Origin of the sequence: Nocardioides endophyticus, from assembly GCF_039543845.1 — a bacterium.
Taxonomy (GTDB): Bacteria; Actinomycetota; Actinomycetes; order Propionibacteriales; family Nocardioidaceae; genus Nocardioides; species Nocardioides endophyticus.
Genome location: NZ_BAABKN010000015.1, coordinates 281505 through 334715 on the forward strand (window position 1 = coordinate 281505; position 53211 = coordinate 334715).

Sequence of the window (53211 nt, forward strand, 5' to 3'; positions counted from 1 at the left end):
AGAAGGACCCGGCGCCCACGGCGCCCGGCATCAGGTCAGAGCCGTCGAAGCGGAAGACCGCGTCGGGGTTCTGGAGGATCTCGACCGACGTCTTGTCGATCGGGCTGGCCACGTTGGCGATGTCCAGGTTCTTGTTGGCGCTGACGAAGCCACCGTTGGTGGTCGCCTTGCCCTTCTCGTTGACCCACTCGCCACCGGAGATGTAGGTCATCAGGGCCTGGACCTCGATGTTGTCCGAGAACGCGGTCACGAACTCACCACCGCCGAGGACGGGGTTGCCGAACTCCTCGCCCATCGGGGGCAGGTAGAACGCGTAGGCGTCGCCGCCCTCGGACACGTCGGTGCCCTCGGGCCAGTTCGCGGCGTAGAAGCTCGCCTGGCGGTGCATCGCGCACTTGCCGTCGAGGATCGGGAGGCCACCGTCGGTGAACTCAGTGCTCGCGATCGACTTCGAGTCGCCGAACCCGCCGTTGACGTAGTCGTCGTTCTTGAGGATCCCGCCGACCTCGTCGAGCGCCTTGACCACGGCCGGGTCGTTGAAGGAGATCTCGTGGTTGACCCACTGGTCGTAGACGTCCGGACCGGCGGAGCGCAGCATTACGTCCTCGAGCCAGTCGGTGGCCGGCCAACCGGTGGCCTCACCCGAGCCGATGCCCGCGCACCACGGCTTGATGCCCGTGGCGGCGATCTTGTCGGAGAGGGCGATCATGTCGTCCCACGACGTGGGGATGTCCCAGCCCTTCTCCTCGAACATCTTCGGGGAGTACCAGACGAAGGACTTCACGTTGGCGGTCAGCGGCGGGGCGTAGAACTTGCCGTCGACGGTGCCGTACGCCTTCCAGTCCTCGCCGTAGAACTCATCCACGTTGTCGGACACGGTCTTCGGGGCCTCGACGACCTTGCCCGTGTCCTCGACCAGGGTCTTGAGCAGACCCGGCTGGGGCACGAACGCGATGTCCGGCGGGTTGCCGCTCTTGACGCGGACCACCAGCTGGGCCTCGAACTCCTTGGAGCCCTCGTAGGCGACCTTGGCGCCGGTGCACTCCGTGAACAGCTTGAACGAGTCCTTGTACGGCTGGTCCTCGGGGGCGACGATCGAGGTGTAGATGCTGACCTCCTTGCCGCTGAGGTCGCCGAACTGCGTCAGCTGCTCGCACTCCGACTTGCCCTCGCCGGGCGAAGTGCCGCTGGCCTCGCTACTGCCTCCGTCATCGCTGCCGCCACAGCCAGCGAGGACGAGTCCTCCGCTGATGAGAACGGCAGCGACTGCCATTCCGCGACGCGTGTTGCGTGATCGCATGCGTGCATTCCTCTCTGGGTTGTCAGCAGGTCCGTCTAGTCCGCGCGCCTTCAAACCCGCTCCGTCCAGGACGATGCAAACGTTTACGCGCGTGCCCGTCAAGCACCGCCGGTCACGATTTTGTAACGCAGGTCACATTTCAATGGGAACGCTCCCATGGCTGAAAGTTAACCACGTCACGTGGGGCCGGCGCCGCAGGATCTCCAGGTTTGTTACCGGAGCGTGACGGCCTATCTGCGCCAGCGTTCTGACGCTCGGTCGGTCCGACCGGGTGCCGTGATCGCAGCAGAAGTGCGGGCGGGATCGACCGTCGGCGCGGATCGACGGCATTTCTCTCGGTCTAGACCACTGCTCGCCTCCGGTCGCACCGGGGTTCTGACCGGGTCTCAACCTTTCCGCCGTCGGGATGCTCTTCTACTTCTGACAGCACCGACAGGTCGGAGGGTGGCGGCGTGGCAAGCACGCAGATCGGGTTCAGCGAGTTCATGGCGGCTCGCTGGGGGCCGCTGTACCGCACCGCCTACCTGCTGACGGGTGACCGGCACGAGGCCGAGGACCTGCTGCAGGGGGCGCTCGCCCGCACTTGTGTCCGGTGGGACTCGATCCGCGACAAGGGTGCGGCCGATGCCTACGTACGGCGCGCGATGGTGCACGCCGCCTCTCGCCAGTGGGGCAAGCGCGGCCGCGAGGTCGTCACCGACGAGGTGCCCGACCTCGGCCACTTCGGCGGGCTCGACGTCCGGGCCGACCATCTCGCGCTGTGGGCGGAGATCCGCAGGCTGCCGCCGCGGATGCGCGCCACCCTGGTGCTCCGCTACGTCGAGGACCTGACCGAGGCGGCCACCGCGCACGAGCTCGGCTGCTCGGTCGGGGCCGTCAAGAGCCAGACCCACCACGCCCTGAAGCGGCTCCGGGCCGCTCTGCCCGACCTACAGCTCGCCGAGGAGACGTCATGAGCGCGACCGAGATCCGAGAGACCCTGAAGGCCGTCCGCGACGCGGCCGTCGTGCCGACCGTCGACCGGGTCGCCTTCGCACGACGCGTCCGCGCCGAGCGCCGCCGTCGTACGGCGGCGCGGGCCGCCGCCGCAACGGCCGTCGCCGCCAGCGTGGCGGCGGTCGCGGGCGTGAGCGCGTCCGTCCTGCCCCGCGACCCCGCGCCCCCGACCTCGGTGGCGGCGGCCGCGGTCGCGGACCCGGAGCAGCTGGTCGGGTTCGTGGTCGACGGGCATCTGGTCGTCGGCGGGTCCGGCGGCTACCACGTGACCAGCGTGCCCGCTCGCAACGTCCTCGGCGTCGTCGATGAGCTGCTGGTGCTGACCGACGGGACCGGTGCCCTGGTCGGCGTCCCGGTCGCGGCCGACGGCACGCCGGGTCCCGAGCGGCGACTGCTGCCCGGCGCCGTCGCCTACGCCTGGCTCGACCGGGGCGACGGCACCGTCTACGTCGTCGACGAGCTCGGGCGGCTTCGCTCCTGGCGCCCGGGCGATGGGCGGTGGACCACCCAGCCGTCTCCCCAGGCCGACCTGTACCTCGTCGACAGCGGTCACCAGGTCGAGTCCGGCCCGGGTGGTGCGACCCTCGTCGCCGACGGACTGCGGCGCGCACTGCCCTCCGGCGGCGGCATCACCGGAGGCGGGCTCGCCGGATCGGTCCTGGCGTGGGAGACGACGCGCCAGCTCCGGTTCTACGACGCCGACACCGGCCGGCGCCTGGCCCGCGTCCCGGGTCAGTGGAGCGGGGCTCTGTCGACCGACGGGAGGTCGTACGCCGGCAGCCAGGACGGCCGGGTGAGTGTCGTCGACACCCGAGACGGCGCCGTGACCGACGTGAGCGGTCCCGCCGGCCTCGACGGAGTCGCGTGGACCGGCGACGCGACCTTCGTCGGCCGGGAACGCACGGCCGACGGCGCGACCCTCTGGGAGTGCCGGGCGGACACGCTGTCGTGCACCCGGCTGTACGCCGACCCGTCCGGCACCCTCCAGCTGCACTCCTGAGTGTCGGTCAGGCGATGTCCGCGGGCGAGAACTCTCGGGGCTCGACCAGCACGATCCGGTTGCCGGAGTCGTCGCGGCACAGCGCCTCGACGCCGTACGGCCTCTCCTCGGGATTCTGGAGGAACTCCACGACCTTGGCGCCGAGCTCCTCGTACGTCTTCTGGCAGTCGTCGACGTTCATCCCCAGACCGTTGAGACCACCGTCGGCCTGAGCGCGGTTCATCGCCGCGCGGCGAGCCGGCGTCGTAGCTCGGCCTCGCGGGCGAGCCGGGCGCCGTCACGGTCGCGGCGTGCCGCGATCACCGCCGCGAGGTACGCCTCCGACGGAGTGCCGGGCGGTGGCGCGGGGGCGACTTACTCGCTGACGGCGATGGCGAGCCGGTCGCCGATGGCGGCTCGGGATGCCGGGTCGATCTGCGGCAGCCGCCCGAGGAACTGGCGTACTGCGAGCGCGAGGCCGGTCGGCAGGGTGGCCATGTCGGCCTGTGCCGCCCACGCCACCAGGGGCGGGGGCATGGCGGCGGGGAGCGGCAGGTTGAGCCGGACCCGGTCGCGGACGACGTACGTGCCCGCGGCGTAGTCGCCGAGACGCTTGCCGCGCGGGCTGATCAGTGCACAGAAGAACGCCGGTCCGCCGAAGAACGCGTAGATCTCGACGACGCCGACCAGTGCCCGCACGAACGCGTGCTGGAAGGAGATCGGGCCCGCGTCGTCGCGGACCGCACGCAAGCCCATGGCCAGCTTGCCCAGCGACTTGCCACGGGTCAGCGTCTCGATGGTCGTCGGGAACACGACGAGCGACACGATCACCGAGGCGAGCATGGCGACCTGGACCAGCGCCTCGTCGGCCTGCAGGGCAGCGATCACCAGCCCGACGACCAGCGCGACCAGGAGGCTGAAGCAGGCGATGACGTCGATGAGTCCCGATGCGATGCGGGAGCCGAGGGTGGCCGGTGGCAGGTCGAGGGCCACCGCCTCGCCGGTGACGAGGTCGTCGGTGGTGAGCGTCGCAAACTCCGGGGTCGCCATCGCGGACATCCTAGGAGTCCTAGGCTCTGCGCATGGACCTCGACGCGTACGTCGCGGCGCACCTCGCCGAGTGGCGTCGGCTCGACGAGCTCTCGCGCCGCCGGCGGCTGTCGGGTCCGGAGTCGGACGAGCTGGTCGAGCGCTACCAGCAGGTCGCGACGCACCTCTCCGTCGTACGCACGTCCGCGCCCGACGCCACCCTGGTGGCCTACCTCTCGACGCTGCTCGCCCGAGCCCGCAACCGTGCGACCGGTGCCCGCACCGGCACCTGGCGCGGGGTCCAGCGGTTCTTCGTCGACCGGTTCCCCGGGGCGCTGTACCGCCTGCGCTGGTGGTGGGTGGGCACGCTGGCGGCCAACGTCGTGGTGACCGGGGTGATGATCGCGTGGCTGCTCGGCCACCCCGCCGTCGAGCAGAGCCTGCTGTCGCCCGCGGAGGTCGACCAGCTGGTCTCCCACGACTTCGAGGACTACTACAGCGAGTACGCCGCCAGCCACTTCGCGGCCCAGGTCTGGGTCAACAACGCCTGGGTCGCCGCGCTCTGCATCGCCCTCGGCGTGCTCGGGCTGCCGGTCATCTGGCTGCTGTTCCAGAACGTCGCCAACCTCGCGATCATCGGCTCGATCATGATCCGCCACGACCACGGTGCACACTTCTTCGGTCTGATCCTGCCGCACGGGCTGCTCGAGCTGACCGCCGTCTTCGTCGCCGGCGGCACCGGGCTCAAGCTCTTCTGGTCCTGGGTCGAGCCCGGTGAGCTGACCCGCACCCAGTCCCTGGCCCGCGAGGGCCGCACCGCGGGCACGATCGCGCTCGGCCTGATCGCGGTGCTGCTCGTCAGCGGGATCATCGAGGCGTTCGTGACGCCGTCGCCGCTGCCCACCTGGGCTCGCGTCAGCATCGGGCTGATCGCGGAGGCGGTGTTCTTCGCCTACGTCTTCGTCCTGGGTCGCAGTGCCTTCGGCCGTGGGCAGACGGGCGACCTCGACGCGGCCCTCCTCGAGGACCGGGTGGCCACCCAAGCCTGACCGTCTCAACCCGTCAGAGGAGGCCGCGAGCCTTCAACCCCAGGTAGTGGTCGGCGAGCGCGGGCGGGAGGTCGTCGGCGTCGACGACGTCGACCCCGAGCGCGCGCAGCATCTCGGCGGTGTGGCGGCGGCGGCCGATGACCTGCTCGGCGGCCGCGGCGTCGTACACCTCGTCGAGGGTGGCCAGGGTCCCGGTGAGCTGCTCGAGCTCCGGATCGCGCACCGATGCCAGCACCACGCGGTGGTGGCGCGTCAGCGCCCCCAGCACCGGCAGTAGGCCCTCCTCGACAGCGGACGGCTCGAGCGGCGTCAGGAGCACCACCAGCGCGCGCTGGCGGCCGAGGCCGTTGACGGCGCCGGCCAGCCCGGTCCAGTCCGCCTCCGCGATCACCGGGTCCAGGGTGGCCATCGACTCCTGCAGTCGGGCGGCGATGTCACGGTTGCCCGCGAAGCGGAGCCGGCTGCGCACCCGCCGGTCGCCGGCGACGAAGTCGACGCGGTCGCCGGCTCGGGTCGCCAACGAGGCGAGCAGCAGAGCGGCGTCCATCGCGGAGTCCAGGCGGGGTACGTCGCCGACCCGCCCGGCCGACGTACGCGATGTGTCGAGCACCAGCACGACCCGGCGGTCGCGCTCCGGCTGCCAGGTGCGTACGACGACGCTGCGGCTGCGGGCGCTCGCGCGCCAGTCGATCGAGCGGACGTCGTCGCCCTGGACGTACTCCCGCAGCGAGTCGAACTCGGTGCCTTGGCCGCGGACGCGGACGGCTGCGCGACCGTCCAGCTCACGCAGCCGTGCCAGCCTGCTCGGCAGATGCTTGCGGGAGTCGAACGGTGGCAGCGCCCGGACCGCGCCGTCGACCGGCCGGGTGCGTTGCCGCGCTGCGAGTCCCAGTGGCCCGCGGAGCCGGACGGTCACGCCGACTGCGCGCAGGTCGCCGCGCCGGCGCGGCAGCAGGGCAGTGGTCAGCACCACCCGGTCGCCGGGCGCGAGGGAGATCCGGTGCCGGTTACCGGTGGCGCCGGCCGTCGGCTGCCACGCGTCTCGGACGACGCCGGACAGCCGCCGGCGTGAGCTGTTGGTGGCGACCAGCGACGTCGCCGTCGGGTCGCCGAGCCGGACCGAGCCCACCGGAGGGCGCTCCAGCGAGAGCGCGGCAGGCACCGGGGCGAGCAGCAGGTCGACGCCGACCAGCAGCAGGACCGCGAGCACCCACAGCCACATCGTGCTCATCTCCGGGCGCAGCAGGACCGCCCCCACTCCCAGCAGGAGCAGCAGCGGGACGCGGCCGGAGATCGACACGATGACCTACTTCCTGGGACCTACCGGGGGACCGGCACCGAGCCGAGCGCGGACGCCAGGACCTGGGCGACCTCGACGCCCTCGAGCTCGGCCTCCGGACGCAGGCCCAATCGGTGCACGAGCGTCGCGTGGGCAAGTGCCTTGACGTCGTCGGGAGTGACGAAGTCGCGACCGGTCAGCCAGGCCCAGGCGCGAGCGGAGCGCAGCAGCGCGGTGGCACCACGGGGGCTGACGCCCAGGCTCAGCGACGGTGACTCCCGGGTCGCGCGGGCGATGTCGACGATGTAGCCCGCGACCTCGGGGCTGACCTGCACCTGGTTGACGGCAGCCCGGCCTGCGGCGATGTCGGCCGCCCCGGCGACCGGTCGTACGCCGGCCCCGGCGACGTCGCGCGGGTCGAAGCCGGCCGCGTGCCGTCGCAGGATCTCCAGCTCCGCGTTGCGGTCGGGGATCGGCAGCACGACCTTGAGCAGGAACCGGTCGAGCTGGGCCTCAGGGAGTGGATAGGTCCCTTCGTACTCGACCGGGTTCTGGGTCGCCGCCACCAGGAACGGCCTCGGGAGCGGCCGCGAGACGCCGTCGACCGAGACCTGTCCCTCCTCCATCGCCTCCAGCAGCGCGGACTGGGTCTTGGGTGGGGTCCGGTTGATCTCGTCGGCCAGCAGCAGGTTGGTGAAGATCGGCCCCTCGCGGAAGCTGAGCTCGCCCTGCCGGCTGTCGATCACCATCGAGCCGGTGATGTCGCCGGGCATCAGGTCGGGCGTGAACTGCACCCGCCGGGTGTCCACCGACAGCGCACCGGCGAGGGTACGCACCAGCAGCGTCTTGGCGACGCCCGGCACGCCCTCCATCAGCACGTGGCCGCCGCAGAGCAGGGCGACCAGCAGGCCGGAGACGGCGGCATCCTGGCCGACGACGGCCTTCGCGACCTCCGTGCGTACGGCGGCCAGGCGCTCGCGCGCCTCCTGCCCGGTGGGGGTGTCACTCATGGTCGGCGTACCTCTCTGTCGAGCTCGGCCAGCTGGTCGGCCAGGGTGATCAGGTCGTGGTCGTTCGCGGGTGGTGCGGCGTGAGGCCCCAGCAGGGCGCCGATGTCGGCGACCGGACGGCCGGTGTGGCGGGCCACGTCGCGGATCAGGGTGTCCGGGTCGGGGTGGCTGCCCAGGCGCAGCCGCTCGGCCGCCCGGATCCGGGCGGCCGAGCGCAGTACGGACGCGGCGTGTGCCCGGTCGCCGGCCTTGCGGTAGAGCCGGCCCCGACTCCGGGTGGTCTCGATGGCCTTCACCGCCACCGGCAGCGGCTCGATGGCCAGCGCCCCGAGTCGGCGGGACCGCCACACGAGCAGGGCGATCGTCGCGATCGCGAGCAGCCAGAGCGCCGGGCGCAGCCAGCGCGGCAGCAGCGTCGCCAGGCTCACGCCGTCGTCGGCGACGAGGTCGTCGAGAGAAGGGACGTACCAGACAAGCCGGTCGGTCTGGCCGAGCAGCCGCAGGCCGACGGCCGCGTTGTCCGCCCGCAGTACCTGGTCGTTGCTCAGGGCCTGTCCGGCTCCCAGGAGCACGATTCCCGGACGAGGCTCGGCGAGCAGGGCGCCGTCGTCGGTCCGGAAGCAGCCGCCGTCGACGGGATAGGCGAAGCCGAAGTCCACGGCGACCGACAGCTCGGCGTACGTCGGATCGGCGCAGTCCGCCTCGACCGCGTCGCCGACCTCGACGCCCATGGGCAACGTGCTGAGGCCGAACGCGTCGGTGGTGCCGGGGCCGGCGTCGACGATCACCAGCCGGCCGGCTGCGGCCCGCTCGACGAGCCGGTCGGTGGTGCTCTGGCCGAGGAGCTCGGTCGAGGTGACCACCACCGTCGTGTCGGCGTCGATGTCGGTGTCGTCGAGGTCGTCGGCGCTGCGGACGACGTCGACCTCGACGCCCTGGTCATCGAGCACCTGGGCCAGGGCGCGCGCGCCGTTGGGGTCCGCGTTCTCGGGATCCAGGTCGGCGTAGCGAGCCGCGCCCTGGCCGGCGAGCACGATGACGGTGAGGACGGCGACGACCAGGCCGAGGAAGATCAGCACCGAGGAACGGTTGATGTGACGGCGGCCGGTGCGCTCCGGCGCCGCGGTCGGGGCGCTCACCGACGACCCGCCAGGGCGTCGTCGAGCGCCAGTACGTCGGCCGCCTGGTCGCGGGTGGCCGGCCGGTCGCCGTACCGGACCGCGTCGAAGAGCTCCGCGGTGCCGGAGACCCGCGTCCGTTGGTCGGGATAGGTCGACGCCAGGGCGTCGGCGACCTCGTGTGCGGTGGCGCCCGGTCGGTCGTCGAGCCAGCCGCGCTCGACCTGCCGCACGGTCAGGGCCCGGAAGCCGTCGACCAACGCCTCGGCGTTGCGTCCTTCGGCGAGTGCCCGCTCGGCGGCTGACCGCAGCTCGGCGGCCGTCACCGCCACGTCCTCGACGACCGGTCCGGATCGACCGGCTGCGCGGGGCGTACGGCGTGCCCGCGACAGCAGCCATGCGAGAGCCAGCCCGAGCAGCAGCAAGGCGACGATCGCTGCGAACGTCGACAGCGGCGGTGCCTTCGACGCCCCGTCGATCGCGCTGCTGATCAGGCGGTCGAGCCAGTTCAGGATCTGCTCGAAGACGTTGCGCTCGTGGTACTCCGGGTGCACCAGTTCGCGGCGCAGCAGGGACCGCGCTTCATCCCCCGAGGGGTCGAGCGGTGGCTCCGAGGTGAGCACCCGCAGCAGGAGGCTCACGAGGTGGTGATCCCCGCCTGCGTCATCAGCTCGACGTCGTACGCCTCCTTGCGCATCCGCTGGTCGAGGTACTGCAGCGACGTCACCGCCGACGTGAACGGGGCGACGAACGCGGTGGCGAGCACCGAGCCGAGAGCGTTGACGACGACGAGCACCAGGACCGCGACGCCCGTGTCGGGGATGGCGAGGCCCGCGACCTGGCCGACGATGGAGAACGGCACGGTGAGGATCTGGGCGGCGACCAGCGTGATGACGACCGTGAGGAGGCCGATCCCGAACGTGCGCCAGAACTGCTTGCGGGTCAGGCGATAGCCGCGGCCGATGGCTGCGAACACGCCGATCCGCTCGATCGCCAGGGCCGGCACCGCCAAGTAGGTCACCCGGATCCAGGTCCAGCACAGCAGGGCGACGAGAGCCGCTCCGCTGAACACGAACCAGATCAGGGCAGCGACCCACCAGTCGATGAGCACGATCAGGAGCACCGAGGCTCCGACGTACCCGCCGAGCACGACCAGCCAGATCAGACCGATGAGCAGCGTCACGCCGACCAGGCGCCACCGAGTGCCGCGGGTAGCTGCCCACGCCTCGGCCAGCGAGAGCCGGCGCCCGACTGCGGCGGCGGCGGCGACGTGAGCGACCATCCCGGTCACGAAGATCATGCCGACGTACTGCAGGACCGTGCCGAGGACGAACGCGCCGCCAACGGCGACGCCGCTCACGATCTCGGCGGTGTCGTCTCCGGACGCGTCGGCGGAGAAGTCCACCGCCAGGGCGACCGCGGCCGTCACGACAACCGGGATCGCCATGGCGAAGGCCGCGACCAGCACGGCCGCGCCGACGGTCGCCTTCGGGTTGAAACGGATGATCCGGAACGCCGCGTCGTAGATGTCGCCGAGTCCCAGTGGCCGCAGCGGCATCGCGCCCGGCTTGTGGGCCGCGCCCAGCATGCCCGGTGCCCACTGCGGAGGTGGGGGACCGGGCGCGTAACGAGGCGCGTAGCCAGGTCCGTAGCCAGGTCCGTAGCTAGGCGGTCTGCCCCAGGTCGGCGGTGGGGGAGGCGGCGGCGGGGTCCATCCGGGTGGCGGTGGCTGGCCCGGGCCACCACCCGGCGGTGGATATCCCTCGGTCCCCGACATGGGCACATCCTGACAGGCTCAGTGCCCCGTCTGTTGCGGTACGGCGTGGCTGGGCAGCACGCAGGCGGCGTCGAGGCCGAGCACGTGGTTGAGGCGGCCGAAGGCGAGCCACGAACCCAGGCACATCGAGATCTCGACGATCTCCCGGTCGCTGTAGTGCGCCTTCATCCGGGTCCAGAAGGCGTCGTCGAGCCCGTGGTGGTCGAGCGCGTACCGCTCGGCGTACTCCGCGGCGAGGCGGGTGCGGTCGTCGAAGTCCGCCGTGGTGCGCCAGTCGGTCACAGCGTCGGCGAAGGTGGCCTCGACCTTCGCCCCGTCGCGCTCGGTGCGCCAGTCCTGGCAGAAGAGGCAGCCGTTGATCTGGGCGATTCGGAGCCTGGCGGCCTCGAACTCACGGAGGCCGAGGGTCGTGTGCTCGTAGACGGCGCCGGCGAACTTCGAGGCCGCCACCCCGATGCCGGGCACCATCTCACCCCACACGTACATGATCGGGTCCTTGTCCTCGGGCAGGTCGATGATCACGGTGTGCTCCTTCCGATGCGGCCGCTCGCGGGGGCGAGAGGTACGTCGAGCCCGTCGTACAGGCCGGGCTCTGCTGCGGTCAGCCAGGGGATGGCGTTGACCAGTCTGTTGGCGGCGGTGGCGTTGCCGCCGGCGGCGCGGTTGTCGCCCTCGTCGGTGGCCTCCAGGCTCACCTCGATGCGGGGGCGGCCCTCGATCACGACGCGGTGTGCGCCGGCGCCGCCGTCGGGCGGCAGTGGCCAGTCGGGGGCGCAGTCGGCCCCGATCCGGGTCACGTGCTCGATCACGATGCGGGGGACGCCGTCGACGACGCCCTGCACCTCGAAGCGGAGCGCGCCCTGAGTGCCTGCCTCGAACAGTCCCATCGCATTGGTGACGTCGACCTCGAGCTGTCGCCGCTCGAGCGTCTCGCGGATCTCGTCCAGCTCGACGCCGAGCGCCCGGGCGATCATCCGAACCTGGCCACCCCACACCATGGTCGGTACGCCGGCCGCCACGATCGGGGGCTCGTAGTCCATCGGCTGGCCCATGCCGACCAGCAGCCGCACCGAGTCGGGCTGGTCGTAGGTCGAGTAGTCGAAGATCTCCTGGCACCGGACCTCGTCGACGGTGCCGGCCATCGCGCTGACGAGCACCGGGAGCACGTCGTTGCCCCAGCCCGGGTCCACGCCGCTGGCGAAGAGCGCGCTCGCACCTTCCTTGGCTGCCGCCAGCAGGGGGCCGGTGAGCTCCGGCGGCGCGCTGCGGTGGTCGTAGAGCGCATAGAGCGCCGGGGTCACGACCACGGCTCCAGCGCTGAGGCACCGTGCGGCGTCGGCTGCCGCGGCGGCCGGCCGGATGTCGCCCGACGCCGTGTAGGCGACGGCTCCGGCCCCGCCGAGCGCCGCGAGGGCCGCGTCGACGTCGGTGGTCGCCGCGACGCCGAGCGAGCGATCCAGACCGGCCAGGTCGCCCGCGTCGCGGCCGACCTTGGCGGGGGAGGAGACGAGCACGGCGGCCAGCTCCAGGCCCGGGTGGGCGTCGATCGACCGGATCGCCGCTCGGCCCATGTTGCCGGTGCCCCAGACCACAACGGGGATCGGGAAGCCGGCACCTTCGGCGGCGAAGTGGAACGCGTTCTCGTTCTGCATGTGGGGACGATAGCCCGGCACGCCTGGTGTCCGCATCGAATCGTTTCCCGGCCCGCTGGTTCGGTAGATTTCGAGACGCGTCGCGCGTTCCCTCGCTTCGCTCGGGTCCGCGCCGACGCTCCTCAATCTCCCCGGCTGAGCCCTCGCCCGTCGCAAGCTCCGGCCGAAGGGCCGGGGAATTTGGCGTGGTGCCGGATCTCTGTCAAGATAGTTCGGTTGCCTCGGCCGGGTTGCCGGGGTGCACCACATCTTGACTATTGAATCGCGTCTCCTGGACAAACTCAGTGGTCTTGGCCTGTGGCCGCACCGAACCGGAGACCCGATCTGCCTGACGAACCGTCAGGCGCCACCAACACCAAGTGCGAGATCCCGGTCTCGTGTTGCGTCTCAACTTCGCGACACGCCCGACCGCGGGGGTCGGAGCGGGCGGGGTGGAGAAGCAGCAGGGAAGGGCCGACTCAAGCCGGAGGACGCTCGCAACACGTACGCGGTACAGATCGAGAAGGACGAGAGAGACCTATGGCGGGACAGAAGATCCGCATCAGGCTCAAGGCCTATGACCACGAGGTGATCGACACCTCGGCGCGCAAGATCGTGGACACGGTTACCCGCACGGGTGCCAAGGTCGCCGGCCCGGTGCCGCTGCCGACCGAGAAGAACGTGTACTGCGTCATCCGCTCGCCCCACAAGTACAAGGACTCCCGCGAGCACTTTGAGATGCGCACCCACAAGCGCCTCATCGACATCATCGACCCCACTCCGAAGACGGTTGACTCGCTGATGCGTCTCGACCTGCCTGCCGGTGTGGACATCGAGATCAAGCTCTGAGGTCGAGGACATGACTTTCGAACGCAACGTGAAGGGGCTGCTGGGCACCAAGCTCGGCATGACCCAGGTCTGGGACGAGAACAACAAGGTCGTCCCCGTGACGGTCATCGATGCCGGTGCCAACGTGGTGACCCTCGTTCGCACCCCCTCCGTCGACGGCTACAACGCCGTCCAGGTGGGCTACGGCGAGATCGACGGCCGCAAGGTGAACAAGCCGCTGGCCGGCCAGTTCACCAAGGCGGGCACCACGCCGCGCCGCCACATCGTGGAGATCCGCACCGCCCTCGCGACCGACTACACGGTCGGCCAGGAGCTGCCCGTCGACACGTTCGCCGCCGGCGACGAGGTCGACGTGACCGGCACCAGCAAGGGCAAGGGCTTCGCCGGCGTCATGAAGCTGCACGGCTTCCACGGCGTCTCGGCGTCCCACGGCGCGCACCGCAACCACCGCAAGCCCGGCTCGATCGGTGCCTGCGCTACCCCCGGTCGCGTGTTCAAGGGCACCCGGATGGCGGGCCGGATGGGTTCCGACACCGTCACGACCCAGAACATCACCGTCCACGCCGTCGACGTCGAGAAGGGCCTGATCCTGCTCAAGGGTGCCGTTCCCGGCCCCAAGGGCGGACTCGTGGTCCTCCGTACGGCCGCCAAGAAGCCGCAGGAGGTCTGAGCATGGCTACCACTGAGAAGCCCGCCGCGAAGAAGACTGCCACGAAGAAGAGCGCCGCGAAGGCCTCGGCCCCCAAGAAGGTCACAGTCGACCTTCCCGCCGAGATCTTCGACGTCGAGGTCAACATCCCGCTGATCCACCAGGTCGTCGTGGCCCAGCAGGCCGCTGCTCGTCAGGGCACCGCGTCCACCAAGCGTCGCGGCGAGGTCCGCGGCGGTGGCCGCAAGCCCTACAAGCAGAAGGGCACCGGTCGCGCCCGCCAGGGCTCGACCCGCGCGCCGCAGTTCGCCGGTGGTGGCGTCGTCCACGGCCCCAAGCCGCGTGACTACGACCAGCGGACCCCCAAGAAGATGAAGGCCGCCGCCCTGCGTGGCGCCCTCTCCGACCGGGCCCGCAACGACCGCGTGCACGTCATCGAGTCGCTGGTCAGCGCCGAGGTGCCGTCGACCAAGGCCGCTATCGCCGCCCTGGCGTCGGTCTCGGACCGCAGCAACTTCCTCGTCGTGCTCGAGCGCACCGACTCGGTCACCTGGCTGTCGCTGCGCAACGCCCCCGAGGTGCACATCGTGGCTGTCGACCAGCTCAACACCTACGACGTGCTGGCCTCTGACGACGTTGTCTTCACCAAGGGCGCCTTCGACGCTCTGGTGAGCGGCGGCACGAAGATCGAGGAGGATGCCAAGTGAGCACCCTGCACAAGGACCACCGCGACATCCTGCTCGCGCCGGTCGTGTCCGAGAAGAGCTACTCGCTCCTCGACGCGAACAAGTACACCTTCCTGGTGCACCCGGACGCGAACAAGACCGAGATCAAGATCGCGGTCGAGAAGATCTTCAACGTCAAGGTGACCTCGGTCAACACGCTGAACCGCGCGGGCAAGACGCGGCGCACCCGCAACGGCCTGGGCAAGCGCAAGGACACGAAGCGCGCGATCGTCAGCCTCGCCGAGGGTGACCGCATCGACATCTTCGGAGGCCCGGTCTCCTGACCGGCGCGGACTAGAGGACTGAAGACACATGGCTATCCGTAAGTACAAGCCGACCACCCCGGGCCGTCGCGGCTCGTCGGTCGCCGACTTCGTCGAGATCACCCGGACCACTCCGGAGAAGTCGCTGACGCGTCCGCTGCCCAAGAAGGGCGGCCGCAACAACCAGGGCCGGATCACCACCCGGCACCAGGGTGGCGGTCACAAGCGGGCCTACCGCATCATCGACTTCCGTCGCTACGACAAGGACGGCGTGCCGGCCAAGGTCGCGCACATCGAGTACGACCCGAACCGCACCGCGCGCATCGCGCTGCTGCACTACGCCGACGGCGAGAAGCGCTACATCATCGCGCCGAAGGACCTGGTGCAGGGCACGCCGGTCGAGTCGGGTCCCAACGCCGACATCAAGCCGGGCAACAACCTGCCGCTGCGCAACATCCCCGTCGGTACGACGATCCACTGCGTGGAGCTGCGTCCCGGTGGCGGTGCGAAGATCGCCCGCTCGGCCGGCAACAGCGCTCAGCTCGTTGCCCGTGAGGGCTCCCGCGCCACGCTGCGTCTGCCCTCGGGCGAGATGCGGTTCGTGGACGTGCGCTGCCGCGCCACCGTGGGTGAGGTCGGCAACGCCGAGCAGTCCAACATCAACTGGGGCAAGGCCGGCCGCATGCGCTGGAAGGGCAAGCGCCCGACCGTCCGTGGTGTCGTCATGAACCCGGTCGACCACCCGCACGGTGGTGGAGAGGGCAAGACCTCCGGTGGCCGCCACCCGGTCTCGCCGTGGGGCAAGCCCGAGGGCCGTACGCGCAAGCGCAAGGCCAGCGACTCCCAGATCATCCGTCGCCGCAAGACCGGCAAGGGTAGGAAGTAACAGATATGCCTCGTAGCCTGAAGAAGGGCCCCTTCATCGACGACCACCTTCAGAAGAAGGTGGACGCCGAGAACGCCAAGGGCTCCCACAACGTCATCAAGACGTGGTCACGCCGCTCCATGATCATCCCCGACATGATCGGCCACACGATCGCGGTCCACGACGGTCGCAAGCACGTTCCGGTCTTCGTGACCGACGCGATGGTCGGCCACAAGCTCGGGGAGTTCGCTCCCACCCGCACCTACCGCGGGCACGTCAAGGAAGACCGGAAGGGGCGTCGTCGATGAGCACCACCGAGCGCCAGCGCACCAGCGCGCGCCGCGAGACGCTTCTCGGCGACCAGCCGGGCGCCTACGCGAGTGCCCGCTTCGTGCGGATCACCCCGATGAAGGCCCGGCGTGTCGTCGACATGGTCCGCGGCATGACCGTCGAGGAGGCCCGTCCGCTGCTGAAGTTCGCGCCGCAGGCCGCCGCCGAGACCGTCCTGAAGGTGCTCAACAGCGCCGTCGCGAATGCCGAGACCACTGAGGGTCTCGCCACGAACGACCTGGTGATCTCCGTCGCGCAGGTCGACGAGGGCCCCACGATGAAGCGGTGGCGTCCGCGTGCGCAGGGTCGTGCGACCCGCATCAACAAGCGCACCAGCCACATCACGCTGGTCGTCCAGCCGGCCGAGGTCGTAGCTGCGGCGAAGGCGACCCCCAAGAAGAGGAAGAGTGCCTGATGGGCCAGAAGATCAACCCGAACGGCTTCCGCTTGGGCATCTCGACGGACCACAAGAGCCGTTGGTACGCCGACAAGCTCTACAAGTCGTACGTCGGCGAGGACGTCGCCATCCGCAAGCTGCTCTCCAAGGGCATGGAGCGGGCCGGCATTGCCAAGGTCGAGATCGAGCGCACCCGTGACCGCGTCCGTGTGGACATCCACACCGCGCGTCCCGGCATCGTCATCGGTCGCCGCGGCGCCGAGGCCGATCGCATCCGTGGCGAGCTCGAGAAGCTCACCGGCAAGCAGGTCCAGCTGAACATCCTCGAGGTCAAGAACCCCGAGATCGACGCTCAGCTGGTCGCCCAGGGCGTTGCCGAGCAGCTCACCGGCCGCGTGCAGTTCCGTCGCGCCATGCGCAAGGCCATGCAGACCTCGATGCGGTCCGGTGCCAAGGGCATCCGGATCCAGTGCTCCGGTCGCCTCAACGGTGCCGAGATGTCGCGCACCGAGTTCTACCGCGAGGGTCGCGTCCCGCTGCACACGCTGCGTGCCGACATCGACTACGGCTTCTACGAGGCCAAGACGACCTTCGGCCGCATCGGCGTGAAGGTCTGGATCTACAAGGGTGAGGTTGCCGGCACCCGTGCCGAGCGCCAGGCCCAGGCCGCCGCCCGCGCCGGTGTCCCCGGTCGCAGCGGTCGCCCGCAGCGTGACGGTGCCCGTGGCAACGACCGCCCGACGCGCGGCACCCGTGCCGACCGTCCGACGCGTGCGGACCGCGGCGACGCCGCTCCCGCCGCTGACGCGCCGGTCGAGGCCTCGGCTCCCGCCGCCGACACCCCGAAGGAGGCCTGAGCCATGTTGATGCCCCGTCGTGTCAAGCACCGCAAGCAGCACCACCCCAAGCGGACGGGTGCGGCCAAGGGTGGCACGAAGCTCGCCTTCGGCGACTTCGGCATCCAGGCGATCGAGGGTCACTACGTCACGAACCGGCAGATCGAGTCGGCTCGTATCGCGATGACCCGCCACATCAAGCGTGGCGGCAAGGTCTGGATCAACATCTACCCGGACCGCCCGCTGACCAAGAAGCCTGCTGAGACCCGCATGGGTTCCGGTAAGGGTTCCCCGGAGTGGTGGATCGCCAACGTGAAGCCCGGCCGTGTGATGTTCGAACTTTCCGGCGTCGACGAGACGACTGCCCGCGAGGCCATGCGCCGCGCGATGCACAAGCTCCCGATGAAGTGCCGGTTCATTTCCCGTGAGGCAGGTGAATTCTGATGGCAGTCAAGTCTCACGAGCTCGACGACCTGAACGCTGTGGACCTCGAGTCCAAGCTGCGCGAGGCCAAGGAGGAGCTCTTCAACCTCCGCTTCCAGGCGGCCACCGGCCAGCTGGAGAGCCACGGTCGTCTGCGGACGGTCAAGAAGGACATCGCCCGGATCTACACGGTGGTGCGTGAGCGCGAGCTCGGCATCCGGCCGACCCCGGGCCAAGACTCTGATGAGCAGGACAGCAACGAGGATGGTGACGCCAAGTGAGCGAGCAGACCGCTGAGCGGAACGCCCGCAAGGTCCGTGAGGGCCTGGTCGTCTCCGACAAGATGGACAAGACCGTCGTCGTGTCGGTCGAGGACCGCGTCAAGCACGCCATGTACGGCAAGGTCCTTCGTCGGACCAGCAAGTACAAGGCGCACGACGAGAACAACGAGTGCGGCATCGGCGACCGCGTGCTCCTCATGGAGACCCGCCCGTTGTCGGCCACCAAGCGCTGGCGCGTCGTCGAGATCCTCGAGAAGGCCAAGTAACGCTTCGCGCCTCGTCCTCGGACGGGACCGGACAAACCCCAATGAAGTTCGGCCAGGCTCATCGCTCGTGAAGCGCTGAGAACCAGCTCGACAACCAGGAGAAACTGATGATCCAGCAGGAGTCGCGACTCAAGGTCGCCGACAACACCGGTGCGAAGGAAATCCTTTGCATCCGTGTTCTCGGTGGCTCGGGTCGGCGCTACGCCGGTATCGGCGACGTCATTGTCGCCACCGTGAAGGACGCGATCCCCGGTGGCAACGTGAAGAAGGGTGACGTCGTCAAGGCCGTCATCGTTCGCACGGTCAAGGAGCGCCGCCGCCCGGACGGTTCGTACATCCGCTTCGACGAGAACGCCGCCGTGATTCTCAAGACCGACGGTGAGCCGCGAGGCACCCGTATCTTCGGCCCCGTGGGCCGCGAGCTTCGCGAGAAGAAGTTCATGAAGATCATCTCGCTCGCACCGGAGGTGCTCTGACTCATGGGCAAGAACAGCGTGAACATCAAGAAGGGCGACACCGTCAAGGTGATCGCTGGCAAGGACAAGGGTGCCGAGGGCAAGGTCATCCAGGTGCTCCGTGAGGAGCAGCGGGTGATCGTCGAGGGTGTCAACCGCATCAAGCGGCACACCAAGGTCGTCAACCAGGGCGGCCGCGCCGGCACCACCGGCGGCATCATCACCGCCGAGGCTCCGATCCACATCTCGAACGTGATGCTCGTCGAGGGCGGCAGCGTGACCCGGATCGGCTTCCGCCGTGACGAGGTCACCAAGCGCCGTCCCGACGGCTCGACGTACCAGGCTGAGCGCAGCGTTCGCATCTCGCGCAAGACCGGCAAGGAAATCTGATGACTGAGACCACCACTGCAGCACCGCGTCTCAAGACGCGGTACCGCGAGGAGATCCTGCCCGCTCTCAAGAGCGAGTTCGACATCGCCAACGTCATGCAGGTGCCCGGCCTGACCAAGATCGTGGTCAACATGGGTGTCGGCGAGGCCGCTCGCGACTCGAAGCTGATCGAGGGTGCGGTCAAGGACCTCACCGCGATCACCGGTCAGAAGCCCCTCGTCACCAAGGCCCGCAAGTCCATCGCGCAGTTCAAGCTGCGTGAGGGCATGCCGATCGGCGCGCACACCACCCTGCGCGGCGACCGGATGTGGGAGTTCCTGGACCGCCTGCTGTCGCTGGCGCTGCCCCGGATCCGTGACTTCCGCGGCCTGAACCCGGGCCAGTTCGACGGTCGCGGCAACTACACCTTCGGCCTGACCGAGCAGGTCATGTTCCACGAGATCGACCAGGACCGGATCGACCGGTCGCGCGGTATGGACATCACCATCGTCACGACCGCCACCAACGACGAGCAGGGTCGCGCGCTGTTGAAGCAGCTCGGCTTCCCGTTCAAGGAGAACTGACATGGCGAAGACCGCTCTCAAGGTCAAGGCCGCCCGCAAGCCGAAGTTCGCGGTGCGTGGCTACACCCGCTGCCAGCGCTGCGGCCGCCCGAAGGCCGTCTACCGGAAGTTCGGCCTGTGCCGCATCTGCCTCCGGGAGATGGCACACCGTGGCGAGCTCCCCGGCGTGACCAAGTCCTCCTGGTAATCACTTCAACACGCTGAAGGTCGCCCGGCCTGCCCGTCGGCAGAGCGCGGTGCGAAACCACGGCGAGAAAGAAAAACATCATGACGATGACTGACCCGATCGCAGACATGCTCACTCGTCTGCGCAACGCCAACCAGGCGTACCACGATGCGGTGACCATGCCGTACAGCAAGCTCAAGCAGGGTGTTGCCGACATCCTCAAGCAGGAGGGCTACATCACGTCGTACGACGTGGCCGAGCCCGCCGAGGGCGAGGTCGGCAAGACGCTGACCATCACCCTGAAGTACGGCCGCAACCGCGAGCGTTCGATCGCTGGCGTGCGCCGCATCAGCAAGCCTGGCCTCCGGGTCTACGCCAAGCACACGGGTCTCCCGAAGGTGCTCGGCGGACTGGGCGTCGCGATCATCTCGACGAGCCAGGGCCTGCTGACCGACCGCCAGGCAAACCAGAAGGGCGTGGGTGGGGAAGTCCTCGCCTACGTCTGGTAACGACGAGACCGAGAAGGAGAAGAACAGCATGTCGCGTATTGGCAAGCTCCCCGTCGCGGTCCCGTCCGGTGTCGACATCGCGATCGATGGTCCGCTGGTGACGGTCAAGGGCCCCAAGGGCACCCTGTCCCACACCGTTGCGGAGCCGATCACGGTCGAGCAGGGCGATGGCGTCCTGGACGTCAAGCGTCCCGACGACGAGCGTCAGAGCAAGGCTCTGCACGGCCTCACCCGCACCCTGGTCAACAACATGGTCGTGGGTGTGACCGAGGGCTACGAGAAGAAGCTCGAGATCGTGGGCGTGGGTTACCGCGTCCTGTCCAAGGGTCCGACCCAGCTGGAGTTCCAGCTCGGCTACTCGCACCCGATCACGTTCAACGCCCCCGAGGGCATCACGTTCGCGGTGGAGACGCCGACGAAGCTCGGTGTCCAGGGCATCGACAAGCAGCTCGTCGGTGAGGTTGCTGCGAACATCCGCAAGCTGCGGAAGCCGGAGCCCTACAAGGGCAAGGGCGTTCGCTACTCGGGTGAGCACATCCGCCGCAAGGTCGGAAAGGCTGGTAAGTGACTCATGGCGATCTCACTTTCTAACAACAAGCACACCGCGGCACGCGCGAAGTCGCGACTGCGTCGCCAGGTCCGGGGTCGCAAGAAGATCTCCGGTACCGCCGAGCGTCCGCGCCTGGTGGTCACCCGTTCGACGAAGCACATCACCGTCCAGGTCGTCGATGACCTGGTCGGCAAGACGCTGGCGTACGCCTCCACCATGGAGGCGGACCTGCGCGGCTTCACGGGCGACAAGACCGCGAAGGCCAAGAAGGTCGGCGAGCTCGTCGCCGAGCGTGCCAAGTCGGCCGGCGTCGAGGACGTCGTGTTCGACCGGGCCGGCAACAAGTACCACGGCCGCATCGCGGCCCTGGCGGACGGCGCTCGCGCCGGCGGCCTGACCTTCTGATCGCGATAGATACGAAGTAGAGAGAAGAGGAAGAGTCTCATGAGCGGAGCCCAGCGCGGACAGCGTGGTGGCGGGCGCCAGGGGGGTCGTGACGACCGTCGCGGCGGCCAGGGCGCTGAGAAGACCGCCTACATCGAGCGCGTCGTCGCGATCAACCGTGTCGCCAAGGTCGTGAAGGGTGGTCGTCGCTTCAGCTTCACCGCCCTCGTGATCGTCGGTGACGGTGACGGTCTCGTCGGCGTCGGCTACGGCAAGGCCAAGGAAGTCCCGGCAGCGATCGCCAAGGGTGTCGAGGAGGCGAAGAAGAACTTCTTCCGCGTCCCCCGCATCCAGGGCACGATCCCGCACCCGGTCCAGGGCGAGAAGGCTGCCGGCGTGGTCATGCTGCGTCCGGCCGCGCCCGGTACCGGTGTGATCGCCGGTGGCCCGGTGCGAGCCGTGCTCGAGTGTGCCGGTATCCACGACATCCTGAGCAAGTCGCTCGGGTCGTCCAACCAGATCAACATCGTCCACGCGACGGTCGCTGCCCTGAAGATGCTGGAGCAGCCCGAGGCTGTCGCCGCTCGTCGTGGCCTGACCGTCGAGCAGGTGGCCCCGGCCGCGCTGCTGAAGGCGCGCCTCGAGGTCCCCGCGGGTGTCTCCGAGGAGGTGTCCCACTGATGGCTCAGCTCAAGGTCCAGCAGAAGCGGGGCACCGTCGGCATCAAGGCCAACCAGCGCGAGACCCTGCGTACGCTCGGTCTCAAGCGGATCGGCGACGTTGTCGTGAAGGAAGACCGCCCGGAGATCCGTGGCATGGTCAACACCGTTCGTCACCTGGTGACGGTCGAGGAGGTCGAGTGACATGACGCTCAAGCTGCACCACTTGCGTCCGGCGCCCGGCGCCAAGACCGCGAAGACCCGTGTGGGTCGCGGTGAGGGCTCGAAGGGCAAGACCGCCGGCCGTGGTACCAAGGGCACCAAGGCCCGCTACCAGGTCCCGGTCGCCTTCGAGGGTGGCCAGATGCCGATCCACATGCGTCTGCCGAAGCTCAAGGGCTTCAAGAACCCCTTCAAGGTCGAGTTCCAGGTCGTCAACCTCGACCGCATCAACGAGCTCTTCCCGGAGGGTGGCACCATCGGCGTCGACGACCTCGTCGCCAAGGGTGCCGTCCGAGACGGTCACCCCGTCAAGGTCCTCGGCCAGGGCGACCTGTCGGTGTCCGTGCAGGTGAGCGCCAACGCGTTCTCCGGCTCGGCCAAGGAGAAGATCGAGGCTGCCGGCGGCACCACCACCGTGGTGTGATCCCGGTTTGACCTGCACCAGCATCCTGGGCGCGGTAGTCCTGTCCTCTGGCAGGGCCACCGCGCCCGATGCGCATTCAGGCCCTTCCGGGTGGCCTGTTAGGCTTCCCCGGGTTTTCGCGTAGTAGAACGCGAGGACCGCTTCACGCTTGGAGAAAGAGGATCTCGTGCTGAGCGCGTTCGCGAACGCTTTCCGGACTCCGGACCTGCGGCGCAAGCTGCTGTTCGTCCTGTTGATCATTGTGATCTTCCGGCTTGGATCTCAGATCCCTACCCCGGGCGTCGACGTGGCCAACGTCCGTGCCTGTGTCGACATCGCCAAAGATGGCGACAGCGCCGGGCTCTACAACCTGGTCAACCTGTTCTCCGGTGGTGCGCTGCTCCAGCTGACGATCTTCGCGCTGGGGATCATGCCGTACATCACGGCGAGCATCATCCTGCAGCTGTTGGTCGTGGTGATCCCGCGGCTCGAGGCCCTGAAGAAGGAGGGGCAGTCGGGTCAGACCAAGATCACCCAGTACACCCGCTACCTGACTCTCGGCCTCGCCGTACTGCAGGCGACCGGCATCGTGGCGCTCGCACGCTCGGGCAACCTGCTCCAGGGCTGTGACCCAGAGACCTTCCCGCTGCTGCACGACAACGGGACCTCGACATTCCTGGTCATGGTCGTCACCATGACGGCCGGCACCGCCGTGATCATGTGGCTGGGTGAGCTCATCACCGAACACGGCATCGGCAACGGCATGTCGCTGATGATCTTCACCCAGGTCGTCGCCGGCTTCCCGGCATCGCTGTGGGCGGTCCAGCAGCAGAAGGGCTGGTGGGTCCTCGGCGTCGTGCTGGTGATCGGTCTCGTCGTCATCGCCGCGGTCATCTTCGTCGAGCAGTCGCAGCGCCGGATCCCGGTGCAGTACGCCCGGCGGATGGTCGGTCGCAAGATGTTCGGCGGCAGCTCGACGTACATCCCGCTGAAGGTCAACCAGGCGGGCGTCATCCCCGTCATCTTCGCCTCGTCGCTGCTCTACCTGCCGGCGATGATCGTCCAGTTCAACCAGAACTCCAGCTCGTCGGTCCTGGACTGGGTCAACGCCCACCTGGTGCGCGGTGACCACCCGATCTACATGATCCTGTTCTTCGCGCTGATCGTCTTCTTCACGTACTTCTACGTCTCCATCACCTTCAACCCGCAAGAGGTGGCAGACAACATGAAGAAGTACGGCGGCTTCATCCCCGGGATCCGGGCGGGCAAGCCGACCGAGGAGTACCTCTCCTATGTCTTGTCCCGCATCACGCTGCCTGGTGCTCTCTACCTCGGCCTCGTCGCTCTGCTCCCGCTGATCGCCTTCGCGGTGATCGAGGCCAACCAGAACTTCCCGTTCGGTGGCACCAGCATCCTGATCATGGTCGGCGTCGCGCTCGACACGGTGAAGCAGATCGAGAGCCAGCTCCAGCAGCGCAACTACGAAGGATTCCTCCGCTAATGCGCTTGATCATCATGGGCCCGCCCGGGGCAGGTAAGGGCACGCAGGCGAAGTTCATCGCCGAGCACTTCAAGATCCCCGCGGTCTCGACCGGCGACATCTTCCGCGCCAACGTCTCCGAGGGGACGGAGCTCGGCCTCGAGGCGAAGCGCTACATGGACGCGGGCGAGTACGTGCCGGATGAGGTCACCAACCTCATGGTGCGCAACCGCATCGACGAGCCCGACGCGGTCTCCGGCTTCCTCCTCGACGGCTACCCGCGCACGCTGGCGCAGGTCGAGGAGCTCGACGGGATGATCAAGTTCTCGGGCCACGCGCTCGACGCTGTGGTCTGCCTGACGGTCGACCAGGACGAGATCGTCGCCCGTCTGCTGCAGCGCGCGCAGGTCGAGGGCCGGGCCGATGACACCGAGGACGTCATCCGGCGCCGCCAGGAGGTCTACCTCGAGCAGACCGACCCGCTGATCGAGGTCTACCGGGCCCGCGGCATCGTGCACGAGATCGACGGTCTCGGCGAGGTCGCCGATGTCACCGCTCGCATCTTCGAAGCGCTGGACGTCATCCCCGAGTCCTGAGGTAGTCATGGGTCTCCTGGACCGCGGCATCGAGATCAAGTCGCCGGAGCAGATCGACGCCATGCGCAAGGCCGGCCTCGTGGTGGGCGGCACGCTCGAGCTGCTGCGCGGCCACGTCCGAGCCGGCATCTCCACGGCTGAGCTCGACGGCATCGCCGAGGAGAGCATCCGCTCTGCGGGTGCGACCCCCTCGTTCCTGGGCTACCACGGCTTCCCCGCCTCGATCTGTGCGTCGGTCAACGACGAGGTCGTGCACGGGATCCCGGGGGAGCGAGTCCTCGTGGACGGCGACGTCATCTCGATCGACTGCGGCGCCATCGTGGACGGCTGGCACGGCGACGCCGCCATCACCGTGGCCGTCGGCGCGGTGCCTGCGGAGGTCACCGCTCTGATGGACGTCACCGAGCAGGCCATGTGGCGGGGGATCGCCGCTGCTCACCTCGGCGGCCGCGTCACGGACATCTCCCACGCCGTCGAGCGGTACGTCCGGGCTCAGGGCAGGTTCGGGATCGTCGAGGACTACACCGGCCACGGCATCGGCTCAGCGATGCACCAGCCGCCCGACGTCCCCAACTACGGACGCCCGGGCAAGGGGCCACGCCTGGTGCCGGGGCTCGCGCTCGCGGTCGAGCCGATGATCACGCTGGGGACCAAGGAGACCGACCTCCTCGAGGACGAGTGGACCGTCGTCTCCAGCGACGGGAGCCTGGCCGCGCACTTCGAGCACACGTTCACGATCACGCCGGAGGGCACCTGGGTGCTGACCGCACTCGACGGCGGCGAGCAGCAGCTGACCGAGCTGGGTGTGCGTTTCGGTGGTCGCTGAGCACGTGTGACAGGATGATCCACGCAGGGGGGAGTATTCCTCAGCTGCGGGTTCGTCAACACGAGTGAGAACTCCGGGCCCGTAGGTCGTTCAGGCGGCGGAAGAGACCTCTGACGACTTGTCGTCCCCCTAGTGCAGGAGCTGTCTGTGGAGATCTCCACCCTCGAATGGACCGTCACCATCGGTGTCACGGTCGCCGTACTCCTCTTCGACGTGATCGTGATCGCGCGCGACCCGCACGAGCCGTCGTTCAAGGAGTGCATCGTCGCGCTCAGCGTCTACATCGGCGCGGCCGTCGTGTTCGGGGCCTGGATCTGGCTGTCCCACGGTCACGACATGGGGATCCAGTTCTATGCCGGTTGGTTGACGGAGTACTCGCTCTCCATCGACAACCTCTTCGTGTTCATCATCTTGATGGCCGCGCTCAAGGTGCCCCGGGAGTACCAGCAGGAGGCCCTGATGGTGGGCATCATCCTGGCGCTGATCTTCCGCGGCATCTTCATCGCACTGGGCTACCAGCTCATCAACAACTTCAGCTGGGTCTTCTACATCTTCGGCGCGTTCCTGGTCTACACGGCCGTCACCCTGGTCAAGAGCTACCGCAGCCACGAGGACGAGCACCCGGAGAACAACCGGGTCGTCCGGTTCGCCCAGAACCACCTCAACGTCGGCGAGGAGTACCGGGGCCTCAAGCTCTGGTACCGCGAGAACGGCGCTCGTGTCATCTCCCCGATGCTGATCGTGATCGTCGCGCTCGGCACGACCGACCTGCTCTTCGCGCTGGACTCGATCCCCGCGATCTTCGGCATCACCCAGGAGCCGTACCTGGTCTTCACGGCCAACGTCTTCGCGCTGATGGGGCTGCGCCAGCTCTACTTCCTGCTCGGCGGGCTGCTCGAGCGCCTCGTCTACCTGTCGCTGGGGCTGTCCTTCATCCTCGCCTTCATCGGGGTCAAGCTCGTCCTGCACGCGTTGCACGAGAACGAGCTGTCGTTCATCAACGGTGGCGAGCATGTCGACGTGCCGGACATCTCGTCCCTGTTCAGCCTCGGCGTGATCATCGTGACGCTGCTGGTCACCGGCGTCGCCAGCCTGGCCAAGGACAAGAAGGACCGCGCCGCAGCCGCCGCGGAATAGTCGGGGTCACGGGCGGGGTTGTCCCAGGGTGAGCGAACGCCGTACGACCCTGTCCGTGCTCGACCTCGTACCGGTCCGCAGCGACCAGGACACCGGGGAGGCGCTGGCGTCGACGCTGGCGATGGCCCGGGTCGCCGACGAGCTCGGCTACGAGCGCTACTGGTTGGCCGAGCACCACAACATGCCGGCGGTCGCGGCCACCAACCCGCCCGTGCTGATCGGGTTGGTCGCGGGTGCGACCTCCCGGATCCGGGTCGGCTCGGGCGGCGTGATGCTGCCCAACCACGCGCCGCTCGTGATCGCCGAGCAGTTCGCGCTGCTGGAGGCCGCCTTCCCCGGGCGGATCGACCTGGGGATCGGCCGCGCGCCGGGCAGCGATCCGGTCACCAGCTACGCCCTGCGACACGGCGCCGGCGGGGTGAGCGACGAAGCCGTCACGCACTTCCCGGAGTACGTCGACAACGTGCTCGCGATGATGGAGCCCGACGGCGTCGGGTTGTCGGTCCAGGGCCGCACCTATCCGTTGAAGGCCACACCGGGCGCGCGGTCGGTGCCGACCATCTGGCTGCTCGGCTCCTCGGACTACTCGGCACGGCTGGCGGCGGAGAAGGGCATGCCCTACGTCTTCGCCCACCACTTCTCCGGCAGCGGCACCGCCGAGGCGCTCGAGCTCTACCGCTCGACCTTCCGCCCTTCGCCCGAGCTCGCCGAGCCGCGAACCTTCCTCACCGTCAACGTGTCCGTCGCCGAGACCGACGAGGAGGCGTACCGGTTGGCGCTGCCCCAGCTCCAGGCGATGCTGACGCTGCGTACCGGCGGGGACCTCAGGCCGCAACGCCTGGTGGAGGAGGCGGAGAAGGTCGAGCTCCCGCAGGCTCACCAGGACCTGGTCGACGCGATGGCGCAGCGCTGGGTGATCGGCTCGCCGGAGACCGCGCGGGCGCGGATCGACGAGCTCGCCGCGACGTACGACGTCGACGAGGTGATGGTCCACCCGGTCGGCGCTGCCTACACAGGCACCGACCCCGATCGGAGTCCCGCCCGCGAGGAGACGCTGCGCCTGCTGGCTGGGTGACCTCGCCCGCCGAATTCGTGTTTCCCGGCGGTTTCCGCGTAAACTGGCGTGTCGGCCCAACGTGGGTCTGCTCTGTGGTGCCTCGCGGCTGCCCGGAAGCTGGATGACTCGCTCGCAAGAGCGGTCCGCTGGCGTGCCGGGGATGAGGTTCTCGGAGCGGCCGCACGAGGTCCACCACCGCATCCGTGCGGTGGAGGTTCGCGGTCCGACCCGGTTCCGGCCCAGCCCGGCACCGGTGCACCACGGTAGACAACCGATCGACAGATTGTGGAGGACATGCCGAAGAAAGAAGGCGTGATCGAGCTCGAGGGCACCATTACGGAAGCCCTGCCAAATGCCATGTTCCGCGTTGAGCTGAGCAACGGGCACAAGGTCCTCGCCCACATCAGCGGCAAGATGCGCCAGCACTACATCCGGATCCTCCCCGAGGACCGCGTGGTGGTGGAGCTGTCGCCGTACGACCTCACTCGGGGTCGGATCGTCTACCGCTACAAGTAAGCAGCCAACTGAAAGGGCCCTCCCCAGTGAAGGTCAAGCCGAGCGTCAAGGCGATCTGCGACAAGTGCAAGGTGATTCGTCGCCACGGCCGCGTCATGGTGATCTGCGAGAACCCGCGTCACAAGCAGCGCCAGGGCTGATTCAGCCCACAACTCAACACACCTCAACGTGATCGCTTAGGGCCCAGCAGGGTCCGAATCACCTCCGGAGCAGAAGGCCGGAGCCCGTCCGACGAGGGCCGGGACGCGTCACGACAGACACCTCTGTGGAACCGAGAAGGAAACCGCCACATGGCACGCCTCGTTGGTGTTGACCTCCCGCGCGACAAGCGCATCGAGATCGCACTCACCTACATCTACGGCATCGGCCGTACCCGCGCCCAGCAGCTCCTGGAGACCACCGGGGTCAGCCCCGACCTCCGCGTCCACGAGCTGGGGGACGAAGAGCTGGTCAAGCTCCGTGACGCGATCGAAGCCAACTTCAAGATCGAGGGTGACCTCCGTCGCGAGGTCCAGGCTGACATCCGTCGCAAGATCGAGATCGGCAGCTACCAGGGTCGCCGCCACCGTCAGGGCCTCCCGGTCCGCGGTCAGCGCACCAAGACCAACGCTCGGACCCGCAAGGGCCCGAAGCGCACGGTTGCCGGCAAGAAGAAGGCCAAGTGATCGATCTCGACCAGCTCGCATGAGCTGTCGGATCTCACTTCCTTCCCACTCACAGACCAGCTACTTCAGGAGATAACTGCATGCCTCCCAAGAGCCGCACCGCGGCTGGCGCCAAGAAGGTGCGCCGCAAGGAGAAGAAGAACGTCGCCGTGGGTGAAGCCCACATCAAGAGCACGTTCAACAACACGATCGTCACGATCACCGACCCCACCGGGGCGGTCATCTCGTGGGCCTCGGCCGGCACCGTCGGTTTCAAGGGCTCCCGCAAGTCCACCCCGTTCGCTGCGCAGATGGCCGCTGAGGCTGCCGGACGCCGGGCGATGGAGCACGGCATGAAGAAGATCGACGTCTTCGTCAAGGGTCCGGGTTCGGGCCGCGAGACGGCGATCCGGTCCCTGGGTGCGATCGGCCTCGAGGTCGGCACCATCCAGGACGTCACGCCCACGCCCCACAACGGCTGCCGCCCGCCCAAGCGCCGCCGCGTCTGATCAGCGACCGAGTACAGGAGACTTGTAGAAATGGCCCGTTACACCGGTCCCATGACCCGGAAGTCGCGCCGCCTCGGCGTTGACCTCGTCGGTGGCGACTCCGCTTTCGAGCGCCGCCCCTACCCCCCCGGCCAGCACGGCCGCGCGCGCATCAAGGAGAGCGAGTACCGCTCTCAGCTGCAGGAGAAGCAGAAGGCTCGCTTCACCTACGGCGTGATGGAGCGTCAGTTCCACAACTACTACGTCGAGGCATCACGTCGCGCCGGCAAGACCGGTGACAACCTGCTCCAGCTGCTGGAGTGCCGCCTCGACAACGTCGTCTACCGCGCCGGGTTCGCCCGGACCCGTCGCCACGCGCGTCAGCTCGTGTCGCACGGTCACTTCCTGGTGAACGGCAAGAAGGTCGACATCCCGTCGTTCCAGGTCACCGCTCACGACGTCATCGACGTGCGTGAGAAGTCGCTGGAGATGACCCCGTTCATCGTGGCTCGCGAGACCCACGGCGAGCGCGTCGTCCCCGCGTGGCTCGAGGCGATCCCGTCGCGGATGCGTGTCCTCGTGCACCAGGTCCCGGTCCGGGCCCAGATCGACCTCCCGGTCCAGGAGCAGCTCATCGTCGAGTACTACTCGAAGAAGTGACTCCCGGCGCCTGCCCCGCTTCGCGGTGGGGCAGGCGCCAACCATCCTTCCGTCACCAGTCACATTCGGATCTGTCAAATAGCGGGTAGGTCCGGAAAGGAAAGAACCAGTGCTCATCGCACAGCGCCCCACCCTGTCGGAAGAGTCCGTCGACGAGTTCCGCTCGCGGTTCGTGATCGAGCCGCTGGAGCCTGGCTTCGGCTACACCCTCGGCAACTCGCTGCGCCGTACGCTCCTGAGCTCCATCCCGGGTGCGTCGGTCACCAGCATCAAGGTCGACACCGTCCTTCACGAGTTCTCGACGATCGAGGGCGTCAAGGAAGACGTCACCGAGATCATCCTCAACCTCAAGGGCCTGGTCGTCTCCTCGGAGCACGACGAGCCAGTCACGATGTACCTGCGCAAGTCGGGTGCCGGTGACGTGACCGCCGCTGACATCGCGCCTCCGGCCGGTGTCGAGGTGCACAACCCCGACCTCAAGATCGCCACGCTGTCCGACAAGGGCAAGCTGGAGATGGAGCTGGTCGTGGAGCGTGGCCGTGGCTATGTGTCCGCCGTCCAGAACAAGGGCGCGGACAACGAGATCGGCCGGATGCCGGTCGACTCGATCTACAGCCCGGTCATGAAGGTCACCTACAAGGTCGAGGCGACTCGTGTCGAGCAGCGCACCGACTTCGACAAGCTCGTCATCGACGTCGAGACCAAGCCGTCGATCCGTCCCCGCGACGCGATCGCCTCGGCCGGCAAGACCCTGGTCGAGCTCTTCGGCCTGGCGCGCGAGCTCAACGTCGAGGCCGAGGGCATCGACATCGGCCCGTCGCCCGTCGACGAGCAGCTGGCTGCCGACCTCGCCCTCCCGGTCGAGGACCTGCAGCTGACCGTCCGGTCCTACAACTGCCTCAAGCGCGAGGGCATCCACACCGTGGGTGAGCTCATCAGCCGCTCGGAGCAGGACCTGCTCGACATCCGCAACTTCGGTGCGAAGTCCATCGACGAGGTCAAGGCCAAGCTGGTCGAGATGGGTCTGTCCCTCAAGGACAGCGCGCCCGGCTTCGACCCGCACGCTGCTCTGGCGGCGTACGGCGACGACGAGGACGACGCATTCGTCGAGGACGAGCAGTACTGACCCGAAACCGGCCAGCAAACGCTGGTCGTCTACCCCGGTACCTGACACGGCCGGAGAGAAAAGAGAGAAGCAATGCCTAAGCCCACCAAGGGTCCCCGCCTCGGCGGTAGCGCCGCTCACCAGCGCCTCATCCTGTCGAACCTGTCGACCCAGCTCTTCGAGCACGGTCGGATCACGACGACGGAGGCTCGCGCCCGTGCCCTGCGCCCGGTCGCCGAGAAGCTGATCACCAAGGCGAAGAAGGGCGACCTGCACAACCGTCGCGAGGTCCTCAAGACCATCCGCGACAAGTCGGTCGTCCACGTGCTCTTCACGGAGATCGCGCCCACCTTCGCCGAGCGTCCGGGTGGCTACACCCGGATCACCAAGATCGGCCCGCGCAAGGGCGACAACGCGCCCATGGCGGTCATCGAGCTGGTGACCGAGGCCTACACGCCGTCGGCGCCGAAGACGAAGAAGGCCGCTCCGGCCGCTGCCACCCCGGCTCCGGTCGAGGAGGCTCCCGCCGAGGAGACCGTCGTCGAGGTCGAGGGCGTCGAGACCGACGTCTTCGAGGAGACCGAGGGTGGCACGTCCGGCAAGTACGCCGGATCCAGCGTGCCGCTCGAGGACGCCAGCGTTGCCCCCGAGGGCTTCCCGATCAAGGGCAACGAGGACTCGATGAAGTACCACATGCCCGATGGCCAGTGGTTCGAGCAGACCGCGGCCGAGGTCTGGTTCGACACCGAGGAGTCCGCGATCGCCGCTGGCTTCACGAAGGCCGGCGAGGGCGAGTAACACCCAGCAGTCAGCCGAAGGCCCGTCACCTCTGCAGGTGGCGGGCCTTCGTCGTCTGCTCCACCGGGCGCCCGCCGAGGTCGGCGCGCTGTCCGGCGGCCCACCCGTCGGCGACACCGGAGCCGGACAGCGACCGCGGTCGGGCCGTGGTGAGCTTGGGGTAGGCAGCGTGCATCGTCGACTCCACCTGCGCCGACCGGTCGGCGAGCACGAGGCCAGATGACCGGCCAGCAGCTGCGAACCGGGGCGCAGCCTCGGTCTCCGCGCGCGCCTCCGCAGCGGCGAGCCGGCGACCGATCGCCATCCGAAATCCCGCCAGCCACGATCGGCGGAAGGCAGCGGCGTGCTCGCCCGTGGGGACCCGGGTCCGGGCCAACCCGGTGGCGCTCTGGAGCAGCAGGCTCGTGTAGAGCAACTCGGTGCGCTCGAGGTCGGACGCGTGCCCGAAGAGGTGCATCGAGCGCTCCTTGCCGCCCACCGTGTGTCGGGTCCGGGTGACGGCCCGACACCGCAGGAGGGTGGCGATCGTGGAGAGCAGGTCGGCCTTGTCGGCGGCGTACGGCGCGTCGAGGTCCAGGACGCGGTCGCCCACCGGGTCGGAGCCGGGGACGGCCGCCGCCAGCAGGGCCTGGTCGATGCCGTAGTCGGCGATCAGCTGGGCTGCCTTCGCGGTGTAGGTCTCCGCCTCGTGGAGGGTCGCGGCGGGATCCTCGGCGAGCGCAAGCAGCTTGCGGACCTTGGCGAGGATGGGGTCATCGGGCGTGGTCATCCGGCCTCCGTGGCGTCGGGTTCGTCGTGGTCACACCCTGACACCGGCCAGGGACAGCCAGCGCGGGTCATCCACAGGGTCCGTGCCGTCGACGCAGGCGCGGGCGAGAGCGGCGCGGAGCACGCGTTCGCACGTCGGGGTCGACACGTCGCCGGCCTCGAGGTCGTCGAGCGCGGCCTCGGTCTGGTGGGACTTCACGGTCAGAAGCACGACGGTGTCGTCGGGTCCAGTCGACCTCGGCTGCGGTGTCGGTGGCGGCGAGGTGCTCACCGCGGGCCACCACAGTCGTCGCGATCCCCGCGATCTGCAGGTGGGCGGGGACGACTCCACCGACCGCCCCGGCGCCGTACACGACGTACCTCATGCGCGCCAGGACTCCTCGACGAGGCGAAGCGCCTCCGGCAGCGTGAGGTCGAGGCGGCGGGCGGTAGCGACGTACGCCGTCGCGGCCGCGCGCGCGTCGCCGCTGGCACCCGAGACGAACGTCCCCCGCCGGCCTTCGGTGGTGATCACGCCGTCGGTCTCCAGGGCTCGGTAGGCCTTCGCAACCGTGTTGGCAGCCAGACCGAGGTCGGCCGCGAGGGCGCGCACGGTGGGGAGCCGGGTCCCCGCGGGCAGGTCGCCGGACGCGGCCCGGGTCGCGATCTGGGTGCGCAGCTGCTCGAAGGGCGGGACCGCCGAGTCGGCGTCGAGCGGGTGGACGTCCATGTCCGCATGGTAGAGACGACCCATGCAACGCGATGTGCTGGTGGTCGGTGAGTCCCTGGTCGACATCGTCCACGCGGCCGACGGGTCGACCCGGGAGTACGCCGGGGGCAGCGCCGCCAACGTCGCCGTGGCGCTCGCGCGGCTGGGGCGACCGGTGCAGTTCGTGACTGCCTGGGCCGACGACGAGCGCGGGCGGGTGCTCGCGGAGCACCTCGACCGTGCCGGCGTGCGGCTCGCGGCCGACCCGCAGGTGCTCACCCGCACGGCCACGGCGGCGGCCACGCTGGGCGCCGACGGCGGGGCGTCGTACGAGTTCGACCTGGAGTGGCGGATCGGGCAGGTCGAGGTCGAGCCGCCGCGGGTCGTGCACACCTGCTCGCTGGGCGCGGTCCTCGAGCCCGGCGCCACCGACGTCGTCGCTCTGATCAGCCGGCTCCGTGACGTCGCGACGATCAGCTATGACATCAACGCGCGCCCGGCGATCACCGGCACCGGGGCCGGAGTGGTCGCGCTCGTGGAGCGGATGGTCGCCGTCAGCGACCTGGTCAAGGCGTCGGACGAGGACCTGGCCGTGCTCTACCCGGACCTGGACCTCGAGGTGGCGGCGCGCCGACTGCTGAAGCTCGGGCCGGTGGCGGTGGTCGTCACACGCGGGCCGGACGGCGCGACGTGGTACGCCGAGGACACGAGGGTCGACGTCGCGTCGCTGCCCGTGGAGGTGGCCGACACCATCGGCGCGGGGGACACCTTCGGCGCGGCCATGATCGACGCGCTGTGGGACCGCGGGTCGCTCGCGGACCTGTCACCCGACGAGATCGCCGACGTGCTGGCGCACGCGGCCCGAGCGGCGGCCGTGACGGTGTCACGACCGGGTGCGGACCCGCCGTACCGCGAAGAGCTCTAGAGCGTCGTGCCCTCTGGCGCCGGCGCCAGCCACGCGTGCACGAGAGGTACGACGGACGCGCCCTCGCCGCTCGCGGACGCGACCCGCTTCATCGAGCCGGAGCGGATGTCGCCGGCCGCGAAGATGCCGGGCACCGTGGTCGCGAGGTTCTCGGGCGGCAGGCCGTCGGTCCACCGCTCCTTGGGGACGTCGCGGCCGGTGAGTACGAAGCCGCGCTCGTCGCGGGACACCTCGGGCGGCAGCCAGTCGCAGCGCGGCTCGGCGCCGAGCAGCAGGAAGAGGCCGTACGCCGGGACCTGCTCGCGCTCGCCGGTGCGCACGTCCTCCAGTCCGAGCCACTCGAGCCGCCCGTCGCCGCCACCGTCGACGACGGTCGTGCAGGTGCGCACCGAGATGCGGGAGTTGTACTCGATCTCGCCGATCAGGTACTGCGACATGGTCTCGGCGAGATCCGGCCGGCGCACCACGATGGTGACGGAGCGGGCGAATCTGGCCAGGTGGACGGCCGCCTGGCCGGCGGAGTTGCCGCCGCCGACGACGAAGACGTCCTGGTCCTCCATCTCACGAGCAGCCGTCATGGCGGCGCCGTAGTAGACACCGATGCCGACCAGATCCTCGAGCGGCTCGACCCGGAGCTTGCGGTAGGCGACGCCGCTCGCGATCACCACCGAGCGGGCGCGCACCTCGCCCATGTCGGTGCAGACCACGTGCGGGTCGCCGTCGTATCCGGGGCGCACGGCATCGACGATCTGGCCGGTGAAGAACCGGGTGCCGAAGCGCAGCGCCTGGTTGCGGGCCCGGAGCGCCAGGCGCATGCCGGAGATGCCGCGTGGGAAGCCGAGGTAGTTGCGGATCATCGAGCTGGTGCCGGCCTGGCCGCCGACCGCCTCCGCCTCGAGGATCACGGTGCTGAGACCCTCGGAGGCGGCGTAGACAGCGGCCGCCAGCCCGGCCGGACCGCCGCCCACGACCGCCACGTCGACCACGTGGTCCAGGTCGAGCGCGGTCGGCGCGCCGTACAGGGCGATCGCGACGTCGCGGACGCTGGTCGCGTGGATCACCGGCCGGTTGAGGGGGTAGACCAGCGGGTAGGCCGGCTCGCCCTCCCACCGGTCGAGGACGTAGCGGCCGCCGTCGGAGTCGGGTGGGTAGACGGTGCTCGCCATGCCCATCCGGTCGAGGAAGTCGCGGATCCCGAGGGTGAGGGCGTCGCGCACCGGCGAGACGATCTTGACCGAGACGACCTCCGGGTCGGGGACCGTCGAGCCCCAGTCGGAGAGCAGGTCCGTGATCGCGTTGTGGAACTCCTCGTCGCGGGCGCCGCGGGGCATCAGCAGGTAGGCGTCGTACTTGCCCTTGGCCATGCCGGCGCGCAGCGCGGGTCCGTCGATGAGGAACCGGTCCCAGTGCGCGGCGATCAACCGGCGCGCGGTCGGCACCTTCTCGCGGAGCTTGTGGAAGCAGTGCAGGACCTCGGCGTCGGGCAGCACAGACTCGCTTGCGAACAGCGCGACCGTGCCTCCCTCCGCGACGATGTCGTGCGTGGTCTGGAGCGCCTCGTGGCACGAGCGCGCGACGCGGACGTCGTACTCGGCCTGGTATCGGGCGAAGCCGTCGAGCATCTGGTCGGTGTGCTCCTCGGAGATGAGCACGATCGAGGGGTTGGGCACGTCTCCAGCCTAGGCAGTGGCGCAATAGAGTTGTGCGGGTGCGCCTCCGGATCGACCTCGCCTACGACGGCACCGACTTCCGCGGCTGGGCGACCCAGCCGGGCCTGCGGACCGTGCAGGGGGAGCTGCAGGCCGCGCTCGCGACCATCCTCCGGGTGGACTCGGTCGCCGTGGTCTGTGCCGGACGCACCGACGCCGGCGTGCACGCGCGCGGCCAGGTGGTGCACCTCGAGGTCGAGGAGCCGCCCGACCTCGAGCGGTTGGTACGCCGGCTCAACGGCCTGCTGCCCGCGGACATCCGGGTACGCCGTACGACCGTAGCTCCCGAGGGCTTCGACGCCCGCTTCAGCGCGCTGCGCCGCCACTACGCCTATCGCATCGCCGACTCCGCCGCCGCCTTGGACCCGCTGGCGCGGGCGCAGGTGCTCGCCTGGCTGCGTCCGCTCGACCTCGACGCCATGAACGCCGCTTCCGCGCCGCTCGTCGGTCGGCACGACTTCGCGTCGTTCTGCAAGCAGCGTGAGGGTGCCACCACGATCCGCACGCTCGAGCAGCTGTCGTGGGCCCGCGACGAGGGCGGCCTCGTCGTCGGCACGGTCGTCGCGGACGCCTTCTGCCACAGCATGGTCCGCTCCCTCGTCGGCTGCCTGATCGCCGTGGGCGACGGCCGCCAGCCCGTCACCTGGGCCGGCGAGATCCTGCGCGCGACGGCGCGCAACCCGGGCGTCACCGTGCTGCACGCGCACGGACTCACGCTGGAGCGGGTCGACTACCCGGGAGACGACGAGATGGCGGCGCGGGCCGACCAGACGAGAGCGAAGCGGGTGGCCGCCGATGCCTGAGCCGGAGCCCGAGCACTACTTCAGCGCCGATCCGTCGGTGCCCTTCGCCCGGGAGACCTTCACCTGCGAGGTGTGGGGCCGCGCGCTGACGTTGGTGAGTGGAGCGGGCGTCTTCAGCCGAGGGCACCTCGACCACGCGACGGCGGTGCTCTTCCGCGAGACCGAGCCACCCGCGCAGGGGCGGTTCCTCGACCTCGGCTGCGGGTACGGCGTGATCGGGCTGGCCGTCGCAGCCGCGGTGCCGTTGGCCTCGATCACGGCTGTCGATGTCAACGATCGGGCGATCGCCCTCGCCAACGAGAACGCCCGCGCGATGGGGGTCCACGGCCGCTTCATCGCCTGCCGCCCCGAGCAGGTGCTGGTCGGCGAGGTGTACGACGAGATCTGGTCGAACCCGCCCATCCGGATCGGCAAGGAGGCACTCCACGAGCTGCTGCTCACCTGGTTGCCACGGCTCGCGCCGGGCGGTCGGGCGGTCATGGTCGTCGGCAAGAACCTCGGCGCGGACTCGCTCCAGCGCTGGCTCGGTGATCAGGGCTACCCGACCGAGCGGCTCGCGAGCGCGAAGGGGTTCCGCGTCCTGGAGACGCGGCGCGCTGACTGACGCTACGTTTCCGCCATGATCGTGGAGGAGGCCGTGGCTCCGGCGGTGCCAGGGCGCCAGCTGGCGTGGGTCTTCATCGCCTGGACGCTCGTGGTGATCTGTCTCGTCCTGCTCAGCACGGTCCTCGTCGCCGGTGAACGACCGACCTCGTACGCCGCGCTCCGGACTGCGGTCGCCGGTGGCCGGGTCGACGAGATCCGCGTGGAGGGTGGACTCGGGGAGCAGATCGAAGGATCTGCCAGCGCGACCGTGCACTGGCGCGGCCGCCTGATGGGCCGGGTGACCTCGGTGACCGAGGCGACCTCGCGGCGCGATGCCCGGGTCACGGGTATGAAGCCACCGATCCTCGACGGACGCGTGGACGAGAAGCTCACCGAGCTCGCTCCCGACCTTCGCACGACGCGGTCGAGCGACTGGAGCTCTTACAACGAGATCGGCCCCTGGCGGGTCCCTCAGTGGACGGGCGCGATGACGGTCGTCCTGTACCTCGGCGTCCTCGGCCTCCTCGTCCTTGGCCCCAAGCCGTGGCGCGCCACGCGATGGGCGTGGTTCTGGTTGCTCGGGTCGGTGCCTCTCGTCGGAGCCCTGGCGTTCCTGCTGCTCGGCGGCTCGACGTGGGTGCTGCCACCCGCTCGGCCGGAGCGAAGGCTGACGGGCGGCTGGGCGTTCCTGCTCTCCGTCGCCATCCACGCCGCGGCGGGGTCCGTGCTCGCAGCGGTCCTCTAGGGCGCGATCGGCAGCGCCAGCAACGCCGCGGCGGTTGGGTCGTCGCACTCCTGGCGGTGCCACAGCATCAGCAGTACGTCGACGGCGGGCGCCCGGACCTCGACGACCGGCTCGGCCTCCCCGATGACGACGGGCTCGGCATCGGGGACGTCGGTCGCGACCAGCCGGAGCGTGCCCGGCAATGGCTCGGTGCGGCCGAGCTGCACCTGGCGCGGGTAGAACTCGGTCGCGACCTCGGCGACGCCGTCCCAGGCGAGCGTCGGCTCGATCGACCACTCGTCGACCCGACCGATCGCGCCGAGCAGGTCGCGCGTGTGCATCAACGTCTCGTGAGTCTGCCGGCGCAGCCACCAGCCGGTGGTCTGCTCGGTCCCGAAGGTCCATGCAGCAGCCTCGGGCCCGACCGCGGCGAGGGCCTCGCGGAGGGCACCGGCGTGCGCGGAGTACCAGCTCACCAGCTCCTGCGGGTCGGTCGGCGCCGGCTCCGACTCGCCGTCGGGGTTGCCGGCGACGACGGCGTGCCACGCCCACTGGTGCACGCCACCGAGGTGGTCGACCAGGTCGGCCACGGCCCAGCCAGGACAGGACGGCACGACGGCCGTCGGGTCGGCGTCCTCGAGGAAGTCGGCGAAGTCCCAGGTCGCGTCGGCCAGCAGGGTGCTCCAGTCGTCTGTCACGGCCGGAATTGTTCCAGCCGTGACGGACGGTGCTGGAGTCAGCCCACCGCGTCGACGTCCGGGATGCCGCTCTCGGGCGGGGCGTCGTCGGCCTGGCCGGAGTCGTCCTCGGTGATCTCCGCGTCGCCGATGTCGGTCGTCAGCACCTTGGTCAGCGGCTCGCCCTTGCCGTCCTGGAGCTTGACGGCTCCATCCCGGAGATGCCGAGGTGGCTGTCCTCGCTGTAGCGGTACCACGGCGCTGTGGGTGGGTGTGCCGAGGGAGCCGACCGTCGCGAAGACCGGGTCCTTGAGCTCCAGTTCGTTGGTGAGGCTGTTGGTCTTGGTCGGGTCGTAGCCGTCGTCCTTGACGGTGAAGTCGATCGTGCGGCCGTTGACGCCACCGGCGGCGTTGACGAAGTCGAAGTAGGCCTTCGCACCGGTGGGAATCTCGCTGTAACCGGGTGCGGCGACGCCGGTCAGGGGGAAGGTGCCGCCGATCGCGATGGAGTCGTCGGTGACGCCGACGTCACGGAGGGATGGCTCGTCGTCCTTCCGTACGGCGCCATGGTGCGGCCTCCGACGGTGGCGTCAAGGGTCCGCTTCGCCGCTTCGCGCCCATGACCGCACCGTCTCCTGCCGAGAAGAGCGCGCCTGTCGGAAGGACGCCGACCCCTGGTCGGACACATGTGTTGCGGGCCGATGCACGGTGGTTGAGGTGCGAGGGCCGCCAGGCCCGAGCCTCGAAACCACCACCCCCAAAACCGGTCAGAAGAGTTTCACGAAAGTATCCACATCCCGGTCAACCAAGGGGTTCTGAGCACCTCAATGTCGGTGGCCCCTGCTTGGCTAGACCCATGAGCGAAGCACAGCACCACCCCGGTTCCGGGGACGAGTCCGGAGAGTCGCACGACTCCGCGGACCAGGTGCTGGCGGCGCTCCACTCCCACCACCAGGTGGCCACCCAGGTCGAGATCGACAAGCTGAAGCTCGCGGTCCAGTGGGCGATCATGCACCCCGCCGAGTCCATCACTCACGGCGCCGCGACAGTCGACGGCACCGAAGGCGAGTTCGCCATCGCCGGGCCGGGGGCGCCGCTGGTGGCGGAGTTCTGCGTCGCCGACCTCGCGTTGGCCCTGGGATGTCGACCGACGCCGGACGGTCCTACCTCGGTGACGCGATCGAGATCCGGTACCGGCTCCCGAAGATCTGGGCGCGTGTCCTCACTGGCCAGGTCGCGGTGTGGAAAGCACGCAAGATCGCGCACGCCACCACACCACTCTGCGTTGAGGGCGCCGCGTACGTGGACACCCACCTGGCGCATCAGGCGCACCGGTGCTCGTTCGCGCAGATCGACCGCGCCGTCGACGACGCGATTTGCAGGTTCGACCCGGAGGAGGCGGAGAAGCGTCGCCGGCAGGCCGTTGATGGCCGGCACTTCGACGTCGACACCAACCAGGTGTCCTTCGACGGCACCGTGCACGTCGACGCCGAGCTCGACCTCGCTGATGCGCTGGACCTCAACGACGCCATCACCGCCGGTGCCCAGCAGTTGGCTGACCTTGGTTGCGAGGAGACCCTCGACGTCCGCCGCTCGCTGGCCGCCGGGGCACTCGCCCGACACGAGCTCACCCTCGACCTCGAGTCCACCGCACCAGCACCCGACCGTCCGGCACCCCGCAAGCGGGAGCTGATGATCTACCTCCACCTCTCCGCCGACTCGGTCACCGGTGTCGCCGGTGTCGAGAACACCCGCTCCGTGATCTCCGTCGAGCAGGTCAAGGACTGGTGCGCGGGGACCAACACACACGTGACGGTGCGGCCGGTGATCGACCTCAACGCCAACCTGCAAACCGACACCTACCGCCCCACCCCGACCCAGCGGGAGCAGGCGATCCTCACCAACGCCACCTGCGTCTACCCTCACTGCAGCCGACCATCACGGTCCGCCGACCTCGACCACGTCGTGGAGCCCGAGCGCGGTGGCCCGACCGACAGCGTGAATCTCGCGGCCCTATGCCGTGGCCACCACCGCTACAAGACTCATGGCGGCTGGTCCGTCGTACGCACTGGACCCACCACCTTCACCTGGACCAGCCGCTACGGCTACTCCTACGACTGGGACACCCAGCACACCCAGCACACCCAGCACACCCAGCACACCCGACATACCCACTGACACCACCCCGCCGGCACCGCCGGCGGGGTCACAGCCACGTCGAGCTGGGTTCCTCAGTCGCGCCTACTCAGGCAGGACCTTGACGCGAGCCGCGCCCTTGCGACAGGCAAGGAAGTAGCCGGCGCCGACTTCGACAGCGACGAGGATCAGCCAGCGCGCGAGAGTGGTGGGCCGAGACATGGATCCAGATTGACTGCGTCGCGACCGCAGGGCCAACCCGTCCGTGCCTGCACGACCTCAGCCGTGCAGTACCTTCCGGAACGTCGCGCAGGTCTCGTCGACGGTGGCCTGGGCGCCGGGGGAGTGACCGCCCATGTCGACGAAGCCGTGGATCATGCCGTCGAAGGTGCGGACCTCGACGGCAACACCCGCGGCTGACAGCGCCGCGGCGAGGCGATGAAGTCGAGCTGTCCTCGGAGGTCCGGGTCGACGGGCAAGAGAGGTCTCCGTCAGAGGAACGCGTTGACGCCGGTCTCGGCCCGGCCGATGAGCAGCTTCTGGATCTGGCTCGTGCCTTCGTAGAGGGTCATCACGCGGGCATCGCGGAGGTACTTCTCGGCCGGGTGCTCGTCGACGTACCCAGCGCCGCCGTAGACCTGGATCGCGTTGTTGGCGGCACGTACGGCGGCCTCGGACGCGAAGAGCTTGGCCTTCGAGGCGGCGGTGCCGAACGGCTCACCGCGGTCGATCAGGTCGGCACAGCGCCACACCAGCAGACGCGCGGCGTCGGCGTCCACGGACATGTCGGAGATCAGCTCCTGCACCAGCTGGAAGCCGGCGAGCGGCTTGCCGAACTGCTGGCGGGTGGTGGCGTACTCCACCGAGTTCTCCAGGCAGCCCTGCACGATGCCCACGCAGCCGGAGGCGACCGAGACCCGACCCTTGTCGAGGGTGGTCATCGCGATCTTGAAGCCCTTGCCCTCCTCGCCGAGCAGTGCCGATGCGGGCACCCGGACGTCGGACAGGAACAGCTCGGCGGTGGCCTGGCCGCGTAGGCCGAGCTTGCCCTTGATCTCGCGGGCCTCGAAGCCGGGGGTGTCGGTCGGGACCAGGAACGCCGACACGCCACGGGGGCCGTCGTCGCTCGTGCGCGCGAAGATCAGCGCGCAGTCGGCCCAGGTGCCGTTGGTGATGAAGAGCTTCTGGCCGTTGAGGACGTAGTCGCCTCCGTCCTTGCGGGCCCGTGACGTCAGGTTGCCGGCGTCGGAGCCCGTGTCGGGCTCGGTCAGCCCGAAGCACCCGAGGGCGGTGCCGTCGGCGATCCGCGGCAGCCACTCCTGCTTCTGCTCCTCGGTCCCGAATCCCAGCACCGACTTGCCGAAGAGCCCGTTGGAGACCGACACGATGCCGCGCAGGGCGGAGTCGGCGCGGCCGAGCTCCTCCATGCCGAGCACGTAGGTCAGGTAGTCGCCGCCGAGGCCGCCGTACTCCTCCGGGATGGTCAGCCCGAAGAACCCGATCTCGGCCATCTTCGGGATGATGTCGAGGTCGACGGCCTCGTCGCGGTCCCACCGGGTCCGGTGCGGGATCGCCTCGCGGTCGAGGAAGTCACGGGCGAGGTCGCGGAAGGCCCGCTGCTCCTCGTTCAGGGTCAGGTCCATGGTGTGCCTCTCAGGACGGTGCAGGCAGGTCGACGAGTACGGCGAGCGCGGCGCGGTGCGCCTCGGCCGAGCCGAGCAGCAGCGCATCGGCCTTGGCCCGCTTGAGGTGCAAGTGGGCCGGGTGCTCCCACGTCATGCCGATCCCGCCGTGCAGCTGGATCGCCTCCTCGGCTGCGTGCACCGCGGCCTCACTGCAGAACGCCGCCGCCACGGCGACCGCGATCGGGGCGTCAGCGTCGCCAGTCGCCAGCGTCGCGGCGGCGTAGCGGGCGGCCGCGTCGGCCTGCTCGACCTCGGCGTACAGATCGGCCAGGCGGTGCTTGAGCGCCTGGAAGCCGCCGACGACGCGGCCGAACTGACGCCGCTCCTTGAGGTAGCCGATCGTCGTCTCGAGTGCCCAGCGCGCGACGCCGACCTGCTCGGCCGCCAGGAGTCCGGCGCCCATCAGCAGGCCCGCGTCGATGGCGGCGGAGGCGTCCTCGGCCACCAGCATCCGCTCGGCCCCGTCGAGGTCGACCGTGGCGAGGGGACGGGTCATGTCGAGGGAGCCGACGGGGGTGACGGTCGCGCCGCGTACGGCGTACAGCGCGTCGCCCTCGGGCAGGAGCAGCACGTCCGCGGGCAGTCCGACGGTCGTGAGGGCGGCGGCACCGTGCTGCCGCGCCGTCGGCCGGACCAGCAGCGCCGCGGTCTGCTCGCCGCTCGCCAACGAAGGCAGGATCGTCTCGTCGCCGAGCGCCACCAGGACGGTCGTCGCGACGACGCTCGAGGTCAGGTACGGCGAGGGTGCGGCAGCGCGGCCGATCTCCTCGAGCACGGCCCCGGCTTCGCGGGCGGATGCGCCGGCACCGCCCAGCGACTCGGGCACGAGCAGCCCCGGCAGGCCGAGCTCGACGAACGCCGACCACAGGGGGCCGGACACGTCGTCGGTGCCGTCGTACAGCCCGTTGAGCCGGTCGGGCGGCGCGTGCTTGTCGAGCACCTTGCGGACCGAGGCGCGCAGGTCGGTCTCGACGTCGTCGGCGAGGAGGTCGACCTCCGCCGGAGGAGTGAGGGTCATCGGGGAAGGTCCTTCCAGGGCACGTCCTTGTCGACGCGGTGCTCGGTGGGCAGGCCGAGGATGCGCTCGGAGACCACGTTGCGCAGCACCTCCGACGTGCCGCCCTCGATGGAGTTGCCCTTGGCGCGCAGGTAGCGGTAGCCGGCATCCTTGCCGAAGAAGTCGACGCGGGTCGGCCGGCGCATCTCCCAGCTCTCGTAGCGCAGACCGTCGTCAGCGAGCAGGTCGACCTCGAGAGCCGAGAGCTGCTGGTTGATCCGGGCGAAGGACAGCTTCATCGCCGAGCCTTCGGGACCGGGTACGCCGGCGGCCAGCTTCTGCCGCAGCCGGGTGGCCGTGATGCGGGCGACCTCGGTGTCGATCCAGCCGCGCAGCAGGCGTTCGTGGGTCTCGGGCGTGCGCAGCTCGGGCCGGGTGCGCCAGGTCTCGGCGACGTTCATGACCATGCCGAACTCGCGGGGGAAGGCGCCGCCGCCGATCGCGACCCGCTCGTTGGAGAGCGTCGCGTTGGCGACCTTCCAGCCCTCGCCGACCTCGCCGAGCCGGTCGGAGTCGGGGATCCGGGCGTCGGTCAGGAAGACCTCGTTGAACTCGGCCTCGCCGGTGATCTGGCGCAGCGGCCGGACCTCGACGCCCGGATCGTGCATGTCGAGGATGAAGTACGAGAGCCCTGCGTGCTTGGGCTGGTCGGGGTCGGTGCGCGCGATCATGATCGCCCGGTCGGCGATGTGCGCCGAGGACGTCCAGACCTTCTGGCCGTTGACGATCCAGGTGTCGCCGTCGAGCATCGCACGGCTGGACAGGCCTGCGAGGTCGGACCCGGCGCCGGGCTCGGAGAAGAGCTGGCACCACACCTCCTCGCCGCACCACAGCGGTCGCAGGTAGCGCTGCTTCTGCTCCTCGGTGCCGAAGGCGAGGATCGTCGGCGCGGCCATGCCGAGACCGATCCCGATCCTGCGCGGGTCGTTGTCCGGTGCGCCGGCCTGGTAGAACGCCTTCTCGACGATCGGTTGCCTGCCGCGTGGCAAGCCCAGGCCGCCGAGACCCTCGGGGAAGTGCACCCACGCCAGCCCGGCGTCGAAGCGGGCGTGCAGGAAGTCGAGCCGCTCGGTCGACTCGGGCGGGTGCTCCTGGAGCAGCGCGGAGACGCGCGACCTCAGCTCGGTCTCATCCATCGGCGGTGTGCCTCGCGATCTCGGTCTTGGCCAGGGAGTTCTTGTGCACCTCGTCCGGTCCGTCGGCGAACCGCAGGGTGCGGATGCCGGCGTACGCCGAGGCGAGCGGGAAGTCCTCGGACAGCCCGCCGGCGCCGTGCACCTGGATGGCCTTGTCGAGGATCCACTGCACGGTCTGCGGCGTCGCGATCTTGATCGCCTGGATCTCGGTGTGCGCGCCGCGGTTGCCGACGGTGTCCATCAGCCAGGCGGTCTTGAGCACCAGCAGTCGCAGCTGCTCGATCCGCACGCGGGACTCGGCGATCCAGTCCCGGATCACGCCCTGGTTGGCGAGCGGCCGGCCGAAGGCGACCCGAGACGCAGCCCGCTTGCACATCAGCTCGATGGCCGCCTCGGCCACGCCGATCGCGCGCATGCAGTGGTGGATGCGGCCAGGACCCAGGCGGGCTTGGGCGATCGCGAAGCCGGCACCCTCCTCGCCGATCAGGTTGGAGACCGGGACGCGGACGTCGGTGAAGCGCAGCTCGGCGTGACCGCCGTGCTCGTGGTCGTCGTACCCGTAGACCGTCATGCCACGGATGACCTCGAGGCCGGGAGTATCACGCGGCACGAGCACCTGGCTCTGCTGGCGGTGCCGCGACGCGGACGGGTCGGTCTTGCCCATCACGATCATGATCTCGGCGTGCGGGTTCATCGCGCCGGTGATCCACCACTTGCGGCCGTTGAGGACGTACTCGTCCCCGTCGCGCTCGATCCGGGTCTCGATGTTGGTGGCGTCGGAGGACGCGACGTCGGGCTCCGTCATCGCGAACGACGACCGGATCTCAGCGGCCAGCAGGGGCTTGAGCCAGCGCTCCTTCTGCTCGGGCGTCCCGAAGAGCGACAGCACCTCCATGTTGCCGGTGTCGGGCGCCGCGCAGTTGAGCACGGCGGGCGCGAGGTGCCCGGCGTGGCCGGTCAGCTCCGCGAGCGGGGCGTACTGCAGGTTGGTCAGCCCGGGGCTGTCGGCGTGCTCCTTGGGCAGGAAGAGGTTCCACAGCCCGAGCTCGCGGGCCTCGGCCTGGAGCTCCTTGAGGACGGGCGCCTCCGACCACGCCCAGCGGTCGTCGCTCGCCGCGAGCTGGTCGTGGAAGACCGTCCCGGACGGCACGATCCGCTCGGCCATGAAGGTCGAGAGCTTCTCGTGCAGCTCGGTGGTCTTGTCGTCGAGACCGAAGTCCATGATGTCCTCTCAGTGCGTGCGTGATCAGTGGTGGTCGAGCGCGTCGAGGCCGGCCGCGATCAGGGGGTCGAAGCCCGCGCCGATCTGGTCGAATCCCTCGCCGACGGTCTGGCCCTGCAGGTAGCGGAAGTTGATGCCCTCGAGGATGACCGCGAGCTTGAAGTAGGCGAGTCCCAGGTGGAACCCCATATCGCCCAGGTCGCGACCGCTCGCCGCGGCGTACCTCTCGAGCTGGGTCGCGGTGTCCGGGTAGCCGGGTGCAGTGCTGACGTCGGAGACCAGGCCGCTGCCGGGCAGGGAGGCAAGCCGGTCGTAGACGAGCAGCAGCGCGACGTCGGTGCGGGTGTCACCGAGGGTCGCCATCTCCCAGTCGACGACGGCCTTGATCCGGTCGTCGTCGCCGGTGAGCAGGTTGTCGAGGCGGTAGTCGCCGTGCACGATCCCGACGACCGCGGGGTCGTCGGCAGGCACCCGCTCGGTGAGGCGGCGGTGCAGGTCCTCGGCGTCCGGGTGCTCGCGGGTCTTGGAGCCCTCGAGCTGCTTGCCCCAGCGGCGTACCTGCCGCTCCAGGAAGCCCGCCGGTCGCCCGAACTCCTCGAGCCCGACGGCGGCCGGGTCGACCGCGTGCAGGGCGGCGAGCACGTCGACCATCCGGCCGGCGATGGTGGCGGTGCGCTCGGGTCCGAGCGGCTCGAGCTGGGTGCGGTTGCGGTAGGCCGTGCCGAGGATCCGCTCCATCACGTAGAACGGTGCGCCGAGGACGTCGGGGTCGGCGCAGTGGGCGTACGTCGTCGGCACCGGCACGTCGGTCGGCACCAGGGCGCTCATCGCGGTGAACTCGCGACCCATGTCGTGGGCGGTGGCCTGCACGTGGCCCAGGGGAGGGCGCCGGACGATCCACCACGAACTGCCGTCGGTGACCTCGTAGGTCAGGTTGGACCGGCCACCGGCGATCACCTGGCCGCTGAGCTCCCCGGCGATCTCGCCGGGCCGCTGGCCGTCGTACCAGCGTCGGAAGGCGTCGAGGTCGAGGCCGGGGATGTCGGACTTCTCCATCACAGTGCTCCTGCGTCGTCGACCTTCTGCTGCAGCCGCCGCATGCCACCGAGCCAGCGGTCGGTGTCGGCGGCCCGGGCGGCGTAGTAGTCGGCCACCTCGGGATGGGGGAGGACCAGGAAGCGGCCCTCGGCGATGGCGGTGACCGCCGCGTCGGCGACGGCCTCCGGCGGCAGCGCGCTGTCGCGAGACAGCAGAGCCTGCAAGGGTCCTGCGTCCTCGAGCATCTTGGTCTGCACGCCCTGCGGGCAGATGGCGTGGACGTCGACACCGCGGGCGCCGTACGTCACCGAGAGCCACTCGGCGAAGCCCACCGCGGCGTGCTTCGTGACGGAGTACGGCGCGCTGCCGATCATCGTGAGCAGTCCGGCCGCCGAGGCGGTGACGACGAAGCGGCCGCCGAGGCCGTCCTCGAGCCACCGCGGCACCAGCTCGCGGGCGGCGCGCACGTGGGCCATCACGTTGACGTCCATGATCCGCTCCCAGACGTCGTCCGGGGTCAGCAGGCTGTCGGGTCCTCCGGCGCCGTCGATGCCGGCGTTGGCGAAGAAGACGTCGATCCGGCCGAGGGCCTCGGTGGCTGCGTCGATCACCGCGCGCACGCCGTCGGCGGACGAGACGTCGCCCGGCACCGCCGTACCGCCGATGTCGGCGGCCACCGCCCGGGCGTTGTCGGCGTCGAGGTCGTTGACGACGACGCGCGCTCCCTCGGCGGCCATCCGGGTGGCCAGCGCGCGGCCGATGCCGCGGCCGGCGCCGGTGACCACGGTGCCCTTGTCGGTGAGCTGTTCGGACATCAGACGCCGCCGGTCAGGGTGACGCCACCGTCGAGGACGACCGTCTGGCCGGTGAGCCAGGCGGCGTCGTCGGAGAGCAGGAAGGCGACCGAGCCGGCGACGTCCTCAGGCACGCCGAGCCGCTTGAGCGGGTAGGCGCGGGAGACCTCCTCCTCGCGGCCCTCGAAGAGCAGGCTGGCGAACTGGGTCTTCACGACTGCCGGAGCCACGGCGTTGACCCGGATGGCCGGGCCGAGCTCGACGGCCAGGGACTCGGTGAGACTGATCATCATCGCCTTGGAGGCGCCGTACATCGAGATGCCCGGCGCGGGCTTCACACCGGACACCGACGAGATGTTGACGATCGCGCCGCCGTGCTCGGACATCCAGGCGCCGTACGCTTCCTGCGTCCAGGCGAGCGCACCGAGGGCGTTGACCTCGACGATCTTGCGGGCGGCGCCGAGGTCGATCTCGATCAGCGGCCCGGCGACCGGGTTGATGCCGGCGTTGTTGACGAGGAAGTCCAGGCTGCCGAACGTCTCGATGGTGCGGCGTACGGCGTCGGCGCGGTGCTCGGGGTCGTCCGCCTTGCCCGCCACGGCGATCGCGTGGGCGGGGCCGCCGAGCGCGGCGATCGCCTCCTCGAGCGCCTCCGGCTTGCGGGCCGTGAGGCACACCCGGGCGCCCTCGTCGACCAGCCGCTGGGCGATGCCCAGCCCGATGCCGCGGCTGGCTCCGGTGATGATCGCGACCTTGCCGTCGAGTCCCTGCACGCTGTGTCTCCTTGTCGTTTCACTAAGCGCTTGCTTACCATGCGTGTTGTGAGTGCGTCCACCCCCGCGGCCCCGTTGCTGCCCGACCAGCCCGATGCCCGGACCCGGCTCGCCCGGGCGGCCGTCGAGGCATTTGCGGATCGGGGGTTCCACGGCACCACGACCCGCGACATCTCGACCGCGGCGGGGATGAGCCCGGCCGCGCTCTACGTGCACCACCGCTCCAAGGAGGAGCTGCTCTACGAGCTGTCCCGGCTCGGCCACGAGCGGGTGCTGGAGATGGTGCGGGAGTCGGTGGCCCGCTCGGAGGATCCGGTCGAGCAGCTCGGCACCCTGGTCGAGGACTTCGTCCGTGACCACGCCGTCGTCCACACCGGCGCGCGGGTCATCAACTACGAGCTCGCCGCCCTCAGCGAGGAGCACCTGGCCGAGATCGTGGCGATCCGGCACGACATCGACCTGGTGGTCCGCGGTGTGGTCGATCGGGGCGTCGCCGCCGGTGTCTTCCACACCCCGGACGCCCACATGACGGCGCTCGCCGTGCTCTCGCTGGGGATCGACGTGTCCCGGTGGTTCCGCGACGAGGGTCGTTGGACCCCCGACGAGGTCGCCGTCCACTACCGGCTGCTGGCACTGCGGATGGTGGGTGCCGACGGTGGCAGGATCGAGCCATGAGCTACGAGGCCGCCACCAATCGCTATGACGCCGAGACCGGGATGCGCTACCGCCACGCGGGGCGCAGTGGTCTCCAGCTCCCGGCGATCTCGCTGGGCCTGTGGCAGAACTTCGGGACCGACCGGCCGGAGGAGACCCAGCGGGCCATCCTGCGGCGGGCCTTCGACCGCGGCGTGACCCACTTCGACCTCGCCAACAACTACGGCCCGCCGTACGGCCGCGCGGAGGAGAACTTCGGGCGCTACCTCAAGGACGACTTCGCGCCCTACCGCGACGAGCTGGTCATCTCCACCAAGGCCGGCTACGACATGTGGCCCGGCCCCTACGGCCAGGGCGGCGGCTCGCGGAAGTACGTGCTCGCCTCGCTGGACCAGTCGCTGGGCCGGATGGGGCTCGAGTACGTCGACATCTTCTACAGCCACCGCTTCGACCCGGACACGCCGGTCGAGGAGACGATGATGGCGCTGGATCAGGCGGTGCGGCAGGGCAAGGCGCTGTACGCCGGCATCTCGTCGTACTCCGCGGCGAAGACCACCGAGGCGGCGTCGATCGCCCGCGAGCTCGGCACGCCGCTGCTGATCCACCAGCCGTCGTACTCCATGCTCAACCGCTGGATCGAGGAGGACCTGCTCGATGAGCTCGAGGAGCAGGGCATGGGCTGCATCGTCTTCTCGCCGTTGGCCCAGGGGCTGCTGACCGACCGCTACCTCGACGGCGTGCCGGCCGACTCCCGGGCGGCACGCGACGGCTCCAGCCTCGGGGGTGACCACCTCGAGGAGTCGAAGCTGCGCCACGTGCGCCGGCTCAACGAGATCGCCGAGGCGCGCGGGCAGAAGCTCGCACAGCTCGCGCTCCAGTGGGCGATCCGCGACCCGCGCGTCACCTCGGCCGTCATCGGCGCGTCGAGCGTCGCGCAGCTGGACGCGAACCTCGACGCGCTCGCGTTCCCCGAGCTGACGGACGAGGAGCTCAGCGCCATCGACGAGGACGCCGTCGAGGCGGGGATCAACCTGTGGGCGAAGTCCACCGCCGAGTGAGCGCCGCACTCAGGGCGCCGTGCACATGACATGGGTGCCGCGAGGGCACGGAGCGCTGCGGGAGAGCTTCGGTGTCGGAGCGGAGTGATCACCGTGGCAGCATTTCGCACAGTCCGGCAGGGTCTTGCGCAGTTTCGTATATCAGATATGACTGGGCGCGCGGTCTCGGCTGTTCTCCCACCGCTGGCAGCCGACCAGCACCACGACCGCCAGTGCGGCGCCCGCGAGCACGTCGATCACGTAGTGCTCGGCGTAGTAGACGAGCGCGGTGGACATCGCGAGCGGGTAGAGCGCGAGCAGCCAGCGCCAGGGGGAGTGCAGCCGCTGGATGCCGTAGATCGCGATCAGGAAGGTGATCCCGGCGTGCAGTGACGGCATGGCGGCGACCGGGTTGCCGACCCCCTGGAGCACCACGTCCATGCGCCCCAGCCCGATGTCGTGCCAGCCGCGTCCGGTGATCCGGACGACGTCGGCGTGCAGCCAGCCCTCTTTCGATGCCATCCACGGTGGCGCCATCGGGTAGGCGATGTAGACGACGAGGGCGCCGAAGTTGATGATCACGTAGCGCCGCATCCACTTGATCCACTCGGCCCGGTTGCGCACCCACAAGATGGCGGCGATCGTCAGCCCGGTGACGAAGTGCGTGGCGTAGACGGTCGTGAACAGCACGTCGTACCAGCGCGGTTCGCTCGTCCTCAGGCACGGGTCCCCGCACAGGGCGTGCTGCAGACGCTCGGTCGGCGTCTGCCCGAACCCGATCCACTCGTCGAAGTGGATCGGCATGTAGACGTGCACCGGCAGGCCGAGCTCGTCGGTCAGGCCGCGCGTGAAGAAGTAGATGACCAGGCCCGCGACCGGGATCCACCAGTCCTTGAGGAAGTTCAGGTGGTAGCGGGGCTGGGCCTCGATGTTCCAGGCAACGGTGCCGAGCCAGAGCCAGAGGAAGACCCCGATGGTGTCGTTCGGGATGCCCAGCGTCTCCGACCAGAGGACCAGCAGCGCGGCGTACACCAGCATCGCGGCGAGGCGGACCTTGCGGCGCGTGCGCGGATAGGCGATCGGTCGGAGGGAGCTGGCGAGCTCGTGCTCGTCCTCGTCAGCTCCCCGCGTCATGCAGGGATTCTAGGGAGCCGCTCGACCGCACGCCTGACCGGCCACCATGCTGGCGCTCCGGGCGGGCGCTGCGCCCGGGTGGGAGGGATTCTTGTGCCGCCGGTGACAAGAATCCGGTGTGTCTCGGGGGACGCCTGTGCAGGCGGCGACCGGAGGTGCTTGTCTGACGACGCAGTCCGGACAGATCGGGAGGACGGAGTGGTCGACAGGCAGCGGGTCACTCTGGCGAGGACGATGTGACCAGGCTCAAGGAAGCCGGTCTTCCCGTTGGCCCTGCCACCCGTTCGGCGCACCTGATCGACCTGCCGTGCTCAGTCGGGCTGGATCGTATTCGGACGAGGCGCGCGGTAAAACCGAATGGCCGGGAGCCCGCCGATGGCGGACAATCCTTCGACGTGGGACATGTGGACGTGGCAGGGGTGCGGTACGAGCTGCCGGACGGCAGGGTGCTGCTGGACGACGTGTCGTTCCGCGTGGGCGAGGGCGCCAAGGTCGCGCTGGTCGGCGCGAACGGCGCCGGCAAGACCACCCTCCTGAGGATCATCACCGGCGAGCTGACGCCGCACGCCGGCGTCGTGACCCGATCCGGTGGCCTCGGGGTGATGCGCCAGATGGTCGGCGCCGGTCTCGGTGCCGAGCCGACGGTCGGCGACCTGCTGCGCAGCGTCTCGCCGGTGCGCGTCCGTGAGGCGGCGGCGGAGGTCGACCGCCTCGAGCTCGCGCTGATGGAGAGCGACGACGAGAAGACCCAGATGGCGTACGCCCACGCGCTGTCGGAGTACGCCGACGCTGGTGGCTACGACATCGAGGTCACCTGGGACGTGTGCACGATGGCGGGCCTCGCCGTCCCCTACGACCGCGCCAAGTACCGCGAACTGCGCACTCTCTCGGGCGGTGAGCAGAAGCGGCTGGTGCTCGAGTTCCTGCTCCGCGGTCCCGATGAGGTGCTGCTGCTCGACGAGCCCGACAACTTCCTCGACGTACCCGGCAAGATCTGGCTCGAGGGCCGGATCCGTGAGTCGGACAAGACGATCCTGATGATCAGTCACGACCGCGAGCTGCTCGACAACACCGCGACCCGCGTCGTCACCGTCGAGCTCGGCCACGCCGGCAACCTGGTCTGGACCCATCCGGGCGGCTTCTCGTCGTACCACGAGGCGCGTCGCGACCGGTTCGCGCGCTTCGAGGAGATGCGCAAGCGGTGGGACGAGGAGCACGCCAAGATCAAGGCGCTCGTGCTGCGACTGAAGATCAAGTCCGAGTACAACGACGGCATGTCCAGCCAGTACCGCGCGGCCCAGACGCGGCTGCGCAAGTTCGAGGAGGCCGGCCCGCCGACCGAGCAACCACGTGAGCAGCAGGTCTCGATGCGTCTCAAGGGCGGTCGCACCGGCAAGCGGGCCGTCGTCTGCGAGGGCCTCGAGCTGACGGGCTTGATGAAGCCCTTCGACCTCGAGGTCTGGTACGGCGAGCGGGTGGCCGTGCTCGGCTCCAACGGGTCCGGCAAGTCGCACTTCCTCCGGCTGCTGGCCGCGGGCGGAAGCGACCCCGACGTCGAGCACCGGCCGGTCGGCGAGGTCGCTATCAAGCCCGTCCTGCACCAGGGCAAGGCCAAGCTCGGCGCCCGGGTGCGCCCGGGCTGGTTCGTGCAGACGCACGAGCACCCCGAGCTGATCGGACGGACCCTCCTCGAGATCCTGCACCGCGGCGACGGGCATCCCGACGGTCGCGCCGGCATGGGCCGCGAGCAGGCCGCCCGGGTGCTCGACCGCTACGAGCTGGCGCATGCGGGCGAGCAGCCGTTCGAGTCGCTCTCCGGTGGCCAGCAGGCGCGCTTCCAGATCCTGCTGCTCGAGCTGTCGGGCGCCACCCTGCTGCTGCTCGACGAGCCGACCGACAACCTCGACGTGCAGTCGGCCGAAGCCCTCGAGGAGGGGCTCGAGGCGTTCGACGGCACCGTGCTGGCGGTTACCCACGACCGCTGGTTCGCTCGGGGCTTCGACCGC

The 53211-nt window shown here is 69.6% G+C and carries 68 protein-coding genes and 1 pseudogene (2 of these 69 running past the window's edge); 44 read left to right on the forward strand and 25 right to left on the reverse strand.

The features are described 5' to 3' along the window. Positions 1 to 1300 carry the 5' portion of an ABC transporter substrate-binding protein gene (locus ABEA33_RS13855; RefSeq protein ID WP_345527378.1) on the reverse strand. The gene continues 80 nt to the left of window position 1, outside the view, so 1300 of the gene's 1380 nt are visible here — the first part of the coding sequence; its start codon is at positions 1298 to 1300; its stop codon lies off the left edge, out of view. Positions 1301 to 1752: 452 nt separating this feature from the next. Between ABEA33_RS13855 and ABEA33_RS13860 the strand changes: the two genes are divergently transcribed. Together ABEA33_RS13860 and ABEA33_RS13865 are read left to right on the forward strand one after the other, a co-directional pair. Then, positions 1753 to 2256, forward strand: a complete 504-nt coding sequence (locus ABEA33_RS13860) for a SigE family RNA polymerase sigma factor (RefSeq protein WP_345527379.1) — start codon at positions 1753 to 1755, stop codon at positions 2254 to 2256. Next, positions 2253 to 3296, forward strand: coding sequence for a hypothetical protein (locus ABEA33_RS13865; protein WP_345527381.1), 1044 nt, complete (start codon positions 2253 to 2255; stop codon positions 3294 to 3296). Before ABEA33_RS13860 ends, ABEA33_RS13865 begins: the two co-directional genes overlap by 4 nt. 7 nt (positions 3297 to 3303) lie before the next feature. On the opposite strand, the gene ABEA33_RS13870 is transcribed toward ABEA33_RS13865, so the two are convergent. Together ABEA33_RS13870 and ABEA33_RS13875 are read right to left on the reverse strand one after the other, a co-directional pair. Beyond that, positions 3304 to 3519, reverse strand: a complete 216-nt coding sequence (locus ABEA33_RS13870; RefSeq protein WP_345527382.1) for a VOC family protein — start codon at positions 3517 to 3519, stop codon at positions 3304 to 3306. A gap of 131 nt (positions 3520 to 3650) precedes the next feature. Further along, complete coding sequence (locus tag ABEA33_RS13875) at positions 3651 to 4325, reverse strand: RDD family protein (RefSeq protein WP_345527383.1); 675 nt, start codon at positions 4323 to 4325, stop codon at positions 3651 to 3653. A 32-nt stretch (positions 4326 to 4357) separates the two neighbouring features. On the opposite strand from ABEA33_RS13875, the gene ABEA33_RS13880 reads away from it, so the two are divergent. Continuing rightward, on the forward strand, positions 4358 to 5353 hold the full coding sequence (locus tag ABEA33_RS13880) for a stage II sporulation protein M (protein ID WP_345527384.1): 996 nt from the start codon (positions 4358 to 4360) through the stop codon (positions 5351 to 5353). Between the two features lie 13 nt (positions 5354 to 5366). Here ABEA33_RS13880 and ABEA33_RS13885 read toward each other — a convergent pair whose 3' ends face one another. The 7 genes from ABEA33_RS13885 to ABEA33_RS13915 form a co-directional block, all read right to left on the reverse strand. After that, on the reverse strand, positions 5367 to 6653 hold the full coding sequence (locus ABEA33_RS13885; RefSeq protein WP_345527385.1) for a DUF58 domain-containing protein: 1287 nt from the start codon (positions 6651 to 6653) through the stop codon (positions 5367 to 5369). Between the two features lie 20 nt (positions 6654 to 6673). Beyond that, positions 6674 to 7642 carry an AAA family ATPase gene (locus tag ABEA33_RS13890; RefSeq protein ID WP_345527386.1) on the reverse strand — a complete coding sequence of 323 codons (969 nt, stop codon included), beginning with the start codon at positions 7640 to 7642 and terminating at the stop codon, positions 6674 to 6676. Further along, entirely contained in the window at positions 7639 to 8781 is a 1143-nt protein-coding gene (locus tag ABEA33_RS13895) for a DUF4350 domain-containing protein (RefSeq protein WP_345527387.1), read from the reverse strand. The genes ABEA33_RS13890 and ABEA33_RS13895 overlap by 4 nt, the downstream gene beginning before the upstream one ends. Continuing rightward, on the reverse strand, positions 8778 to 9401 hold the full coding sequence (locus ABEA33_RS13900) for a DUF4129 domain-containing protein (RefSeq protein ID WP_345527388.1): 624 nt from the start codon (positions 9399 to 9401) through the stop codon (positions 8778 to 8780). The genes ABEA33_RS13895 and ABEA33_RS13900 overlap by 4 nt, the downstream gene beginning before the upstream one ends. Next, positions 9398 to 10348 carry a hypothetical protein gene (locus tag ABEA33_RS13905; RefSeq protein WP_345527389.1) on the reverse strand — a complete coding sequence of 317 codons (951 nt, stop codon included), beginning with the start codon at positions 10346 to 10348 and terminating at the stop codon, positions 9398 to 9400. The genes ABEA33_RS13900 and ABEA33_RS13905 overlap by 4 nt, the downstream gene beginning before the upstream one ends. A gap of 207 nt (positions 10349 to 10555) precedes the next feature. Continuing rightward, a complete protein-coding gene (locus tag ABEA33_RS13910) occupies positions 10556 to 11059 on the reverse strand; it encodes a carboxymuconolactone decarboxylase family protein (RefSeq protein WP_345527390.1) in 504 nt (167 codons plus the stop codon). After that, a complete protein-coding gene (locus ABEA33_RS13915) occupies positions 11056 to 12189 on the reverse strand; it encodes an NAD(P)H-dependent amine dehydrogenase family protein (RefSeq protein ID WP_345527391.1) in 1134 nt (377 codons plus the stop codon). The genes ABEA33_RS13910 and ABEA33_RS13915 overlap by 4 nt, the downstream gene beginning before the upstream one ends. Before the next feature lie 519 nt (positions 12190 to 12708). On the opposite strand from ABEA33_RS13915, the gene rpsJ reads away from it, so the two are divergent. The 33 genes from rpsJ (at position 12709) to rplQ (ending at position 31660) form a co-directional block, all read left to right on the forward strand. Beyond that, positions 12709 to 13017 (forward strand): 30S ribosomal protein S10, encoded by a 309-nt coding sequence (gene rpsJ, locus ABEA33_RS13920; protein ID WP_008360994.1) that lies wholly within the window; start codon positions 12709 to 12711, stop codon positions 13015 to 13017. Positions 13018 to 13027: 10 nt separating this feature from the next. Beyond that, positions 13028 to 13687, forward strand: a complete 660-nt coding sequence (gene rplC / locus ABEA33_RS13925; protein WP_345527393.1) for a 50S ribosomal protein L3 — start codon at positions 13028 to 13030, stop codon at positions 13685 to 13687. 2 nt (positions 13688 to 13689) lie between these two features. Further along, positions 13690 to 14373: a 50S ribosomal protein L4 gene (gene rplD / locus ABEA33_RS13930; RefSeq protein ID WP_345527394.1), complete on the forward strand. Its 684-nt coding sequence runs from the start codon at positions 13690 to 13692 to the stop codon at positions 14371 to 14373. Further along, positions 14370 to 14675: a 50S ribosomal protein L23 gene (rplW, locus tag ABEA33_RS13935; RefSeq protein WP_345527395.1), complete on the forward strand. Its 306-nt coding sequence runs from the start codon at positions 14370 to 14372 to the stop codon at positions 14673 to 14675. The genes rplD and rplW overlap by 4 nt, the downstream gene beginning before the upstream one ends. A gap of 28 nt (positions 14676 to 14703) precedes the next feature. Further along, the gene (gene rplB, locus ABEA33_RS13940) at positions 14704 to 15540 is read left to right on the forward strand and encodes a 50S ribosomal protein L2 (RefSeq protein WP_345527396.1); all 837 of its coding nucleotides are present in this window, start codon (positions 14704 to 14706) and stop codon (positions 15538 to 15540) included. 5 nt (positions 15541 to 15545) lie between these two features. Next, a complete protein-coding gene (rpsS, locus tag ABEA33_RS13945; protein ID WP_056151906.1) occupies positions 15546 to 15827 on the forward strand; it encodes a 30S ribosomal protein S19 in 282 nt (93 codons plus the stop codon). Further along, positions 15824 to 16264, forward strand: coding sequence for a 50S ribosomal protein L22 (rplV, locus tag ABEA33_RS13950; RefSeq protein ID WP_345527397.1), 441 nt, complete (start codon positions 15824 to 15826; stop codon positions 16262 to 16264). Before rpsS ends, rplV begins: the two co-directional genes overlap by 4 nt. Then, positions 16264 to 17103, forward strand: coding sequence for a 30S ribosomal protein S3 (gene rpsC / locus ABEA33_RS13955; protein ID WP_345527398.1), 840 nt, complete (start codon positions 16264 to 16266; stop codon positions 17101 to 17103). Before rplV ends, rpsC begins: the two co-directional genes overlap by 1 nt. A gap of 3 nt (positions 17104 to 17106) precedes the next feature. Next, positions 17107 to 17526: a 50S ribosomal protein L16 gene (gene rplP, locus ABEA33_RS13960; RefSeq protein WP_345527399.1), complete on the forward strand. Its 420-nt coding sequence runs from the start codon at positions 17107 to 17109 to the stop codon at positions 17524 to 17526. Further along, positions 17526 to 17786 (forward strand): 50S ribosomal protein L29, encoded by a 261-nt coding sequence (gene rpmC, locus ABEA33_RS13965; protein WP_345527401.1) that lies wholly within the window; start codon positions 17526 to 17528, stop codon positions 17784 to 17786. Before rplP ends, rpmC begins: the two co-directional genes overlap by 1 nt. After that, on the forward strand, positions 17783 to 18052 hold the full coding sequence (rpsQ, locus tag ABEA33_RS13970; RefSeq protein WP_345527403.1) for a 30S ribosomal protein S17: 270 nt from the start codon (positions 17783 to 17785) through the stop codon (positions 18050 to 18052). Before rpmC ends, rpsQ begins: the two co-directional genes overlap by 4 nt. A gap of 107 nt (positions 18053 to 18159) precedes the next feature. After that, positions 18160 to 18528, forward strand: coding sequence for a 50S ribosomal protein L14 (gene rplN, locus ABEA33_RS13975; protein ID WP_203338561.1), 369 nt, complete (start codon positions 18160 to 18162; stop codon positions 18526 to 18528). 3 nt (positions 18529 to 18531) lie between these two features. Then, positions 18532 to 18897, forward strand: coding sequence for a 50S ribosomal protein L24 (gene rplX / locus ABEA33_RS13980; protein WP_345527404.1), 366 nt, complete (start codon positions 18532 to 18534; stop codon positions 18895 to 18897). Further along, positions 18897 to 19460: a 50S ribosomal protein L5 gene (gene rplE, locus ABEA33_RS13985; protein ID WP_345527405.1), complete on the forward strand. Its 564-nt coding sequence runs from the start codon at positions 18897 to 18899 to the stop codon at positions 19458 to 19460. The genes rplX and rplE overlap by 1 nt, the downstream gene beginning before the upstream one ends. 1 nt (position 19461) lies before the next feature. Next, positions 19462 to 19647, forward strand: a complete 186-nt coding sequence (locus tag ABEA33_RS13990) for a type Z 30S ribosomal protein S14 (RefSeq protein WP_011757321.1) — start codon at positions 19462 to 19464, stop codon at positions 19645 to 19647. A gap of 80 nt (positions 19648 to 19727) precedes the next feature. Beyond that, positions 19728 to 20135 carry a 30S ribosomal protein S8 gene (gene rpsH, locus ABEA33_RS13995; protein WP_182524550.1) on the forward strand — a complete coding sequence of 136 codons (408 nt, stop codon included), beginning with the start codon at positions 19728 to 19730 and terminating at the stop codon, positions 20133 to 20135. Between the two features lie 28 nt (positions 20136 to 20163). Further along, positions 20164 to 20703, forward strand: a complete 540-nt coding sequence (gene rplF / locus ABEA33_RS14000) for a 50S ribosomal protein L6 (protein ID WP_345527406.1) — start codon at positions 20164 to 20166, stop codon at positions 20701 to 20703. 3 nt (positions 20704 to 20706) lie between these two features. Next, entirely contained in the window at positions 20707 to 21090 is a 384-nt protein-coding gene (gene rplR / locus ABEA33_RS14005) for a 50S ribosomal protein L18 (RefSeq protein ID WP_345527407.1), read from the forward strand. A 39-nt stretch (positions 21091 to 21129) separates the two neighbouring features. Beyond that, positions 21130 to 21750, forward strand: coding sequence for a 30S ribosomal protein S5 (gene rpsE / locus ABEA33_RS14010; protein ID WP_345527408.1), 621 nt, complete (start codon positions 21130 to 21132; stop codon positions 21748 to 21750). Continuing rightward, positions 21750 to 21932, forward strand: coding sequence for a 50S ribosomal protein L30 (gene rpmD, locus ABEA33_RS14015; protein WP_028644811.1), 183 nt, complete (start codon positions 21750 to 21752; stop codon positions 21930 to 21932). The genes rpsE and rpmD overlap by 1 nt, the downstream gene beginning before the upstream one ends. A gap of 1 nt (position 21933) precedes the next feature. Continuing rightward, a complete protein-coding gene (gene rplO / locus ABEA33_RS14020) occupies positions 21934 to 22374 on the forward strand; it encodes a 50S ribosomal protein L15 (RefSeq protein WP_345527409.1) in 441 nt (146 codons plus the stop codon). 166 nt (positions 22375 to 22540) lie between these two features. Further along, entirely contained in the window at positions 22541 to 23854 is a 1314-nt protein-coding gene (gene secY, locus ABEA33_RS14025; protein WP_345527507.1) for a preprotein translocase subunit SecY, read from the forward strand. Beyond that, a complete protein-coding gene (locus ABEA33_RS14030) occupies positions 23854 to 24429 on the forward strand; it encodes an adenylate kinase (RefSeq protein ID WP_345527410.1) in 576 nt (191 codons plus the stop codon). The genes secY and ABEA33_RS14030 overlap by 1 nt, the downstream gene beginning before the upstream one ends. Positions 24430 to 24436: 7 nt before the next feature. Then, positions 24437 to 25255, forward strand: a complete 819-nt coding sequence (map, locus tag ABEA33_RS14035; protein ID WP_345527411.1) for a type I methionyl aminopeptidase — start codon at positions 24437 to 24439, stop codon at positions 25253 to 25255. 147 nt (positions 25256 to 25402) lie between these two features. Next, entirely contained in the window at positions 25403 to 26392 is a 990-nt protein-coding gene (locus tag ABEA33_RS14040) for a TerC family protein (protein ID WP_345527412.1), read from the forward strand. Positions 26393 to 26447: 55 nt separating this feature from the next. Beyond that, a complete protein-coding gene (locus tag ABEA33_RS14045; RefSeq protein ID WP_345527413.1) occupies positions 26448 to 27467 on the forward strand; it encodes an LLM class flavin-dependent oxidoreductase in 1020 nt (339 codons plus the stop codon). 276 nt (positions 27468 to 27743) lie between these two features. Further along, complete coding sequence (gene infA, locus ABEA33_RS14050) at positions 27744 to 27965, forward strand: translation initiation factor IF-1 (RefSeq protein ID WP_026145687.1); 222 nt, start codon at positions 27744 to 27746, stop codon at positions 27963 to 27965. A 26-nt stretch (positions 27966 to 27991) separates the two neighbouring features. Continuing rightward, the gene (gene rpmJ, locus ABEA33_RS14055; protein ID WP_028644817.1) at positions 27992 to 28105 is read left to right on the forward strand and encodes a 50S ribosomal protein L36; all 114 of its coding nucleotides are present in this window, start codon (positions 27992 to 27994) and stop codon (positions 28103 to 28105) included. A gap of 150 nt (positions 28106 to 28255) precedes the next feature. Further along, complete coding sequence (gene rpsM, locus ABEA33_RS14060; protein ID WP_345527414.1) at positions 28256 to 28630, forward strand: 30S ribosomal protein S13; 375 nt, start codon at positions 28256 to 28258, stop codon at positions 28628 to 28630. Between the two features lie 80 nt (positions 28631 to 28710). Beyond that, positions 28711 to 29118, forward strand: coding sequence for a 30S ribosomal protein S11 (gene rpsK / locus ABEA33_RS14065; protein ID WP_028644819.1), 408 nt, complete (start codon positions 28711 to 28713; stop codon positions 29116 to 29118). Positions 29119 to 29148: 30 nt separating this feature from the next. Further along, complete coding sequence (gene rpsD, locus ABEA33_RS14070) at positions 29149 to 29757, forward strand: 30S ribosomal protein S4 (protein WP_345527415.1); 609 nt, start codon at positions 29149 to 29151, stop codon at positions 29755 to 29757. Positions 29758 to 29866: 109 nt separating this feature from the next. Beyond that, entirely contained in the window at positions 29867 to 30883 is a 1017-nt protein-coding gene (locus ABEA33_RS14075; protein WP_345522317.1) for a DNA-directed RNA polymerase subunit alpha, read from the forward strand. Positions 30884 to 30955: 72 nt separating this feature from the next. After that, complete coding sequence (rplQ, locus tag ABEA33_RS14080; RefSeq protein ID WP_345527416.1) at positions 30956 to 31660, forward strand: 50S ribosomal protein L17, sunset domain variant; 705 nt, start codon at positions 30956 to 30958, stop codon at positions 31658 to 31660. A 25-nt stretch (positions 31661 to 31685) separates the two neighbouring features. Here rplQ and ABEA33_RS14085 read toward each other — a convergent pair whose 3' ends face one another. The 3 genes from ABEA33_RS14085 to ABEA33_RS14095 all read right to left on the reverse strand — a co-directional run bounded on the left by ABEA33_RS14085 (position 31686) and on the right by ABEA33_RS14095 (position 33137). Next, positions 31686 to 32429 (reverse strand): DUF2786 domain-containing protein, encoded by a 744-nt coding sequence (locus tag ABEA33_RS14085; RefSeq protein WP_345527417.1) that lies wholly within the window; start codon positions 32427 to 32429, stop codon positions 31686 to 31688. Between the two features lie 30 nt (positions 32430 to 32459). After that, complete coding sequence (locus tag ABEA33_RS14090) at positions 32460 to 32639, reverse strand: hypothetical protein (RefSeq protein ID WP_345527418.1); 180 nt, start codon at positions 32637 to 32639, stop codon at positions 32460 to 32462. Between the two features lie 150 nt (positions 32640 to 32789). Further along, positions 32790 to 33137, reverse strand: coding sequence for a GntR family transcriptional regulator (locus ABEA33_RS14095; RefSeq protein ID WP_345527419.1), 348 nt, complete (start codon positions 33135 to 33137; stop codon positions 32790 to 32792). 22 nt (positions 33138 to 33159) lie between these two features. Here ABEA33_RS14095 and ABEA33_RS14100 point away from each other — a divergent pair, with 22 nt between their 5' ends. Further along, complete coding sequence (locus tag ABEA33_RS14100; protein ID WP_345527420.1) at positions 33160 to 34041, forward strand: PfkB family carbohydrate kinase; 882 nt, start codon at positions 33160 to 33162, stop codon at positions 34039 to 34041. On the opposite strand, the gene ABEA33_RS14105 is transcribed toward ABEA33_RS14100, so the two are convergent. Further along, positions 34038 to 35711 carry an NAD(P)/FAD-dependent oxidoreductase gene (locus tag ABEA33_RS14105; protein WP_345527422.1) on the reverse strand — a complete coding sequence of 558 codons (1674 nt, stop codon included), beginning with the start codon at positions 35709 to 35711 and terminating at the stop codon, positions 34038 to 34040. The genes ABEA33_RS14100 and ABEA33_RS14105 overlap by 4 nt on opposite strands. A gap of 38 nt (positions 35712 to 35749) precedes the next feature. On the opposite strand from ABEA33_RS14105, the gene truA reads away from it, so the two are divergent. The 3 genes from truA to ABEA33_RS14120 are packed head-to-tail and all read left to right on the forward strand — an operon-like array spanning position 35750 to position 37883. After that, positions 35750 to 36553, forward strand: a complete 804-nt coding sequence (gene truA, locus ABEA33_RS14110; RefSeq protein WP_345527423.1) for a tRNA pseudouridine(38-40) synthase TruA — start codon at positions 35750 to 35752, stop codon at positions 36551 to 36553. Then, positions 36546 to 37157, forward strand: coding sequence for a class I SAM-dependent methyltransferase (locus tag ABEA33_RS14115; RefSeq protein ID WP_345527424.1), 612 nt, complete (start codon positions 36546 to 36548; stop codon positions 37155 to 37157). Before truA ends, ABEA33_RS14115 begins: the two co-directional genes overlap by 8 nt. 15 nt (positions 37158 to 37172) lie before the next feature. Beyond that, positions 37173 to 37883 (forward strand): hypothetical protein, encoded by a 711-nt coding sequence (locus ABEA33_RS14120; RefSeq protein ID WP_345527425.1) that lies wholly within the window; start codon positions 37173 to 37175, stop codon positions 37881 to 37883. Here ABEA33_RS14120 and ABEA33_RS14125 read toward each other — a convergent pair. The 3 genes and pseudogenes from ABEA33_RS14125 to ABEA33_RS14135 form a co-directional block, all read right to left on the reverse strand. Continuing rightward, positions 37880 to 38560 carry a maleylpyruvate isomerase family mycothiol-dependent enzyme gene (locus ABEA33_RS14125; RefSeq protein WP_345527426.1) on the reverse strand — a complete coding sequence of 227 codons (681 nt, stop codon included), beginning with the start codon at positions 38558 to 38560 and terminating at the stop codon, positions 37880 to 37882. The genes ABEA33_RS14120 and ABEA33_RS14125 overlap by 4 nt on opposite strands. Positions 38561 to 38598: 38 nt before the next feature. Continuing rightward, entirely contained in the window at positions 38599 to 38796 is a 198-nt protein-coding gene (locus ABEA33_RS14130) for a hypothetical protein (RefSeq protein ID WP_345527427.1), read from the reverse strand. Then, a pseudogene (locus tag ABEA33_RS14135) lies at positions 38797 to 39045 on the reverse strand (ABC transporter substrate-binding protein); the annotation flags it as partial. It lies immediately after the preceding gene. Between the two features lie 634 nt (positions 39046 to 39679). Between ABEA33_RS14135 and ABEA33_RS14140 the strand changes: the two are divergent. Then, positions 39680 to 40717, forward strand: a complete 1038-nt coding sequence (locus ABEA33_RS14140) for an HNH endonuclease signature motif containing protein (protein ID WP_345527428.1) — start codon at positions 39680 to 39682, stop codon at positions 40715 to 40717. Between the two features lie 449 nt (positions 40718 to 41166). Here the strand turns inward: ABEA33_RS14140 and ABEA33_RS14145 are convergent, their stop codons facing one another. Genes ABEA33_RS14145 through ABEA33_RS14175 form a run of 7 tightly spaced genes read right to left on the reverse strand, consistent with a single transcriptional unit; the run spans position 41167 to position 48380 of the window. Beyond that, complete coding sequence (locus ABEA33_RS14145; RefSeq protein WP_345527429.1) at positions 41167 to 42318, reverse strand: acyl-CoA dehydrogenase family protein; 1152 nt, start codon at positions 42316 to 42318, stop codon at positions 41167 to 41169. Between the two features lie 10 nt (positions 42319 to 42328). After that, entirely contained in the window at positions 42329 to 43378 is a 1050-nt protein-coding gene (locus ABEA33_RS14150; RefSeq protein ID WP_345527430.1) for an acyl-CoA dehydrogenase family protein, read from the reverse strand. Next, positions 43375 to 44553 carry an acyl-CoA dehydrogenase family protein gene (locus ABEA33_RS14155; protein ID WP_345527431.1) on the reverse strand — a complete coding sequence of 393 codons (1179 nt, stop codon included), beginning with the start codon at positions 44551 to 44553 and terminating at the stop codon, positions 43375 to 43377. The genes ABEA33_RS14150 and ABEA33_RS14155 overlap by 4 nt, the downstream gene beginning before the upstream one ends. Then, positions 44546 to 45775, reverse strand: coding sequence for an acyl-CoA dehydrogenase family protein (locus ABEA33_RS14160; protein WP_345527432.1), 1230 nt, complete (start codon positions 45773 to 45775; stop codon positions 44546 to 44548). Before ABEA33_RS14160 ends, ABEA33_RS14155 begins: the two co-directional genes overlap by 8 nt. 24 nt (positions 45776 to 45799) lie before the next feature. Further along, positions 45800 to 46831, reverse strand: a complete 1032-nt coding sequence (locus tag ABEA33_RS14165; RefSeq protein WP_345527433.1) for a phosphotransferase family protein — start codon at positions 46829 to 46831, stop codon at positions 45800 to 45802. After that, positions 46831 to 47628 carry an SDR family oxidoreductase gene (locus ABEA33_RS14170; protein WP_345527434.1) on the reverse strand — a complete coding sequence of 266 codons (798 nt, stop codon included), beginning with the start codon at positions 47626 to 47628 and terminating at the stop codon, positions 46831 to 46833. Before ABEA33_RS14170 ends, ABEA33_RS14165 begins: the two co-directional genes overlap by 1 nt. Then, positions 47628 to 48380, reverse strand: a complete 753-nt coding sequence (locus ABEA33_RS14175) for an SDR family oxidoreductase (RefSeq protein WP_345527435.1) — start codon at positions 48378 to 48380, stop codon at positions 47628 to 47630. Before ABEA33_RS14175 ends, ABEA33_RS14170 begins: the two co-directional genes overlap by 1 nt. Before the next feature lie 48 nt (positions 48381 to 48428). Between ABEA33_RS14175 and ABEA33_RS14180 the strand changes: the two genes are divergently transcribed. Both ABEA33_RS14180 and mgrA read left to right on the forward strand, forming a co-directional pair. Beyond that, positions 48429 to 49055: a TetR/AcrR family transcriptional regulator gene (locus ABEA33_RS14180; RefSeq protein WP_425577413.1), complete on the forward strand. Its 627-nt coding sequence runs from the start codon at positions 48429 to 48431 to the stop codon at positions 49053 to 49055. Continuing rightward, positions 49052 to 50092: an L-glyceraldehyde 3-phosphate reductase gene (gene mgrA, locus ABEA33_RS14185; RefSeq protein ID WP_345527437.1), complete on the forward strand. Its 1041-nt coding sequence runs from the start codon at positions 49052 to 49054 to the stop codon at positions 50090 to 50092. Before ABEA33_RS14180 ends, mgrA begins: the two co-directional genes overlap by 4 nt. 141 nt (positions 50093 to 50233) lie before the next feature. Here mgrA and ABEA33_RS14190 read toward each other — a convergent pair whose 3' ends face one another. Then, on the reverse strand, positions 50234 to 51205 hold the full coding sequence (locus tag ABEA33_RS14190; protein WP_345527439.1) for a phosphatase PAP2 family protein: 972 nt from the start codon (positions 51203 to 51205) through the stop codon (positions 50234 to 50236). 395 nt (positions 51206 to 51600) lie between these two features. Between ABEA33_RS14190 and ABEA33_RS14195 the strand changes: the two genes are divergently transcribed. Continuing rightward, on the forward strand, positions 51601 to 53211 hold the 5' portion of the coding sequence (locus tag ABEA33_RS14195) for an ABC-F family ATP-binding cassette domain-containing protein (RefSeq protein WP_345527441.1). The gene runs 84 nt beyond the window's last position; 1611 of the gene's 1695 nt are visible here — the first part of the coding sequence; the start codon lies at positions 51601 to 51603; its stop codon lies beyond the right edge, outside the window.

Excerpts from the sequence above, each read along its gene's own strand:
- rplB (WP_345527396.1), top strand. The coding sequence starts at position 14,704 with ATGGCTATCCGTAAGTACAAGCCGACCACCCCGGGCCGTCGCGGCTCG.
- ABEA33_RS14085 (WP_345527417.1), bottom strand. The coding sequence starts at position 32,429 with ATGACCACGCCCGATGACCCCATCCTCGCCAAGGTCCGCAAGCTGCTT.
- rpsM (WP_345527414.1), top strand. The coding sequence starts at position 28,256 with ATGGCACGCCTCGTTGGTGTTGACCTCCCGCGCGACAAGCGCATCGAG.
- rpsS (WP_056151906.1), top strand. The coding sequence starts at position 15,546 with ATGCCTCGTAGCCTGAAGAAGGGCCCCTTCATCGACGACCACCTTCAG.
- mgrA (WP_345527437.1), top strand. The coding sequence starts at position 49,052 with ATGAGCTACGAGGCCGCCACCAATCGCTATGACGCCGAGACCGGGATG.
- ABEA33_RS14165 (WP_345527433.1), bottom strand. The coding sequence starts at position 46,831 with ATGGAGAAGTCCGACATCCCCGGCCTCGACCTCGACGCCTTCCGACGC.
- ABEA33_RS13870 (WP_345527382.1), bottom strand. The coding sequence starts at position 3,519 with ATGAACCGCGCTCAGGCCGACGGTGGTCTCAACGGTCTGGGGATGAAC.
- rplE (WP_345527405.1), top strand. The coding sequence starts at position 18,897 with ATGACTGAGACCACCACTGCAGCACCGCGTCTCAAGACGCGGTACCGC.
- rpmD (WP_028644811.1), top strand. The coding sequence starts at position 21,750 with ATGGCTCAGCTCAAGGTCCAGCAGAAGCGGGGCACCGTCGGCATCAAG.
- rplN (WP_203338561.1), top strand. The coding sequence starts at position 18,160 with ATGATCCAGCAGGAGTCGCGACTCAAGGTCGCCGACAACACCGGTGCG.
- ABEA33_RS13905 (WP_345527389.1), bottom strand. The coding sequence starts at position 10,348 with ATGCTGGGCGCGGCCCACAAGCCGGGCGCGATGCCGCTGCGGCCACTG.
- rplR (WP_345527407.1), top strand. The coding sequence starts at position 20,707 with ATGGCGATCTCACTTTCTAACAACAAGCACACCGCGGCACGCGCGAAG.
- ABEA33_RS14100 (WP_345527420.1), top strand. The coding sequence starts at position 33,160 with ATGCAACGCGATGTGCTGGTGGTCGGTGAGTCCCTGGTCGACATCGTC.
- ABEA33_RS13915 (WP_345527391.1), bottom strand. The coding sequence starts at position 12,189 with ATGCAGAACGAGAACGCGTTCCACTTCGCCGCCGAAGGTGCCGGCTTC.
- rpsE (WP_345527408.1), top strand. The coding sequence starts at position 21,130 with ATGAGCGGAGCCCAGCGCGGACAGCGTGGTGGCGGGCGCCAGGGGGGT.
- rpsD (WP_345527415.1), top strand. The coding sequence starts at position 29,149 with ATGGCCCGTTACACCGGTCCCATGACCCGGAAGTCGCGCCGCCTCGGC.
- rplP (WP_345527399.1), top strand. The coding sequence starts at position 17,107 with ATGTTGATGCCCCGTCGTGTCAAGCACCGCAAGCAGCACCACCCCAAG.
- ABEA33_RS14150 (WP_345527430.1), bottom strand. The coding sequence starts at position 43,378 with ATGACCCTCACTCCTCCGGCGGAGGTCGACCTCCTCGCCGACGACGTC.
- ABEA33_RS14115 (WP_345527424.1), top strand. The coding sequence starts at position 36,546 with ATGCCTGAGCCGGAGCCCGAGCACTACTTCAGCGCCGATCCGTCGGTG.
- ABEA33_RS13875 (WP_345527383.1), bottom strand. The coding sequence starts at position 4,325 with ATGGCGACCCCGGAGTTTGCGACGCTCACCACCGACGACCTCGTCACC.
- ABEA33_RS14170 (WP_345527434.1), bottom strand. The coding sequence starts at position 47,628 with ATGTCCGAACAGCTCACCGACAAGGGCACCGTGGTCACCGGCGCCGGC.
- ABEA33_RS13890 (WP_345527386.1), bottom strand. The coding sequence starts at position 7,642 with ATGAGTGACACCCCCACCGGGCAGGAGGCGCGCGAGCGCCTGGCCGCC.
- ABEA33_RS14095 (WP_345527419.1), bottom strand. The coding sequence starts at position 33,137 with ATGGACGTCCACCCGCTCGACGCCGACTCGGCGGTCCCGCCCTTCGAG.
- rplX (WP_345527404.1), top strand. The coding sequence starts at position 18,532 with ATGGGCAAGAACAGCGTGAACATCAAGAAGGGCGACACCGTCAAGGTG.
- ABEA33_RS14030 (WP_345527410.1), top strand. The coding sequence starts at position 23,854 with ATGCGCTTGATCATCATGGGCCCGCCCGGGGCAGGTAAGGGCACGCAG.
- rplV (WP_345527397.1), top strand. The coding sequence starts at position 15,824 with ATGAGCACCACCGAGCGCCAGCGCACCAGCGCGCGCCGCGAGACGCTT.
- rplC (WP_345527393.1), top strand. The coding sequence starts at position 13,028 with ATGACTTTCGAACGCAACGTGAAGGGGCTGCTGGGCACCAAGCTCGGC.
- rpsC (WP_345527398.1), top strand. The coding sequence starts at position 16,264 with ATGGGCCAGAAGATCAACCCGAACGGCTTCCGCTTGGGCATCTCGACG.
- ABEA33_RS14190 (WP_345527439.1), bottom strand. The coding sequence starts at position 51,205 with ATGACGCGGGGAGCTGACGAGGACGAGCACGAGCTCGCCAGCTCCCTC.
- rpsJ (WP_008360994.1), top strand. The coding sequence starts at position 12,709 with ATGGCGGGACAGAAGATCCGCATCAGGCTCAAGGCCTATGACCACGAG.
- rpmC (WP_345527401.1), top strand. The coding sequence starts at position 17,526 with ATGGCAGTCAAGTCTCACGAGCTCGACGACCTGAACGCTGTGGACCTC.
- ABEA33_RS14145 (WP_345527429.1), bottom strand. The coding sequence starts at position 42,318 with ATGGACCTGACCCTGAACGAGGAGCAGCGGGCCTTCCGCGACCTCGCC.
- infA (WP_026145687.1), top strand. The coding sequence starts at position 27,744 with ATGCCGAAGAAAGAAGGCGTGATCGAGCTCGAGGGCACCATTACGGAA.
- rpsK (WP_028644819.1), top strand. The coding sequence starts at position 28,711 with ATGCCTCCCAAGAGCCGCACCGCGGCTGGCGCCAAGAAGGTGCGCCGC.
- ABEA33_RS14160 (WP_345527432.1), bottom strand. The coding sequence starts at position 45,775 with ATGGACTTCGGTCTCGACGACAAGACCACCGAGCTGCACGAGAAGCTC.
- ABEA33_RS13880 (WP_345527384.1), top strand. The coding sequence starts at position 4,358 with ATGGACCTCGACGCGTACGTCGCGGCGCACCTCGCCGAGTGGCGTCGG.
- map (WP_345527411.1), top strand. The coding sequence starts at position 24,437 with ATGGGTCTCCTGGACCGCGGCATCGAGATCAAGTCGCCGGAGCAGATC.
- rpsH (WP_182524550.1), top strand. The coding sequence starts at position 19,728 with ATGACGATGACTGACCCGATCGCAGACATGCTCACTCGTCTGCGCAAC.
- ABEA33_RS14140 (WP_345527428.1), top strand. The coding sequence starts at position 39,680 with ATGTCGACCGACGCCGGACGGTCCTACCTCGGTGACGCGATCGAGATC.
- rplQ (WP_345527416.1), top strand. The coding sequence starts at position 30,956 with ATGCCTAAGCCCACCAAGGGTCCCCGCCTCGGCGGTAGCGCCGCTCAC.
- rplF (WP_345527406.1), top strand. The coding sequence starts at position 20,164 with ATGTCGCGTATTGGCAAGCTCCCCGTCGCGGTCCCGTCCGGTGTCGAC.
- ABEA33_RS14155 (WP_345527431.1), bottom strand. The coding sequence starts at position 44,553 with ATGGATGAGACCGAGCTGAGGTCGCGCGTCTCCGCGCTGCTCCAGGAG.
- rplD (WP_345527394.1), top strand. The coding sequence starts at position 13,690 with ATGGCTACCACTGAGAAGCCCGCCGCGAAGAAGACTGCCACGAAGAAG.
- ABEA33_RS13865 (WP_345527381.1), top strand. The coding sequence starts at position 2,253 with ATGAGCGCGACCGAGATCCGAGAGACCCTGAAGGCCGTCCGCGACGCG.
- rplO (WP_345527409.1), top strand. The coding sequence starts at position 21,934 with ATGACGCTCAAGCTGCACCACTTGCGTCCGGCGCCCGGCGCCAAGACC.
- ABEA33_RS14120 (WP_345527425.1), top strand. The coding sequence starts at position 37,173 with ATGATCGTGGAGGAGGCCGTGGCTCCGGCGGTGCCAGGGCGCCAGCTG.
- ABEA33_RS13990 (WP_011757321.1), top strand. The coding sequence starts at position 19,462 with ATGGCGAAGACCGCTCTCAAGGTCAAGGCCGCCCGCAAGCCGAAGTTC.